36 protein-coding genes (1 of these 36 only partly in view) are annotated in these 45,141 nt (G+C 74.2%); 26 read left to right on the top strand and 10 right to left on the bottom strand.

Going from position 1 to position 45,141, the window contains the following annotated elements:
* Positions 1-119: 119 nt before the first annotated feature.
* The 11 genes from CUT44_RS17610 (at position 120) to CUT44_RS17560 (ending at position 20,139) form a co-directional block, all read left to right on the top strand.
* On the top strand, positions 120-377 hold the full coding sequence (locus CUT44_RS17610; RefSeq protein WP_100202845.1) for an acyl carrier protein: 258 nt from the start codon (positions 120-122) through the stop codon (positions 375-377).
* Complete coding sequence (locus CUT44_RS17605) at positions 374-2,329, top strand: aminotransferase class I/II-fold pyridoxal phosphate-dependent enzyme (RefSeq protein ID WP_100202844.1); 1,956 nt, start codon at positions 374-376, stop codon at positions 2,327-2,329. Before CUT44_RS17610 ends, CUT44_RS17605 begins: the two co-directional genes overlap by 4 nt.
* 5 nt (positions 2,330-2,334) lie before the next feature.
* The gene (locus CUT44_RS17600; protein WP_233221461.1) at positions 2,335-4,059 is read left to right on the top strand and encodes an amino acid adenylation domain-containing protein; all 1,725 of its coding nucleotides are present in this window, start codon (positions 2,335-2,337) and stop codon (positions 4,057-4,059) included.
* An 11-nt stretch (positions 4,060-4,070) separates the two neighbouring features.
* On the top strand, positions 4,071-10,937 hold the full coding sequence (locus CUT44_RS17595; protein ID WP_100202843.1) for a type I polyketide synthase: 6,867 nt from the start codon (positions 4,071-4,073) through the stop codon (positions 10,935-10,937).
* Positions 10,938-11,087: 150 nt separating this feature from the next.
* Positions 11,088-12,086 carry an NAD-dependent epimerase/dehydratase family protein gene (locus tag CUT44_RS17590; RefSeq protein ID WP_233221460.1) on the top strand — a complete coding sequence of 333 codons (999 nt, stop codon included), beginning with the start codon at positions 11,088-11,090 and terminating at the stop codon, positions 12,084-12,086.
* Positions 12,073-13,071: a thioesterase II family protein gene (locus CUT44_RS17585; protein WP_100202841.1), complete on the top strand. Its 999-nt coding sequence runs from the start codon at positions 12,073-12,075 to the stop codon at positions 13,069-13,071. Before CUT44_RS17590 ends, CUT44_RS17585 begins: the two co-directional genes overlap by 14 nt.
* Positions 13,059-14,153 carry an SAM-dependent methyltransferase gene (locus CUT44_RS17580; RefSeq protein ID WP_100202840.1) on the top strand — a complete coding sequence of 365 codons (1,095 nt, stop codon included), beginning with the start codon at positions 13,059-13,061 and terminating at the stop codon, positions 14,151-14,153. Before CUT44_RS17585 ends, CUT44_RS17580 begins: the two co-directional genes overlap by 13 nt.
* Positions 14,154-14,173: 20 nt before the next feature.
* A complete protein-coding gene (locus CUT44_RS17575; protein WP_100202839.1) occupies positions 14,174-16,891 on the top strand; it encodes a PEP/pyruvate-binding domain-containing protein in 2,718 nt (905 codons plus the stop codon).
* Between the two features lie 138 nt (positions 16,892-17,029).
* Positions 17,030-18,307, top strand: coding sequence for an aromatic ring-hydroxylating oxygenase subunit alpha (locus CUT44_RS17570; protein ID WP_233221459.1), 1,278 nt, complete (start codon positions 17,030-17,032; stop codon positions 18,305-18,307).
* Between the two features lie 76 nt (positions 18,308-18,383).
* Complete coding sequence (locus CUT44_RS17565) at positions 18,384-19,067, top strand: DUF1295 domain-containing protein (RefSeq protein ID WP_100202838.1); 684 nt, start codon at positions 18,384-18,386, stop codon at positions 19,065-19,067.
* Positions 19,068-19,293: 226 nt separating this feature from the next.
* Positions 19,294-20,139 carry a lysophospholipid acyltransferase family protein gene (locus CUT44_RS17560; protein ID WP_100203040.1) on the top strand — a complete coding sequence of 282 codons (846 nt, stop codon included), beginning with the start codon at positions 19,294-19,296 and terminating at the stop codon, positions 20,137-20,139.
* A gap of 120 nt (positions 20,140-20,259) precedes the next feature.
* Here the strand turns inward: CUT44_RS17560 and CUT44_RS17555 are convergent, their stop codons facing one another.
* The 3 genes from CUT44_RS17555 to CUT44_RS17545 all read right to left on the bottom strand — a co-directional run bounded on the left by CUT44_RS17555 (position 20,260) and on the right by CUT44_RS17545 (position 24,090).
* Entirely contained in the window at positions 20,260-22,620 is a 2,361-nt protein-coding gene (locus tag CUT44_RS17555; protein ID WP_233221458.1) for an ABC transporter permease, read from the bottom strand.
* Positions 22,617-23,342, bottom strand: coding sequence for an ABC transporter ATP-binding protein (locus CUT44_RS17550; protein ID WP_100202837.1), 726 nt, complete (start codon positions 23,340-23,342; stop codon positions 22,617-22,619). Before CUT44_RS17550 ends, CUT44_RS17555 begins: the two co-directional genes overlap by 4 nt.
* A 103-nt stretch (positions 23,343-23,445) precedes the next feature.
* Entirely contained in the window at positions 23,446-24,090 is a 645-nt protein-coding gene (locus CUT44_RS17545; RefSeq protein WP_100202836.1) for a TetR/AcrR family transcriptional regulator, read from the bottom strand.
* A 302-nt stretch (positions 24,091-24,392) separates the two neighbouring features.
* On the opposite strand from CUT44_RS17545, the gene CUT44_RS17540 reads away from it, so the two are divergent.
* Positions 24,393-25,172: an SRPBCC family protein gene (locus CUT44_RS17540; protein WP_158239626.1), complete on the top strand. Its 780-nt coding sequence runs from the start codon at positions 24,393-24,395 to the stop codon at positions 25,170-25,172.
* Positions 25,173-25,479: 307 nt separating this feature from the next.
* Positions 25,480-26,346, top strand: a complete 867-nt coding sequence (locus CUT44_RS17535) for a DUF4184 family protein (RefSeq protein WP_100202834.1) — start codon at positions 25,480-25,482, stop codon at positions 26,344-26,346.
* 35 nt (positions 26,347-26,381) lie between these two features.
* Here CUT44_RS17535 and CUT44_RS17530 read toward each other — a convergent pair whose 3' ends face one another.
* From CUT44_RS17530 to CUT44_RS17515, 4 genes are all read right to left on the bottom strand, one after another.
* The gene (locus CUT44_RS17530; protein WP_100202833.1) at positions 26,382-27,413 is read right to left on the bottom strand and encodes a rod shape-determining protein; all 1,032 of its coding nucleotides are present in this window, start codon (positions 27,411-27,413) and stop codon (positions 26,382-26,384) included.
* A gap of 240 nt (positions 27,414-27,653) precedes the next feature.
* On the bottom strand, positions 27,654-27,890 hold the full coding sequence (locus CUT44_RS17525; protein WP_100202832.1) for a hypothetical protein: 237 nt from the start codon (positions 27,888-27,890) through the stop codon (positions 27,654-27,656).
* Between the two features lie 35 nt (positions 27,891-27,925).
* Positions 27,926-28,333, bottom strand: a complete 408-nt coding sequence (locus CUT44_RS17520; protein ID WP_100203038.1) for a RidA family protein — start codon at positions 28,331-28,333, stop codon at positions 27,926-27,928.
* Between the two features lie 246 nt (positions 28,334-28,579).
* Positions 28,580-29,635 carry a tetratricopeptide repeat protein gene (locus CUT44_RS17515; protein WP_146252251.1) on the bottom strand — a complete coding sequence of 352 codons (1,056 nt, stop codon included), beginning with the start codon at positions 29,633-29,635 and terminating at the stop codon, positions 28,580-28,582.
* Between the two features lie 262 nt (positions 29,636-29,897).
* On the opposite strand from CUT44_RS17515, the gene CUT44_RS17510 reads away from it, so the two are divergent.
* The 6 genes from CUT44_RS17510 (at position 29,898) to CUT44_RS17485 (ending at position 34,634) form a co-directional block, all read left to right on the top strand.
* A complete protein-coding gene (locus CUT44_RS17510) occupies positions 29,898-30,365 on the top strand; it encodes a hypothetical protein (protein ID WP_100202830.1) in 468 nt (155 codons plus the stop codon).
* Positions 30,316-31,023: a flavoprotein gene (locus CUT44_RS17505; RefSeq protein WP_332888272.1), complete on the top strand. Its 708-nt coding sequence runs from the start codon at positions 30,316-30,318 to the stop codon at positions 31,021-31,023. The genes CUT44_RS17510 and CUT44_RS17505 overlap by 50 nt, the downstream gene beginning before the upstream one ends.
* A gap of 321 nt (positions 31,024-31,344) precedes the next feature.
* Entirely contained in the window at positions 31,345-32,589 is a 1,245-nt protein-coding gene (locus CUT44_RS17500) for a helix-turn-helix domain-containing protein (protein WP_100202828.1), read from the top strand.
* 259 nt (positions 32,590-32,848) lie between these two features.
* Complete coding sequence (locus tag CUT44_RS17495; protein ID WP_100202827.1) at positions 32,849-33,280, top strand: hypothetical protein; 432 nt, start codon at positions 32,849-32,851, stop codon at positions 33,278-33,280.
* Positions 33,277-33,810 (top strand): hypothetical protein, encoded by a 534-nt coding sequence (locus CUT44_RS17490; RefSeq protein WP_100202826.1) that lies wholly within the window; start codon positions 33,277-33,279, stop codon positions 33,808-33,810. The genes CUT44_RS17495 and CUT44_RS17490 overlap by 4 nt, the downstream gene beginning before the upstream one ends.
* Positions 33,807-34,634, top strand: a complete 828-nt coding sequence (locus CUT44_RS17485) for a helix-turn-helix domain-containing protein (protein WP_100202825.1) — start codon at positions 33,807-33,809, stop codon at positions 34,632-34,634. The genes CUT44_RS17490 and CUT44_RS17485 overlap by 4 nt, the downstream gene beginning before the upstream one ends.
* Before the next feature lie 69 nt (positions 34,635-34,703).
* On the opposite strand, the gene CUT44_RS17480 is transcribed toward CUT44_RS17485, so the two are convergent.
* The gene (locus CUT44_RS17480) at positions 34,704-36,611 is read right to left on the bottom strand and encodes an ABC transporter ATP-binding protein (protein WP_100202824.1); all 1,908 of its coding nucleotides are present in this window, start codon (positions 36,609-36,611) and stop codon (positions 34,704-34,706) included.
* A gap of 351 nt (positions 36,612-36,962) precedes the next feature.
* Here CUT44_RS17480 and CUT44_RS17475 point away from each other — a divergent pair, with 351 nt between their 5' ends.
* Together CUT44_RS17475 and CUT44_RS17470 are read left to right on the top strand one after the other, a co-directional pair.
* A complete protein-coding gene (locus tag CUT44_RS17475) occupies positions 36,963-37,337 on the top strand; it encodes an ArsR/SmtB family transcription factor (protein WP_100202823.1) in 375 nt (124 codons plus the stop codon).
* 348 nt (positions 37,338-37,685) lie between these two features.
* Complete coding sequence (locus CUT44_RS17470) at positions 37,686-37,925, top strand: DUF397 domain-containing protein (RefSeq protein WP_100202822.1); 240 nt, start codon at positions 37,686-37,688, stop codon at positions 37,923-37,925.
* 4 nt (positions 37,926-37,929) lie between these two features.
* On the opposite strand, the gene CUT44_RS17465 is transcribed toward CUT44_RS17470, so the two are convergent.
* A complete protein-coding gene (locus CUT44_RS17465; protein WP_100202821.1) occupies positions 37,930-38,592 on the bottom strand; it encodes an ATP-binding protein in 663 nt (220 codons plus the stop codon).
* Positions 38,593-38,946: 354 nt separating this feature from the next.
* On the opposite strand from CUT44_RS17465, the gene CUT44_RS17460 reads away from it, so the two are divergent.
* From CUT44_RS17460 to CUT44_RS17440, 5 genes are all read left to right on the top strand, one after another.
* Positions 38,947-39,786, top strand: coding sequence for a helix-turn-helix domain-containing protein (locus CUT44_RS17460; protein ID WP_100202820.1), 840 nt, complete (start codon positions 38,947-38,949; stop codon positions 39,784-39,786).
* Between the two features lie 349 nt (positions 39,787-40,135).
* Entirely contained in the window at positions 40,136-40,699 is a 564-nt protein-coding gene (locus CUT44_RS17455; protein WP_100202819.1) for a DinB family protein, read from the top strand.
* Between the two features lie 188 nt (positions 40,700-40,887).
* On the top strand, positions 40,888-42,105 hold the full coding sequence (locus tag CUT44_RS17450) for an MFS transporter (RefSeq protein WP_158239625.1): 1,218 nt from the start codon (positions 40,888-40,890) through the stop codon (positions 42,103-42,105).
* A gap of 196 nt (positions 42,106-42,301) precedes the next feature.
* The gene (locus CUT44_RS17445) at positions 42,302-42,928 is read left to right on the top strand and encodes a PadR family transcriptional regulator (protein WP_100202817.1); all 627 of its coding nucleotides are present in this window, start codon (positions 42,302-42,304) and stop codon (positions 42,926-42,928) included.
* Positions 42,929-43,131: 203 nt separating this feature from the next.
* A complete protein-coding gene (locus tag CUT44_RS17440) occupies positions 43,132-44,811 on the top strand; it encodes a threonine/serine exporter family protein (RefSeq protein WP_100202816.1) in 1,680 nt (559 codons plus the stop codon).
* Positions 44,812-44,885: 74 nt separating this feature from the next.
* On the opposite strand, the gene CUT44_RS17435 is transcribed toward CUT44_RS17440, so the two are convergent.
* Positions 44,886-45,141, bottom strand: partial view of an inorganic diphosphatase gene (locus tag CUT44_RS17435; RefSeq protein ID WP_100202815.1) — the 3' portion only. The gene runs 242 nt beyond the window's last position; 256 of the gene's 498 nt are visible here — the last part of the coding sequence; its start codon lies beyond the right edge, outside the window; its stop codon occupies positions 44,886-44,888.

Here is a 45,141-nt window from a genome sequence, read left to right as displayed (position 1 = left end):
TCCCCGGGCGACACCGTCGCGGCCGTCGCCGAGCTGATCGACAGCCGCACCGGCACCTCCGCCGACACCCCCGCCACCTCCTCATGACCACCGCCCCGGCGGCCGAGCCCAGGAAGCCCATGAGCACTCAGCAGTCCATCATCAACCACATCGCCGACGTCTGGCTGGACGGCGACGCCGACGGGCTGGACGCGCAGGTCCCCATCACCGAGCTCAACATCGTCGACTCGGCCGGGATCTTCGACCTCGTGCACTACCTCCAGGAGACGTTCCGGGTCACCGTGCCGCTGCACGAGATCACCCCGGCGAACTTCCGGACGGTCGAGGCGATCACCGGCCTCGTCGAGCGCCTGCGGAAGGCGGGGGCCGTCCGATGACGCACACGGCGGAGGAGACCGCGGCGGACCGGGCGGCCGGCACCCCGGCAGGCACCGCGGCCGGGGAGACCAAGGACGTCCACCGGCAGGTGGTGGACATCATCGCCTCGCGCACCCTGTACGACGAGTCCTACCTGCTGCCGGAGAGCGACTTCGAGGGCGAGCTGGGCATCGACTCGGTCGTCTTCGAGTCGATCCTGGAGACGGTGCGCGAGCACTTCGCCCTCGCCGGGCCGCTGCCCGGCGGGCTGACCACGATCCGCGAACTGGCCGAGGCGGTCGAGGAGGCGCTCGACGCCGTGCCGGGTGCCGTGTCGGGCACCGCGCCGGACGCCGTGCCGGGCCCGGACGGCGACGTCCTGCTGGAGACCCTGGTCGCCCAGGCCATGCACCACACCCGGTACCAGCGGCACCAGCTCGGGCCGGACGCCGACCTCGAGAGCGAACTGGGCATCGACTCCGTGGTGCTGACCTCGATCGTCGCCGACACCGCCGACGCCCTCGGCCTGGCCGCGGACGTGGCGGGCGGCGTGGCGGCGACCACCCTGCGGACCCTGGCCGAGGAACTCCGTCCCCACCTCACCGGGACCGCGGGGGCTGTCCCCGTCCGGCCGGAGCCCGGCGCGGACAGCGGTACGGAGTCCGGCGCGGAGTCCGGCGCCGTACCGCCGGAGCCGTACGGCGAGGACTCCTGGGACAGCCGCTCCATGAAGGACTTCATGGAGGAGCGCGACCCCGACCTCTTCGCCAAGACCCGCAGCTTCGGCGCCTATCTGCGGCGGCGCAGGCGGGACCGGCTCTACTGGTACGGCATGCCGCTGCGCTCCCGCTGCGGGAACCGGGCCGTCATCTTCGACGAACTCACCGGGCGCGAGCGCGAGTTCCTGATGTTCGCCTCCAACAACTACCTGGGCCTGGCCAACCACCCGAAGGTGGTCGAGGCGATCTGCGAGGCCACCCGCACCTACGGCGCCACCCACACCGGCTCCCGCTTCATCGGCGGCACCAACACCCTGCACAAGGAGCTGGAGCGGCGGCTGGCCGCCTTCAAGCAGCGCCCGGCCTGCATCGTCTATCCCGGCGGCTACGCGGCCAACCTCGGCGCCATCTCCGCGCTGGTAAAGAGCTACGACACGCTGATCACCGACAAGCTCAACCACATGAGCATCCTCGACGGCGGCAAGCTCTCCGGCGCCGAGCGCCGGATCTACCGGCACAACGACATGGCCGACCTGGAGCGCGTCCTGGCGCGCTGCGCGGACCGGCCCACGGGCAGGCTCATCGTCGCCGACGGCGTGTTCAGCATGCACGGCGACATCTGCGACCTCCCCGAGATCGTCCGCCTGGCCCGGGAGTACGGCGCGCGGGTGATGATCGACGACGCCCACGCCACCGGGGTGCTGGGCCGGCGCGGCTCCGGCACGGCCGAGCACTTCGGTCTCAAGGGGGAGGTGGACCTCGAACTCGGCACCATGAGCAAGACCCTCGCCGGCATGGGCGGTTTCGTCGTCGGCGAGGAGGAGGTCGTCGAGTACCTGCGCCACTACTCCAACTCCTACGTCTTCGCCGCGAACATCCCCGCCGGGGTGGCGGCCGGGCTCATCGCCTCGATCGACGTGATCGAGTCCGAGCCGGAGCGGATCGAGCGGCTGTGGGACAACATCCGCCTGCTGCACGGCCTGCTGACCGACGCCGGGTTCGACCTGGAGAACACCCGGAGCGCCATCCTCCCCGTGGTCGTCGGCGACGAGCGGGCCGCGATGGAGATGGGCCGGGCCGTACGCGCCCGCGGGCTGTACTGCCAGACCGTCGTCTTCCCCGGGGTGCCGCTGGGCGACGCCCGGCTGCGGGTCAGCGTCACCTGCGAGCACACCCGGCAGGACCTGGCGGAGGCGGCCGGGATCTTCGTCGACGCCGCCCGCGAGGTCGGCGTCCTGCCGTCGGCGGGGTGAGGCCGGTGACCAGGCAGCGGACCGGCCGCCCCGGCGTGTACGCACCCGGCGGCGAACTTGACGACCCCGATGACGTGGCCCTGATCCGGCTCCCCGCGCGGCTGCCGGACGGACAGGCCGCCCGCCCGGCGTTCGTGGGCGAGCGGACCGTGACCTACGGGGAGCTCGCCGGGGAGGTCGCGGCGCTCGCCGCCGCCCTGGCGGAGCTGGGCGCCGTACCCGGTGACCGCGTCGCCGTCTGGACGGACAAGCAGCCGCGCTACGCCGGGGCCGTCCTGGCCGCCCTGCGGGCCGGGTGCGCGTACGTGCCCCTGGACGGCCGCCAGCCGCCGGACCGGGTGGGCACCATCCTGGCGGACGCCGAGCCGGCCGTGGTGTTCACCGACCGGGCCCGGCTGGGCCCGCTGGCCGGGGCGGGCCTGCCCGCGTCGGTCCGGGCGGTCGTCCTCGTGGACCCGGACCCGGACCCGGACCCGGACCCGGACGCCGGGCCGGACGCCGGGCCCGCCGGTACGGCGCCGGAGCGCGGGACCGCACCCGTCCCGGTACCCGTCCGCACCTGGGACGCCCTCACCGCCCTCACCGCCCTCACCGACCGCACCGCCGGGCACACCGCCGGCCGCGACGACCTCGCCGCCCTCCTCTACACCTCGGGATCGACCGGCACCCCCAAGGGCGTGCGGATCACCTACCGGAACCTGGCGGCCTTCATCCGCTGGGCCCGCGCCGAGTTCGCCCTCGGCCCCGGGGACGTCCTGGCCAACCACGCGTCGTTCAACTTCGACCTGAGCACCTTCGACCTGTTCGCCGGGCTGTCGTCCGGCGCCGCGGTGTGGATCGTCCCCGACGACCGGACGCGCGACGTGGCGGCCCTGGCCGCGGGCGTCCGCGAGCACGGCGTCACCGTCTGGTACTCGGTGCCCTCGGTGCTCAACCTGCTGACCGTCTCCGGCGCGCTCACCCCCGCAACCGCCCGCACCCTGCGCCATGTGCTCTTCGCGGGCGAGGTCTTCCCCGTGCCGCAACTGCGCGCCCTGGCGGCGCTGCTGCCCGCCGGGACCTCCCTCTACAACCTCTACGGCCCGACCGAGACCAACGTCTGCACCTACCACCGGGTCCGCCCCGGGGACCTCGCGGACGACCGGCCGGTGCCGATCGGCGGGCCGCTGCCCGGCGCGCGGCTCACGGTCACCGGTGAGGACGGCCGTCCCGCCGAGGGGCCCGGGGCGATCGGCGAGCTGGTCGTCGAGGGCGACTGCGTCACCCCCGGCTACTGGCGGCGCGAGGCGGAGTCGGCCGCCGCCGGGCACCCCCTGGGCCGCCACGCCACCGGCGACCTGGTGAGCCGGGAGGACGGTGGGCTGGTCTACCGGGGGCGCCGGGACCGCATGGTCAAGCTCTCCGGCTACCGCGTCGAACTGGGCGAGATCGAGGCCGCGGCGCTGCGGCACCCGGCGGTCGAGACCGCGGCGGCCGTGGTCGCCGGGGGCGACGACCCGCGGATCGCCCTCTACTACACCGTCCGCGACGGCGCCGACGCGCCCGGCCTGCTCGCCCTCAAGCGGCACTGCGCCCGCCACCTGCCGCCCTACATGCTCCCGCGTACCGCCGTGCGCCTGGCCGAGCTGCCGCACAACGCCAACGGCAAGACCGACTACCGCCGACTGGCCGACGAGGCCGCCGACGCGGCCGCGGCGGGCCGGCGCCCGCGGGCCCTGACCGGCAAGTGACGGAGACGCACATGACACCAGATCCGACCGAGGTCCTGTGGCGGGGAGGAGAGCCCGAGACCGTCACCGCGGTCCTGCGGCACCACCTCGAACACCGCCCCGACGAGCTCGCCTACCGCTTCCTGACCGGGCACGACGGGGCCGAGGAGTCCTGGACCTACCGCGAACTCGACCTGCGAGCCCGCACCGTCGCCGTCCTGCTGCAGCGCGAGCACCTGGCGGGCCGCCCCGTCCTGCTGCTCCACCCCCCGGGTCTGGACTACGTCGCGGCCTTCCTCGGCTGCCTGTACGCGGGCGCCGTCGCCGTGCCCGCCTACCCGCCGGACACCGCGCGCTTCGACCGGACCGTGCCGCGGCTGGCGGCCATCGCCCGGGACTCGGGGGCGACCCACGCCCTGACCACCGAGAAGGTCGCCCGCTCCGTCGCGGACCGGCGCGCGGAGGCCGAGGCGCTCGGCCTGGGCGGGCTGCGCTGGACGGTCACCGACCGCGTCCCCGCGGCCGACCGCGACCCGGACGCCTGGCGCGACCCGGGCACCACCGGCGGCTGCCTGGCGTTCCTCCAGTACACCTCCGGTTCGACCGCCACGCCCAAGGGCGTCATGGTCGGCCACGCCAACCTGCTCCACAACCTCCGCTCGATCCATCTGCGGCTGGCGCACGACCGCGGCTCCGCGATGGTGTCGTGGCTGCCGCCGTACCACGACATGGGGCTCATCGGCGGCATCCTGACGCCGCTGTACGGCGGCTTCCCCGCCCATCTGATGTCGCCCCTGACCTTCCTCGGGCAGCCGCTGCGGTGGCTGGAGACGCTCTCCCGGACCGGCGCGTCCACCAGCGTCGCGCCCAACTTCGGCTTCGAGCACTGCGTCCGCAGGATCACTCCCGAGCAGCGCGACGCCCTGGACCTGAGCGCCTGGCGGCTGGCGCTCAACGGCGCCGAGCCGGTGCGCGCCGACACCCTGGAGCGCTTCGCCGAGTACTTCGCGCCCTGCGGCTTCGACCGCCGGGCACTGCTGCCCTGCTACGGGCTGGCCGAGGCGACGCTGATGGTGACCGGTACGGACGCCCACGAGCCGCCCGTCGCCGGGACGTTCGCCTCCGGCGCGCTGGAGGCGGGCACCGCCGAGCCCGCCGAGCCCGGTGCCGGGCGGACCACCCGTGTCGTCGACTGCGGTACGGCCGTGGACGGCGTCGAGACCGCGATCGTGGACCCCGCCACCCGGCGCCGGGTCGCCGGCGAGGGGCGGATCGGCGAGATCTGGGTCGCCGGGCCGAGCGTGGCCAGGGGCTACTGGCGGCGGCCCGACGCCACCGAGGAGACCTTCGGCGCCCGGCTCCGGAACGACGGCACCGGCACCGACGGCGGCGGCGGCACCGGCGGCGGCACCGGCGGGCCCGGCACCACCTGGCTGCGCACCGGCGACCTGGGCTTCCTGCGCGAGGACCGGCTGCACGTCGTCGGCCGCACCAAGGACGTCGTCATCGTCCAGGGCCGCAACCACTACCCCCACGACATCGAGCTCACCGCGGAGCGGGCCCACCGGGCGGTCCGGCCGGGCGCCGGCGCCGCCTTCGGGGTCCAGGTGGAGGGCGCCGAGGAACTGGTGGTCGTCCACGAGATCGAGGGACGCCGCCTGGACGACCGGATCCCCGTCGGGGACCTGCTGGCGCGGCTGCGCACCGCGATCACCGAGGAGCACGAGGTCACACCGCACGCCGTCGTCCTGGTCCGCAGGTCCGGGGTGCCCAGGACCAGCAGCGGCAAGATCCGGCGCCGGGCCTGCCGGCAGGACTTCCTGGACCTGGCGCTGCCGGTGGTGGCCGCCGGGGTGCTCCGGGAGACGCCGGAGCACCCCGCCCGCACCGCCGGCCCGGCCGCGGGCCGGAGCCGGGAGGAGATCGCCGGGACCGTCGCCCGGGTGCTCACCGGCGCGGTGCCGGGGGACGCCGGGAACTCCGGGGCGGCCGGTGACGCCGGGGCATCCGGGGAGACCTCCGGCCGTACGTTCGCCGAGCTGGGTCTGGACTACCCGCGGCTGCTGACCGCCGTGGCCGAGCTGGAGCGGCTGCTGGACGTCCGGCTCTCCGTCGGGGACCTGCTGGTCACCCCGACCGCCGACGCGCTGACCGAGCAGGTGTACGAGCGGACCCGGCCGGAGGCGGGCGCCCCCGGCGCCCCCGGCGGCGCGTCCGCCGGTAGCCCCGGTGCCCGGCGGTACCGCGTGGGCGCGGCCGCCGTCGAGTCCTGGCTGACCGACCGGATCGCGGACCGCCTCGGGCTGCCCGCCGCGGCGATCGACCCCACCGTGCCCTTCACCTCCCTGGGGCTCGACTCCCGGCAGGCGGTCGCCGTCACCGCCGAACTCGGCTCCTGGCTGGGCACCCCGCTGACTCCGGGAGTGGTCTTCGACCACCCGACCGTCCGCGCCCTGGCCGCCCACCTCGCCGCCCCGGCGGAGCCCCGGCCCGCTGCCGTGCCCGCCGCCGGACCCACACCCGCGCCCGGTGCCGCGCCCGCGTCCGGTGCCGACGAGCCGATCGCGATCATCGGCATGGGCTGCCGCTTCCCCGGCGCCCCCGACCCGGAGAGCTACTGGCGGCTGCTGACCGACGGCCGCGACGCCGTCGGCGAGGTGCCGCCGGGCCGCTGGGACCCCGAGCGGGTACGGGCGCCCCGCCACGGCGGGTTCGTCGAGGGCGCGGACGAGTTCGACGCCCGGTTCTTCGGAATCTCCGCGCGCGAGGCCGAACGCATGGACCCGCAGCAGCGACTGCTCCTGGAGACCGCCTGGCGGACCCTGGAGGACGCCGGCACCGCGCCGACGAGCCTGGCGGGCGGCGACACCGGGGTCTTCGTCGGCATCAGCAGCCACGACTACGCCGACCTGCAGATGGGCCACCTCGACACCGTCGACGTCCACAGCGCCACCGGCAACGCCCTGTCGGTCGCCGCCAACCGGATCTCCTACCTGCTGGACCTGCGGGGCCCCAGCCTGGCCGTGGACACGGCGTGCTCCTCCTCCCTGGTGGCCGTCCACCTGGCCTGCCGCAGCCTGCGCGACGGGGAGTGCGGCACGGCCCTGGCGGGCGGCGTCAACCTGATGGCCACCCCGGGCCTCACCGTGGCCTTCGCCGAGGGCGGGATGCTCGCCCCCGGCGGGCGCTGCCGCACCTTCGACGACGCCGCCGACGGGTACGTGCGCGGCGAGGGCGCCGGCCTGGTCCTCCTCAAGCCGCTGTCCGCCGCGCTCGCCGACGGCGACCGCGTCCACGCGGTGATCCGGGGGACGGCCGTCGCCCACGGCGGACGCGGCAACGGGCTGACCGCGCCCCGGGGCGCGGCGCAGCGCGCGGTGCTGACCCGGGCCCTGGAGCGGGCGGGCCTGACGGCCGGGCAGATCGGCTACGTCGAGGCCCACGGCACCGGCACCTCGCTGGGCGACCCCGTCGAGTGGGAGGCCCTGACCGAGGTCTACGGGCGCGGCCGGGACGGCGCGGAGCCCTGCCTGGTCGGCTCGGTGAAGACCAGCATCGGCCATCTGGAGGCGGCCGCGGGCATCGCCGGACTGATCAAGGCCGCCCTCGTCGTACGGCACCGGCAGGTGCCGCCGCTGCTGCATCTGCGCACCCCCAACCACCGCATGAACTGGGAGGGTTCGGGTCTGGAGGTGCCCACCTGGTGCCGTCCGCTGCCGGGCGGCGGCACCGCGCGGGCCGGGGTCAGCTCCTTCGGCTTCGGCGGCGCCAACGCCCACGCGGTCCTGGAGGCCGCGCCGGAGCGGCCCGCCCGGCCGGAGCCGGACCCCGCCGCGCGGCCCGACCGGCGGGTGCACGCCCTGTGCCTGTCGGCGCACACGCCTACGGCGCTCACGGCGCTGGCGGGGGAGTACCGGACGCATCTGGCGAGCCGCCCCGGCGTCCCCCCGGCCGACCTGTGCCACTCGGCGAACACCGGCCGGGCCCAACTGGCGCACCGCGCCGTCGTCACCGGCCGCTCGGCCGCCGAGCTCGACGCCGGGCTGGAGGCGCTGGTGCGGGGCGGGCCCACCACCGCCGTGGTCCGCGGCCACGCCGCGGGCGGCCCGGTCCGCCGTACCGCCTTCCTCTTCAGCGGCCAGGGCAGCCAGTACCCGGGCATGGGCCGGGACCTGTACGAGACGCACGCCGGGGCGGCCCGCGTCCTGGACCGGGCGGACGAGGTGCTCCGGCCGCTGCTGGACACCTCGCTGCTCGGTCTGCTGTTCGACGACTCCGGCGCCGAGCGGCTGCGGAGCACCCGCTACTGCCAGCCGGCCCTGGTGGCCCTGGAGGTGGCGCTCGCCGAACTGTGGGCGTCCGCCGGAGTACGGCCGGACGCCGTGCTCGGCCACAGCGTCGGCGCGCTCGGCGCGGCCTGCGTGGCGGGGGTGCTCTCCTTCGAGGACGCACTCACCCTGGCCGCCGAACGGGGCCGGCACATGGCCGCCCAGCCCGGGGACGGCGCGATGATCGCCTGTACCGGGGACGCCGGGACGGTCCGCGCCGCCGCGGCGGGCTTCGCCTCGGTCGCGGTCGCCGCCGTCAACACCCCCGGCCACCTGGTGCTCTCCGGGGAGCGGGAGGAGATCGACGCGCTGCGCGAGACGCTCACCGGCCGGCGGATCACAGTGAAGCCGCTGGAGGTCTCGCACGCCTTCCACTCCAAGCTGATGGCCGGGGCGGCGGCGCCGCTGCTGGCCGCGGCGCGCTCCGCCGTCCACGCCGAGCCGCGCGTTCCGTGGATCTCCGACGCCACCGGGGAGCGGGTCCGGCACATCGGCGCCGACCACTGGGTCGAGCACCTGCTCGGCACCGTGCGGTTCGCCGACGGCTTCGCGGCCCTGCGCCGCATGGGCTGCGACACCTTCGTGGAGATCGGGCCGCACTCCACCCTGCTCGGCTTCGGACGGCTCATGACCGCCGCGGCCGAGGACGGGGCCGGAAGCGGCACCGGAAGCGGCACCGGAGACGGCAGCGGGAGCCCGGCGCCGCTGTGGCTGCCGTCGCTGCGCCGCGGGGGAGACGACTGGGCCGTGCTCCTGCAGTCGCTGGGCCGGCTGCACTGCGCGGGCGGCGAGGTGGACTGGGCCGCGCTGGACGAGGGCCGGCCGCGCGAGCGGGTCCCCGTGCCGCACGCGGTCTTCGAGCGGCGGTCGTACTGGTTCACCCCGCCCCGGCCGGCCGGCCCCGCCGGGCAGCACACCGAGCCGTACGCCCGGCCCGCCACCGACCCGGTCCAGGCCCCGACGGTTCCGGCCGCCGCCGCGCCCGCCCCGGCCGGCGCGGGCGCGGTGCGCCACGCCGTCCTCGGCCTCGTCGCCCGGGTGAGCGGCTTCCCCGTGGAGCAGCTTCCGCCGTACGCCCGCCTCGGCGCGGACCTCGGCTTCGACTCCCTGATGCGGGTCGACCTCGAACGCCGTATCGCCGCGCGGTTCCCCGACCGGGTGGCGCGGCTGCGCCGGGACCTCCCCGAGGACCCCACCGTCGGCGACCTGACCGACCGCCTCACCGGGACCGGCCCGTCGCCCGGGACCGACCCCGGGACCACCCCCGAGACCACCCCCGAGACCACCGGAGCCCTCATGGCCGCGCAGCCCCGCACCCCGTGGCCGGAGGCGGTCCCCGCCCTTGAGCCCGCCGCCGTGCCCGCCGAGCCGCCCGCCGATCCGCCGGTGCACATGGAGTACGAGTTCGAGGAGTGGGCCGAGTACGCGGAGCTCCAGGGCCGGCTGCGGCAGGCGGGCGCCGACGGCGCCAACCCCTACGGGCGCGTCCACGAGGGCTTCAACTCCGGCCGCGCCCGGCTGAACGGCCGGGAGGTCCTCAACTTCGCCGCCTTCAACTACCTGGCCCTCTCCCACCATCCGAGGGTCCGCAAGGCGGCCAAGGCGGCCATCGACCGCTACGGCACCTCCAGCTCGGCGACCCCGCTGCTGTTCGGCGAGACCCCGCTGCACCACGAACTCGACGCCGAGATCGCCTCGTTCCTCGGCACCGAGGGCGCGATCGTCTTCGCCGGGGGCCATGCCACCAACGTGGCGACCGTGGGCCACCTCTTCGGCCCGGAGGACCTCATCGTCCACGACGAGTGGATCCACGACAGCACCGTGCGCGGCTGCATGCTCTCCGGCGCCCGGCGCCGGCCCTTCCCGCACAACGACTGGGCGGCCCTGGACCGGATCCTCGGCGCGATGCGCACCCGGCACCGCCGCGCGCTCGTCGTCGTCGAGGGCGCGTACAGCCAGGACGGCGACATCCCCGACCTGCCCCGGTTCATCGAGGTCAAGAGGCGCCACCGGGCCATGCTCATGATCGACGAGGCGCACTCGATCGGGGTGCTCGGCGCCACCGGGCGCGGCATCGGGGAGCACTTCGGCACCGACCCCGCCGACGTGGACCTGTGGATGGGCACGCTCAGCAAGGCCATCGGCAGCCTGGGCGGCTACATCGCGGCCCGCGGCCCGCTCATCGAGTACCTCAAGTTCACCGCCCCGCTGCACATCTTCAGCACCGGCATCTCCCCCGCCAACACGGCGGCGGCGCTGGAGGCGTTCCGCGTCATCCGGGACGAGCCGGAGCGCGTGGCGCGGGTGCGGGAGCTGTCCGACCACTTCCGCGCCGGAGCGCGGGCCCGCGGCCTGGACATCGGGGTCTCCCGGCTCTCGGCGGTCGTCCCCGTGATCATCGGCGACTGGGGGAGGACCATGGCGCTCTCCAACTCCCTGCTGGAGCAGGGCGTCAACGTGATGCCGATCGGCTATCCCGCCGTGGAGCGGGACAAGTGCCGCCTGCGCTTCTTCGTCAACCACGACCACGACGAAGCCGACCTCGACCGCGCCCTCGACCTCCTGGTGTGACACATGGCGACCAACGGCAGCATTCCGACACCCCCGTCCCCGTCCTCTCCCTCCCCCTCTCCCTCCCCCTCCCCCTCCCCCTCCCCCTCCCCCTCTCCCTCCCCCTTCCCCGCCCCCGGCCCCTCGGGGTCCCCGGGCCCCGAGGTGCTGGTGACCGGCGCCAGCGGCTTCCTCGGCGGGCATCTGGTCCGCCGGCTGACCGGACGCGGGTACCGGGTCCGGGCCCTGGTCCGCGCGGAGAGCGACCTCACCGGTCTGGCCGGCACCGAGCCCGGGCCCGAAACCGTCGTCGGCGACCTCACCGATCCCGCCGACGTGCGCCGGGCCGCCGAGGGCGTGCGGTACGTCTACAACTGCGCGGGCGTGTCCGCCGACTGGGGTCCCTGGGAGCGGTTCCGGCGGGTCAACGAGGACGCCGCCCGCAACGTCGTCGAGGCCGCCCACCACGCGGGCACCGTGGAGCGCGTCCTGCACGTCAGCACCACCGACGTCTACGGGTACCCGGCGCGGCCCTGCGACGAGAGCGCCCCGCTGCGGGACATCGGGCTGCCCTACAACCGCAGCAAGATCCTCGGCGAGCGCGCGGTGCGGGAGGCGTCCTGCCGCACCGGCGTACCGGTGACCGTCGTCCGCCCGGTGTCGGTCTACGGGCCCGGCAGCAAGGACTTCGTGATCGAGATCGCGAACCTGCTGCTGAGCGGGCAGATGGTCCACGTCCGCCAGGGCCGGGCACCGGCCGGGCTGCTGTACGCGGACAACGCGGCCGACGCGATGATCGACGCCTGCACCTCCCCGGTGACCGCCGGGCGGGCGTACAACCTGCGCGATCCGGACCTCACCACCTGGCGCGAGTACGTCGGGGCCCTCGCCCGCGGGCTGGGCACCCGCCCGCCGCGGCTGAGCCTGCCCACCCCGGTGGCGACCACCGTGGCGGTCGTCTCCGAGAAGCTCTACGGCGCGCTGCGCCTCTCCGCGCGGCCGGTCCTCACCCGGCACGCCGTCCACCTCCTCGACCGCGACCAGTCCTACCCCGCCGACCGGGCGCGCGAGGACTTCGGGATGAAGAGCGAGGTGGACTTCGAGGAGGGCATGCGCCGCACCCTGGCCTGGCTGGACACCCCCGAGGGGCGCAGGCATGTCAAGCGCTGAGGCACCCGCCGGGGCGGGCCCCTGGTTCCCGCCGGCCGGCCCGCCCGGAGCCGGGCGGGCGGCGACGGCGACGGCGACGGCGGCACCGGCCGCCGCCGCGCCGGACGCCGTCCGGCCGCGGCTGGTCTGCCTCCCGTACGCGGGCGGCACGCCGTCGGCGTACCGCGGCTGGGACGGGCACCTCGGCGACCGCGTCCGGGTCGTGCCGGTGCTGCTGCCGGGCCGGGGGCTGCGGCTGCACGAGGCGCCGTACACCCGGATGGCGCCGCTGGCCGCCGACCTCGCCACCGCGCTGACCGCGCACGGCATCACCGGGGGGCCCGGCGGCTACGCGCTGTTCGGGCACAGCATGGGCGCCCTGCTGGCCTACGAGGTGGCCTGCGCGCTGCGCGAGCGGGGCGAGCCCGGTCCCCGGCACCTGTTCGTCTCCGGCAGCCGGGCGCCGCACCTGTACGGCGACCGGGCGGACCACGCCCTCGCCGACGACGGACTGCGGCGCTTCGTCCGGGACCTCGGCGGCCTCGGCGGCCCGGACGGCGCGGACCCCGGCGGCGTCGGCGACGCCTACCTGGAGCGCCGGCTGCCGGTGCTCCGCGCCGACCTCACCGTCTGCGACACCTACCGGTGGCGGCCGCGCGGCCCGCTCGGCTGCCCGATGACCGCCTTCTCGGCATCCGACGACCCCCTCGCCGGCCCCGGCGAGGTGGAGGCGTGGCGCGCGTACACCACGGGCTCGTTCCTGCGCCGGCACCTGCCGGGCGGCCACTTCTTCCTGCTGAGGGAGGCGCCGCGGCTCCGGCTGCTGCGCGAACTGCGGTCCGAGACGGACCGGCTCGGCCCCGCTCCCGGCCCCGCTCCCGCTCCCGGCCCGGAGAGCCCGCCGGAACCGCCCGCCGCGTTCGCCCCGCCCACCGCCGCGTCCCGCGCCACACCACCCACCCCGCCGCACGCCACACCGCAGAGGAACCCATCGTGGACATACTGAGCCTGGCCCAGAACGTCGTGGACCGCGCCGAGGGCCCCCTGACCCAGGCCCGCACCGTGGCCAAGGTCCTCGGCGACCGGCGGACACCGCTGCTGCTGGCGCTGTCCAAGGGGCTGATCACCCCGCTGTACCGGGCCGCCTTCCTGGCCTCCGCGGCCGGCGCGGGGATACTGCGCCCGCTCGCCACCCGCCCCTGCGACCTGGACACCCTGGCCGAGCGGCTGGAGATCACCGGCGGCGACCGCCAACTGCTGCGCGCCTGGCTGGACATCGGCGTCCAGCTCGGCGAGTTCGACCGCCGGGAGGGCTGCTACCGGCTGCGGAGCACGGCGGCGAGGACGCTCGCCCGGGCCGACAACGACGCCGTCGCCGCGGCCCTGGAGGAGGTCATGCGCTTCCACCTGCCGGTCCTGCTCGACGGCCCGCGCATGCTGCGGGAGGGACGGCGCTTCTCGCTCGGCGACCAGGACGGCGCGGTCATCGCCCGCTCCAGCCTGGTCGTGCGGTCCTTCGTCGAGGAGGCCGTCGAGCGCACCCTGGACACCACCACCCCCGTGCACCTGCTGGAGATCGGCTGCGGCAGCGGCGTGTACGTACGGCACGCCGCGCGGCTGAACCCGCGGCTGACCGCCCTCGCGATCGACCTCCAGCCGGAGGTCGCCGACCGGGCCGCCAAGAACATGGCCGCCTGGGGGCTCGCCGAGCGGGTGGAGACCCGGCAGGGCGACCTGCGCACCCTCGACCTCCAGCCCCGCTTCGACCTCGTCACCCTGCACAACAACATCTACTACTTCGCCCCCGAGGAACGGGTCGAGGTGCTGGAGCGGGCCCGCGCCCTGCTGGCGCCGGGCGGGCGGCTGCTGCTCACCACCTCCTGCCGGGGCGGCCACATCGGCCTGGAGGTGCTCAACCTCTGGTTCACCTACGCCGACTTCGGCGGCCCGCTGCCCCGCGAGGACGAGCTCACCGACCAGCTCGAGCGCGCCGGCTTCACCGACGTCCGGGCGGACCGGATCGTCCCCGGCGAGCAGTTCCACGCCTTCACCGGCACCAACCCGCCCGCGCCCGCCGCACAGCTCTGACCGCCGAGGAGGCACCGACCATGACACAGCATGTCGAGGACCCGGCGGCCGGGGCGTCCCGCTCCGGGCACGTCGTCGTTCTGGGGAAGGACCCGGCCGATCCGGCGGTCCTGGGCGGCAAGGCCGCCCGGCTCGCCGAGCTGATCGGGGCCGGGCTGCCGGTCCCGCCCGCCTTCTGCCTCACCACCGGCCTCTTCGAGGACTTCCTGCGCGAGACGGGCCTGGCCGCGCAGGTCCGTACCGCCGAGCCCCGGGTGATCCGCGAGAAGATCCTCGCCACCGAGCTGCCCGGCCCGGTCGCCGCGGCCGTGCTGGCCGCCTACGAGCGGCTGGGGAGCCCCCGGGTGGCGGTCCGCTCCTCCGCGCTGCGGGAGGACTCCGCGGACCAGTCCTTCGCCGGGCAGCACGACACCGTCCTGGACGTCGGCGGGAACGAGGCACTGCTGGACGCGGTGCGGCGCTGCTGGGCCTCGCTGTGGTCCGACCGGGCCGCGGCCTACCGCGAGGACGGCGCCGAGGCCGGGGCGATCGCCGTGGTGGTCCAGGAGATGGTCCACTCCGACATCAGCGGTGTGCTGTTCACCGTGGACCCGGTCGGCGGCCGGCCGCACCGCATGGTGGTGGAGGCCTGTCAGGGCCTGGGGGAGGGCCTGGTCTCCGGCCGGGTCTCCAGCGACTTCTTCGCCGTCGACGACCGCACCCTGGAGGTGGTCGAGGAGCGGGTCCGCTACAAGGTCACCAAGTGCGCGCCGGTCGAGCCCGGCCGGATCGGCATGACGAAGGTGGACCCCGCCGCGCGCGACGTGCCCTGCCTGACGGGGGAACAGCTGCGCGAACTGGCCGGACTGGCCCTGCGGGTGCGCTCCCACTACGGCGGCACCGAGCAGGACATCGAGTGGGGCCTGCGGGACGGCGCCCTCCACCTCTTCCAGACCCGCCCCATCACCACCCGGCCCGCCCCGGACGGCGCCGGGCGGGCGGACCGGCACAGCCCGTACGTCAGTGAGCAGCCCGCGGAGATCCGGCAGGGCACGCTGTGGTCCCGGATGGACATCGGCGAGATCTTCGTCGGGCTGATGACACCGCTGGGCCTGAGCTTCGCCCGGTACTACCAGAAGCACGTCCACACGGACTGCGCCGCCGCGCTCGGCGTCCGCGTCACCGGCGACGCCGACCGGCACATGGGGTACCTCCAGGGGCACGTCTACCTGAACATCTCCTACACCGCCCATCTGCTCGGCCAGTGCCTGCCCACCCGGGACCAGCGCCACTTCACCAGCCGCTTCGTCAGCGAGGAGGTGGACCTGGCCGCCTACCGCAACCCGTTCGGCACCTTCCCCGGCGGGGTGGAGGACGCGCTCTCGACGGCGGTCTGGCTGAAGTACACGGCCGCCGAGGTCGCCCGGACGAGGAGCCGCGCCGAGAAGATGGTCTCCTCCCGGCTGTACGAGTTCGACCGCGCCCGCCGGCTGGACCACACCCGGCTGAGCCGGCGCGAGCTGCACACCGAACTGAACCGCCACCTGGGCTACTTCCACGACATGCACGTGGGCTACATGCCCTACTACATCAACGCCTTCGGCTTCTACGGCGTCCTGACCGAGCTGTGCGCGCGGTGGCTGGGCGAGGACGGCGTCAACCTCCAGAACCGCATCAAGACGGACATGTCGACGCTGCGGACCGTGGAGTCGGCCCGGGAGATCTGGGCGGTGGCCCAGGCCGCCCGGCGCATGCCGCGCGCCCTGCGGATCATCGAGGAGGAGCCGCTGGAGGGCATCGAGGCCGCGCTCCGCGCCGACGAGGAGGGCCGGGCGTTCTGGGAGCGGCACATGGAGCCGTTCCTGCGCATGAACGGCACCCGCGGCCGGCAGGAGATGGAGCTCACCCACCCGCGGTGGATCGACGACCCGGGCTACCTCTTCCAGATGATCCGGCGCTACGCGGCCGACGGTGCTTCCGGGGGTGCCGCCGAAGGCACTCCCGGGGACGCCTTCGGACGGAGCGGCGGCGACACCGGCGAGGCCCGGAAGGTGCTGGAGCGGCTGCCGGCGGCCAAGCGCCGCACCATCGAGACGGTCATCTCCCTGTACGCCCTGTGCAGCGAGCTGCGCGAGGCCACCCGGATGGCGATGATCACCTCCATCTGGCTGGTGCGCAACGTGGTCTACGAGGTCGGCCGCCGGCTGGTGGACGCCGGGGTGCTGCACTCCCTGGACGAGGTCGCCCACCTGGACTTCGAGGACGTGCGGAGCTATCTGGCCACCGGCGCCGACGCCCGCGAGGTCTTCGGCCGCGGCCGGATCGACGAGGCACGGCGGCTGCACGAGTACCACAAGCGCCTGCCGGAGCCGCCGCTGACCTTCGTCGGTGAGCACGACGTCACCCAGGCGGTGCGGCCGGTGCCGGACGGCGCCCGGCTGGAGGGGCTCGGGTCGAGTCCGGGCCGGATCGTCGGCCGCGCCCGCATCGTGGAGGACCTGGTGTGGCAGGCCGACGAGTTCCAGGCCGGGGAGATCCTGGTCACCCGGTACACGGACGCCTCCTGGACACCGCTGTTCGCCGTGGCCGGCGGGGTCGTCACCGACATCGGCTCCATGCTCTCGCACAGCTCGATCGTGTCCCGCGAGTTCAACGTGCCGTCGGTGGTCAACACCAAGCACGCGACCCAGCGCATCCGGACCGGCGACCTGGTCATGGTCGACGGCGACACCGGTGTGGTCGAGGTCGTCGAGGGCTGAACGGCCGGCCCGAACACCGACGGCCGAGGGCCGAGGGCCGAGGGCCGACAGCCGAGGACCGGGGAAACCCGCCGGCCCTCCCGAAGACGCCGTAACCCCCCGCCGGCCCCGGTGGGAGACGATGAGGAGAGACGACCGATGATCCGCAACCAGTGGTATCCGATCCTCCAGTCGGAGGAGGTCGGCAACGACAGCCCCACCGGGGTCCGCCGCTTCGGCGAGGAACTCGTGCTCTGGCGCGACGTCGAGGGCAACCTCGTCTGCCAGGGCGCCCGCTGCCCCCACAAGGGCGCCAACCTGGCCGACGGCCGGATGAAGGGCGACTCCATCGAGTGCCCCTACCACGGCTTCCGCTACGGCTCCGACGGCGCGTGCCGGGCGGTCCCGGCCCTGGGCTCCGGGGCGCGCATCCCCGGCTCGCTGCGCGTCCCCACCCACCCGGTGCGCGAGCGGTTCGGGCTGGTGTGGATGTGGTGGGGCGAGGAGCGCGACGTACTGCCGGACCTGCCGGCCCCCCGGGAGGTCACCGAGAACCCCAAGGTCTACGCGACGAAGCGGTGGACCCGCCCGGTCCACTACACCCGCTACATCGAGAGCCTGCTCGAGTTCTACCACGTGACCTACGTGCACCGGGACCACTGGTTCAACTACATCGACTACCTGCTGCTGTACGGGACGCCGAGCAAGCTCGGGCTGGACGGCCGGGAGCGCTACCTCGCAGCCACCAAGATCGCCAACCACCGGGTGGAGACCGAGGGCCAGACCATCCGGTACTCCTTCGACCACTGCCAGGAGGACGACCCCGCCAACACCACCCACTACGAGATCACCTTCACGTTCCCGTGCATGGTGCACGTGAGGACCGAGCAGTTCGAGACGACCTCGTGGCTGGTTCCCATCGACGACGGGCACACCGAGCACATCCTGCGCTGGTATGAGTACCCGCAGGTCAAGCCGATCCTGCGGTTCGAGAAGCTGCGGCGGGTCCTGCCCTGGGCCTCCCTGTACATGGAGAAGTGGGTACAGGACCCCCAGGACGTGCGGATCATGGAGCGTCAGGAGCCCAAGATCAGCGCGGGCGGCATCAACAAGTTCATCCCGGTCGACGAGATGAACGCCAAGTACCTGGCGATGCGCGCCAAGCTCATGCAGGAGGCCGGGCAGCAGGAGGAGGCCGGGAGCGAGCCCGCCGGGCCCGCCGGGTCGTCCGGGTCCGAGTCCGCGCCCGAGCCCGCCCGCCGGACCACGGCCCGGGCGGCCGCGGGCGGCGGACGCGGGAGGAGCGCCGCGGCCCGGACGGCGAACGGCTCCAACGGCGCGAACGGGACCGGCGGTTCCAACGGTTCCAACGGCTCTGACGGCTCCGAGGGGGCCGCGAACGGCAGGACCGGGGCGGGGAGGAAGGTGGTCGGCTGACCGGTACCGCTTCCCGAAGAGCTGTCCGTGAACGGGGGGAAGGCGCAGAAGAAGGCGCAGAAAGCGAGAGTGGCCCATGTACGGCCGACACGATCCCTCGACCGGCCCCAAACTCCTGGTGACCGCGTGCAACGCGCTCGCGGTCGCCGGTGCCGCCTGGTTCCTCCTCCTCGGCGGAACGGACACGGTGGGGGACTGGTTCGGAACCGACCTCGAGCGGGCCGACACGCTCCGCCGGGTCCTCCTGGTGAGCCTGTCGGCGGTCTACCTGCTGCGGTTCGTCGCGACGACCTTCGTCATGCTGAAGCGGAAGATGGAGTGGTCCGAGGCGGCGACCGTCGGCGCCTGGGTCGTGGTCATCCACGGCACCATGGCGTACTTCGGCGGCACCGACACCGACTCCCCGGGCTTCCTCGTCTGGCTGGGCGTGGTGCTCTACGCGGTCGGCTCCTGGCTCAACACGGGCTCGGAGTACCAGCGCAAGCTCTGGAAGCAGCGGCCGGAGAACAAGGGCAGGCTCTACACCGGAGGGCTGTTCAGGTACTCCATGCACATCAACTACTTCGGCGACACGGTCCTGTTCACCGGTTTCGCGCTGGTGACCGGTACGGTCTGGGCCTTCGCCATCCCGTTGGTCATGGCGTGCATGTTCGTCTTCCTGAACATCCCCATGCTCGACAAGTACCTCGCCGAGCGGTACGGCGAGGCGTTCGAGGAGTACTCGGCCAGAACGGCCAAGTTCATCCCGTTCGTGTACTGACGCACCGCGGTGCGGCGTCCGGCGGCGCCGCACCGCGGCCGGCTCCTCGGTACCGGACGCGCCGGCCGCCGGACAACGACACATCGAGGAGACAGCAGACGTGTTCCAGGAGCAGAGGCCGTTCGGACACCACGACGACTCCGCCGGCCACACCGGCGACCGGCCCGGCGGCGGTACGGCGGGCGCGCGGGGAGCGGGCGGCCCGCAGGCCGCGGAGCGGCTCTCCCTGCTGGCCGAGGTGGGCAGGGAACTCCTGGCGAGCGGTGCCGAGGTCCTCGAACGCGTCACCTCCGGCGAGGGCGCCGTCGACGACTTCGGCTTCGACCCCGGGCTGACCGACGAGGTGATCCTCCCCGCCCTGCGCCCCCTGTACGAGAGGTACTTCCGGGTCGAGGTGGAGGGCCTGGAGAACATCCCCGACTCCGGGGGCGCGCTGGTGGTGGCGAACCACTCCGGCACCCTGCCCCTGGACGCCCTGATGCTCCAGGTGGCGGTCCGCGACCGGCACGCCGCGCACCGCAGGCTGCGGCTGCTCGCCGCCGACCTGGCCTTCTCCCTCCCGGTGCTCCGCGACCTCGCCCGCCGGGCGGGGCATGTGCGCGCCTGCCCCGAGAACGCCGTCCGGCTGCTCGACGAGGGCGAGCTGGTGGGCGTGATGCCCGAGGGCTACAAGGGCCTGGGCAAGCCCTACGAGGAGCGCTACCGGCTCCAGCGCTTCGGCAGCGGGGGCTTCGCGCGGGTCGCGCTGCGCACCGGGCGGCCGATGGTGCCGTGCTCCGTCGTCGGCGCGGAGGAGATCTACCCGATGATCGGCGAGTCCCGCACCCTCGCCCGGCTGCTGCGCCTGCCGTACTTCCCGATCACCCCCACCTTCCCCCTGCTGGGCGTGCTGGGCCTGGTGCCGCTCCCGACGAGGTGGACGATCCGCTTCGGCGAGCCGGTGACCACCGACGGCTTCCCCGCCGGCGCCGCCGACGACGAGAAGGTGGTGGAGAAGCTGGCGGGCGAGGTGCGGGACACCATCCAGCACACCCTCAACGAACTGCTGGAGCACCGCGGCCCGGTCTTCTGACGCGCCACTCCTTTCTCTCCCCTCCACTCCTCGTCCCCCTCTCCGCGTACCGCCCCGCCCCCGGACCCGCCGGTCCGGGGGGCGGGGCGGTACGCGTTCCGTCCGGGGCCCGCCGCCCGCCTACTGGGCCCGCTCCCGTACGACCCGGGCCAGGTCCAGGCGCCGCACCATGCGCACCGCCGGCACCTGGGAGAGCAGCGACGCCGCCAGGACGGCCGCCACGGCGGCGGCCGGCACCGGCCAGCCCATCGACAGCTCGACCGTGAACATGTCGCTGTCGAAGGCGCGCAGGGACTCCCGGGCGGCGACCGCGCCGAGCACCAGCCCGGCCGGGACCGCCAGCAGGGTGGCGGTGAGGTTCTCGACGGCCAGGATCTTGGCGATCCGGCGCAGGGGCACCCCCGCCGCCCGCAGCGTGGCCAGCTCGTTGGTGCGTTCGGCCACGTTGACGGTCATCGTCACGTAGATGACCGTCAGGGCCAGGATCCCGCCGAGGACCAGCATCACCCCGGCGAAGATCCAGAACAGGCCGAGGAAGCGGTCGATCTGCCGCCGCAGGGCCTGCTCGTCGGTGTACGCCACCACGCCGTCCAGGGCGGTGACCGCCGAGCGCGCCTCGTCCCGCCCGTCCCCGGTGACGCCGTCCTCGAAGCGGAGCTGGTAGCCGTTGGCCTCCAGCCCGGTCAGGGCGGCGACGGTGTCCCGGGTGGCGTACAGCTCGGTGCCGATCGGCTCGTCGAGCAGCCCGGCCAGCCGCACCCGTTCCGCGCCGCCCGGCGTGTGCACCGTGAGGGTGTCGCCGACCGAGACGTCCAGCCGGTCGGCGAGCGCCCGGCCGGCCAGGACGCCCTCCCCGGGCAGCTCCCGGGTGCCGCCGTCCCCGGTGCGGAAGCCGTGCATGACGGTGCCGGGGCGGTAGCCCGTCAGGGTGGTGGGGTAGGAGTGCCCGTCCGCCGACGCGGTCACCGGCACCGTGGTGATCGCCTCGACCCGGGCCACGGACTCCACCTCGCCCAGCCGTTCCGCCAGGTCCCCCGCGCGCGGATCGGCCACCACCGTGGCGTCCTGCCGCTGCACCGTGCCGAACTGCACGTCCAGCAGGGACACCATGCTGGTGATCATGCCGACCGAGGAGAGCGTCAGGATCAGCGCGAGCACGGTGCCCGTCATGGTGGCCAGGGTGCGGCGCCGGCTGCGGGTCAGCTCGCGCAGGGCCATCCGCAGCACCACCGGGAGCCGGCGGGCCCGGGCCACCGCCCGGCCCCAGCGCCCGGGGGCCTTCGGGGTGCCGGCGTCGCCGCGCATCGCCTCCGCGGGAGCGGCCCGGGAGGCGGCCAGCGCGGGCGCGATGCCGCCGGCCAGGCCCACCAGGACACCGAAGAACAGGCCGGTGACCAGCACGCCCGGGCGGGTCTGCACCACCGTGTCGGGGATGTCCAGCGCCGAGGTGTAGGCGTGGGACACCCCGGCGGTGGCGGCCGTGCCCAGCGCCGCCCCGAGCACGGCGCCCGCCGTACCGGCCAGGACGCCGTGGCCCAGGTAGTGGCGCACCACGGTGCCGCGCGGCGCGCCCGCGGCCAGGAAGGTGGCGATGATCTTCCGCTCGGCGAGCACCAGCCGGGTGATCAGGATGTACGCCGCGACGGCCGCCGCCGACAGGAACAGCACCGGGAAGGCCACGGCGAGCTGCTCGAAGCCCTTGAGGTCCTCCTTGAGGGTGGCGTTCGACGGCTGGTCGGCGCGCGGCATGACGTCCACCGCGCCGGCCTCGCGCAGCCGGTCCGCGATCCGGTCGGCCGCCGGGCCGCCGCGCGCGGCGCCGGTCAGCTCCACGAGGGTCTGCCGGGAGCCGTCGCCCGCCAGTTCGCGGGCGGTGGCCTCGGGCGCGAACAGCACCGCGAAGGAGTGCGGGTCGATCAGCACCTCCTGCCGGGTGTACGCGGGCCACAGGTACTCCGGGGAGACCACCGTGCCCCGCACGGTCAGGGTCCGCCAGGCGGAGCCGTCGAAGGCGCGGAGCGTGTCGCCGGGGGACAGTCCGAAGGTGTCGGCGGCGTGCCGCTCCACCAGCACCCCGCCGGGGTCGCCGGGGGACAGGCCGCGCCCGTCGACCACGTCCACCCGGCCCACCTCGGGCCGCCCGTCCGCGGGCAGTCCGGTGACCCGGCCGAGGAGCTTGTCGTCGCCGACGCGCATCGGGACCCGGGCCTCGGTGCGCACCGTCACGCCCGCGACGCCCCCGGCGTCCCGCACGGCACGGGCGATCCGCTCCGGATCGCCGCCGGTGGCGGTGAGGTCGGCGAAGTGCAGCCGCTCGTAGGTGCGTTCGTAGGACTCGCCGAGGTTGCGGTAGGCGTCGTAGCTGGCGGTGAACAGCAGCACGCCGACCAGCACGGTCGTCGCGATCGCGGCGAACTGGGCCAGCCGGCGGCGGATGTCCCGCCGGGTCTTGGTGAACAGGATCCGCGGCACGCCGGTCACCAGCTCACGGCGGAGACGTCGGCGGGCGAGGTGTTGCGCTCCACGGACTCCACCCGGCCGTCCCTCATGGAGACCACCAGATGGGCCATCGCCGCGACCGAGGCGTTGTGCGTCACCATCACCACGCCGCGGCCCTGCCGGTTGGCCTCCTGGAGCAGCCGCAGGACGGACTTGCCGGTGGCGGTGTCCAGGGCGCCGGTCGGCTCGTCGGCCAGTACCAGGTCGGGATCGGTGGCCAGGGCCCGGGCTATCGCCACCCGCTGCTGCTGGCCGCCGGAGAGCTGGGCGGGGAAGTGGTCCATGCGGTCGGCCAGCCCGGCCGCCGTGAGCAGCTCCGGGACGCGGGCCCGGTCCCCGCGTCCGGTCAGCTCGACGATCACCTCGGCGTTCTCCCGCGCCGTCAGCGTCGGCACCAGGTTGAAGAACTGGAACACGAAGCTGACCCGGTCGCGGCGGAACCCGGCGAGCGAGTTCGGCGGCCGTCCGGTCAGGGTCTCCCCGGCGACCTCCAGCTCCCCGCCGTCGGCCGCCTCGATGCCGCCGATGACGTTCAGCAGGGTGGTCTTGCCGGAGCCGCTCGGGCCGAGGATCACCACCATCTCGCCGGGCTCGACGTCCAGGTCGACGTCGCGCAGCGCCGTCACGGCGGCCTCACCGGCGCCGTAGGTCTTGGACACCTTGCGCAGCCGGGCTCCGCCGCGCGCCTGTGCGGTCTGGGCCATGTCTCTCCTCGGGGTCGTTCCTCGGGTGCACCGGTCGTGTCCCGCCGCGCGGCGCGGCACCCGTCGGCGGGCGGGACGGAACGCCGGGGGCGCGCCCGGAGGGTCAGCCGCCGCCCCCACCCGGGGGGCCGGTGGGGGCGGCGGGGCTCTCGGGCGGACCGGCAGACGGGGTGGGGGTGGGAGCGGAGGCGTCCACGAGACGCCGCAGCGGGCCGGAGACGGGGACGCCGACCAGCTCCGGGTCGATCATGCGGTGCAGCACCAGGCTGTCCAGGGCGGCGCCCAGCAGCACCGCGGTGGCCTCCGGGTCCGGGCAGCGGCCCGCGGCGCGCAGCCAGTCGGCCACGGCGGTGCGCCACTCGCGCAGCAGCTCCGCCATGCCCGCGCGCAGCCGCTCGTGGCGCCGGGCGGCCAGCAGCATCTCGGTGAACAGGATCGTGCCGGGGTCCTCGGGGGAGTACTCCGCCACCGCCTCCAGCAGCAGATCGAGGCCCGCCGCCGCGCCGGTGGACCGTACCGCCTCCAGGGCGCCCCGGACCTCCCGCCGGGCGGACTCCAGGGAGGCGTCGATCAGCAGGTCGGTGACGGTGTGGAAGTGGTAGTGCACCAGGCCCGGCCGCAGCCCGGCGCGGTCGGCGACCTTCCGCGTGGTCACGGCGCCCCAGCCCTCCTCGACGATCAGCCGGGCGGCGGCGTCGAGCAGACGTGTCCGGGTCTCCTGGCCGCGCTCGGCCGCGGTGGGCGTCATCTCCCGGCACCTCCTGGGCGGTCGTCCTGATTGTTCTGGTCGCCCTGGTCAATCGTATTGGGCGTTCGCATTGGGCGTATGACCAAGAAGCTAGCACGCCCCGCCGGCCGCCGCCAGGAGAGCCGGCCGGCGGGGCCGGGTCGGCCGCCCGGCGCCGCGCATAGCCCGAACGGCCCATGAGCGCAGGACAGCGGGGGCGCGCGGTCCCAGCCTGGCTGTGTAGGAGGAGGTTGGCCCGGACGGGGCGCGGCCGGCCGGAGGGCCGTCGCGTGGCCGGTGCCGTGCTCCCAGGAGGTGGCCGGATGCCGCAGGTGCGGGTGTACGTGTCGATACCGCTGCCGGTCGAGGAGGTGTTCGGGTACCTGGCCGACGGCTGCAACCTGGCCGACTGGCACTCGGGTGTGATGGAGGTGCGGCCGGACGGGACGCGCGACGGCGCGCGGGACGGCACGGCCGGTACGGACGGCACGGCCGGTGCGGACGGCACGGACGGCACGGTCGAGGCGTACCGGTACCGGTTCCCGGGCCGCCGCCACGAGTGCCTGCTGACCCGGGCGGTGTGCGAACCCCCCGTACGGGTGGGGTTCGTCGGACAGCGCATGTGGACCCCGCTGGGCACCCAGGTGCCGCGCTACGACTTCCGGCTGTGGCCCCGGGAGGGCGGCTGCCGGGTGGAGGTGGGGGTGACCTCGTCGCTGAGCGGCGCCATGGTGCTGCTGTGGCCGGTGGTGGCCTGCGGCTGGCGGCGGGACCTGCCCTTCGACGCGCAGCGGCTGTACGAGCGGCTCACCGGCGGTGGCGGGGAACCGGTGGCGGAGGAGGAGCGCGCGGTGCTCACGGCGTACGGGGCGGCGGGCGGCGGCCCGGCCGGCAGCCTCCCCGGGGACGTGCCCGCCCCGGACTTCCGGGCCCCCGACCTCCGCTCCCCGGCCGCCTCCCTGGGGGCCGCCGGAGGACTCGGCGCCGGCCCCGACATCAGCACCGACCCGGGCTTCGGCCCCGTGGAGCCGTGCTGGCGGGCGTCCGCCGAACCGCGGTGGCGCCGGTCCGTACGCCGCTTCCGGCCCGTCCCGCACGGCTGACCGCCTGTCCCGCACGGGCCCGCCCCGTCCGCCGCGCCGGCCGGGGTGCGCCCGGTGAGCCCGGCCGGCGGGCGGCTTCCGGCCGCCTCACGATCGCGTTCCCCGCCCCCGGAACGCCGCGCCACCGGGCGCACTCCGGCCGGCCGCGCGCGCCGCACCGCGGCCCGGTACGGTCCACCACGGGGACGACTCACGGACAGGCCCGGCACATCCGCGCCGTGGCCCCGGGCCGAGGCCCGCCAGGACGCGGCGGGGCACCGCCGCCGGGGGAGGCCCGGGGGACGGGCCGGAGACAGGGGGACAGGGAATGCCGTTCACGCTCAGCCACGCGGCCGCCGCGCTGCCGGGGATCCGCCCGGACGGGACCGGCCGGGGACCGCTGCTGCCGTCCGCGCTGGTCGCGGGCACCCTCGCGCCGGACCTGACGTACTACGCCGCCAGCGCGGCACCCGCCGCCATGGAACTGGGCGCCCACACCCACTCCCCGGCCGGGGTGCTCACCGTGGACGTGCTGCTCGCCGCCGCGCTGGTGGGGATGTGGCTGCTGCTGCGGGCGCCGCTGGCGGCCCTGCTGCCCCGGCGGCGGCAGGACAGGGCGTACGCGCTGCTGCGCGGCGGCACCTGGCGAGGCCGGCCGCCCGCCTCCCTCGCGGCGCGGTTCTGGCTCTCGGCGGCACTGGGCGCCGCCACCCACGCGTTCTGGGACTCCTTCACGCACGCGGACAGGTGGGGGGTGCGGCAGGTGCCGCTCCTGGCCGAGGAGGCGCTGGGCGTCCCGCTCCACCACCAGCTCCAGTACGGCAGTTCGGCCGTCGCCCTGGTGGTGCTCGCCGTCTTCCTGCGCCGGGCCTGGCGGCGTCTGCCCGACTCCCCGCCGCCCGCCGGGCTGCCCGTCCTGGCCGCACCCGTCCGGCGGTGGGCGGTGGCACTGGCGGCCGGGGCGGCGGTGGCGGGCGCGGCGCACCGCTGCGCCCGCCGGGCGGCGGCGGAACCGGGACTGGCCTGGGACGGCTACCTGCCCACCGCGCTGTTCGGCGCGGGCGCCGGACTGGTGCCGGCCCTGGTGGTGTTCGCGGTGGTGGTGCACGCCGTACACGCGGCGCGCGCCCGCCGGTCCGGCGGGCGGCCCGACGAGGCCGGCGCGGACCGGCCGCCCGCCGTGCCCCGCACCTGACGGCCGGCCGGGCGGCGGCCGGTCAGCGCGGCCCCTCAGCGGCCCAGCGGATCCCGGTGGAACGGCTGTACGCGTCCCTCCAGCATCGCGCCCAGCCCCTCCACCGCGCAGACGGCCGGCTGCTCGGCGACCCGCACCGGCATCCCGGTGGCCTGCCGCAGCATCGTGTCCAGACCCGGCAGCGCCGCGCTGCCGCCCACCAGCGTGATCCCGCGGTCCGCCAGATCGGCCACCAGATCGGGCTGGCACTGTCGCAGTACCCCGCGGATGGCGTCCACCAGCGAGGTCAGCGGGGGACGGATGGCGGCGCGCACACCGTCGGTGTCGACGCTCACCGTGCGGAACCGGCCGGTGGTCACGTCCCGGCCGTAGACCTCGGCCTCGGCCTGCCCGGCCGGCGCGACGGACATGGCCAGGTGCAGCGGGTGGACCGCCTGGCCGGGGAGCAGCAGCTCGTGGTGGCTGCGCAGATGCTGGACGACGGCCCGGTCGATGATCTCGCCGCCCACCGGCACCGTCTCGGCGGCGACGGTCGAGCCCAGCGAGAGCACCGCGGCATGGGAGGTGGAGGCGCCGCACAGCACGATCATCGTGGCCTCGGGCTCCGCCACGGGCAGCCCGGCCCCGACGGCCGCCGCGATGAGACCGTCCACCAGCTCCACCCGCCGCGCGCCCAGCCCGGTGAGCGTCTCCACGGCGGCCCGCCGGGCGAGCGGCTCGGCACCGTGCGGCACGCAGACGGCGGCGCGCAGCGCCGTCGGCCGGCGCCGCCAGGCCCGGCGGAGCCGGTCGCCGAGCAGGGCGCGCAGCATCCGCCGGGCCATGTCGATGTCCACCACGGTCCCGCCCGCCACCGGCCGGACGACCCGGATGTGCCCGGGGGTGCGGCCCACCATCCGCTCGGCGGGGGCACCGACCGCGATCAGCGCGCCGGAGCGGGTGTTCACGGCGACCGCGGACGGCGCGTCCACGATGACACCGAACCGTTTGAGGTAGACCCGGGTCCGGGCCGCGCCGAGGTCGACGGCCACGGAACAGCGGCGCAGTTGCTCAAGACTGACGGTCACAGCGGCATCTCCCGTGGTGGTCCCGTGGTGATCGGACAGGACCGCCGGCACGGCGGCCCTGCCCTCATCGTGGGGGCGGCGCGCCGCCCGCGCGCGCTGGACTGATCCGGATGGGCGTCGGCCCGGCCCGTACGCCGTACCCGCCGAGTGCCGCCCGGCACGGTCAGAATGATGCGGGGTCAGCATGACGGCACATCAGCATGACGCCCGGTCAGACCGCTGGACCGGTCCCGCCGGGTCTCAGCCGGTCCCCACGCCCCGGTGCCCGGCCCACGCCTCGGCGGCCTCGGCCGTCGCGACGAGCCAGGGCTCGCCGGGATTCCGGAGGGCTCTGCGGCGGTTCATACGGGCATGGGCCAGGGTGAAGGCGTCGATGGCCTCCGCGTCGGCGTCCGTCCATTCCCCGTCCTCGGCCGACCACAGCAGGGACGGAGCGAGAGGCCGGACGAACGGGTTGATCACCTTCTCCCGCACCATCTGGTCACGCCGGCCATCGGGGCGGGGCGAGCCGGTCAGTCGAGGACCGCGACGGCCTCGACCTCGACCAGGTGCTCGGGTACGTCCAGTGCCGCGACGCCCAGCAGGGTGGCCGGTGCGGCCGGGGTGACGCCCAGCTTGGCGGCGGCCCGGTCGATCCCTTCCAGGAGCAGGGGCATCTTGTCGGGGGTCCAGTCGACGACGTGCACGTTCAGCTTCGCCACGTCGGCGAAGGAGCCGCCGGCCTCGGCCAGGGCGGCGGCGACGTTGAGGTAGCACCGCTCGACCTGCGCGGCGAGGTCGCCCTCGCCGACCGTGGCCCCGTCGGCGTCCCAGGAGACCTGTCCGGCGATGAAGACCATCCTCGACCCGGTCGCGACCGCCACCTGCCGGTAGACGTCGACCTTCGGCAGTCCTTCGGGGTTCATCAGGGTGATGGCCATGTTGTGCGTCTCCTCGTCGTGCGGACCCACGGGTCCGCTTCCGCCGGACCGGGGCGCTCCCGGTCTCTCGTGGTTACTCGGGAACCGTAGGAGAGTGGCCGCTGACATGGAAGAACGCACTTTTCCGTTACCGGGGAACCTCAAGGTGACCCAGCAGCTCAGCAGCTCAGCAGCTCAGCAGCTCAGCGGCTCGGCGCGGGCCCGCCCCGGCCGGGGCGGATCCGACCCCTTCGGCACTGGGCGGAGTCAGATGTGCCGGGGAGGCCGGTGAGTGCCCAGCCAGTTGCGGGCCCGCTCGTCGAGATCAGCCGCAGTCTGGACACCACGGTGCCGGAACACCCCGAGCTGTCGCCGGATACCGGCGACGGCGTCGACCGCGCGGGCGGACCGTACCCCCTCCAGGAGATCCAGGGACCGGCCCCAGGTGTCACAGGCGGCTTCCAGCCGTCCCAGTGCGGACTGTTCGCGGCCCTGTGAGATGAGGGAGAGGGCGGCGATACGCCGGTGCGTGGAGCCGGGGCGGTAGCGGGAGGAAAGGGCGTAGTGCCGCTCTGCGTTGGCGTGGTCCCCGAGTGTGTGGAAGGTCTTGGCGGTGTGGCTGGCGAGGGTCCCCCGGGGTGGTCCCCACAGCGCGGCCCAGTAGGGCAGTTCGTCGGGCTCGCCCCGCAGGACGAGGTCCTGAGCGGCGCGGAGTTGCCGAACGGCTTCGGGACCGCGGCCCGCGACGGCCAGCGCCCGGGCGCGGGTGACGGCGAAGAGGGCCTCGGCAGGCGGGGCGAGTCGCCCCCTGACACGGGCAAGGGCGGCTTCGGCGAGGTCGAGGGTGTGTTCCGGGCGGCGCACATCCATGCCGTTGTGGGCGAGGATGCGCAGTATCCACGCCCCGTGCACCTCGTCCGCGGCCTCGCGGGTGAGGGCGTACGCCTGTAGGTAGTAATGCTGGGCCAGCCCGTGCTCGTGGGCGTCATACGCCTTCCAGCCGCACAGATAGGCCAGGCACGCGGCCACGGCCAGTGCTTCGTGGTGCTTCTCCTCGGTGGCGAAACGTGCGCGGCACAGGTCGACGACGTCACTCCGGAGGTACTGGACGACGGCGGAGCGACCGTGCTGCCCGCCGTGGCGTTCGTCAAGGGTGACGAACAGGCTGGTCATGTTCCGGACGGCATCGATCTCCGCGGCTCCTGCGACGCCTCGGCGGCGTGCCGTACCGATGCGCTCGGTCAGCTCCTCCGCCGCGCCGAGCGGCAGGGCGGCAGCGGCGACCGAGTAGGCGGCGGATGTGACGAGTTGTCGTCTCTCCATGTCGGCACCCCCGAGACGGGCCAGATTCTCCACAGGATCAGGTCCGAGCACGTACCCGACCTGTGCATCCTGAGCCGTCTGGCCGGGGTGGCGGGCAAGCCCGAGTTCGTATGACGCCGGATGTGACGCGAGACGAGCACCCAATCAATCTTACCGAGAGGAGCGGCTCATGTGCACAGAGCACACAAGGCGTCATCTCGTTTGGTGAGTCCGTGCGACGATTCTTCGGCCAGGAGGAAGCCACGAGCAGGGGCGAAGGTCGATGGAGTACCTCAATCTCGATGCGCAGGTCGGTGACCTGTCAGGGGTCTTGGAACCGGCTCGCTACCTTGACCATCTGCCCTCGATCTCTGGTGATCTGCCGCCGGGTGCTCGGGCCTTCGCCACTGACACGGACCACTACGACTTCCAGAGCAGACGATGCGTCAAGGATCTGACGCCTAGGGCCGTCCGGAGCGCCGGCGGCGAGGAGATAGAGGTCGAATTCCAGCACAACTGCTGGAAGCATGACCACGACCTCGTCATTCGCTACACAGGGGTGTCCAGCTTCATCATCGATCCCACCGACGAGGACCGAGGGGCGGGCCTCGGGACTGTGATTCTCGACGAGATCCTGCCGCACAGGGACGGCTGCAGCCACGAGATCGCCTGCTGGGGCGGCACGCTCACCATTGTCTGCCGTGACCTCCAGGCGATCTGGACCGAGGCCGACTGCTCAAGCAAGTGGTGAGTGCGACAGTTTGTGGGGATTGTTGAGCGGCTGGTGCCGGAGGCGCCGTTTCATCCGAGGTATTCGTGATGGCTCAGCGGTGCAGGATGGTGCGGTGAGGACAGAAAAGCGCGGAGTTTTGGGAGTCGTCGGCACTGCGGCGGGGGGAGTCGAGACCCTGCGGACCGGTCTGGTCGAGCCCGCGATCGAGCGAGGCTGGCGGGTCGCAGTAACTCTGACACCGACGGCGGGGCAGTGGCTACGGGCGAACGGTGAGGCCGGGCGTCTGGAGAGGTTGACCGGATTGCCCGTCCGTGACCAGCCGCGTCTCAGCGGGGAGCCCCGGCCGCATCCGGTGGCCGACTGCTACGTCGTGGCTCCCGCGTCGGCCAACACGGTTGCGAAACTCGCGACCGGCGTGATGGACAACCAGGCATTGACGCAGGTGGGGGAGGCTATCGGCACCCTCGGCCTGCCCGTCGTCGTCTTCCCCCGTGTGAACGCGGCCCACGCCCGTCACCCCGCATGGCGGCGTCACATAGATGCTCTGCGTGCGGGAGGCGTCCACCTGGTCTACGGTTCGGACGTCTGGCCCCTGTACGAGCCCCGCGAAGGGCCGGCAGAGCGTGAGCTTCCGTGGTCGGCGGTACTGGAGGTTCTTGCGGAGGTGGCTGGGTAGCCCTCCCCGGCTTCCTGCTGCTCGGCTCCGGTGCCGCGCCTGGTCCGCCCACTGTTCTTGTCCTGTCCGGTGGGGCATTCGTCGACAATGAACGGGTTTCCTCCGGTCCATGTTCCGCGCCGTGCTCGGTTACGCCTGTTTGGAGCGTGCCGATTCCTGGCGACAACTGGGCGGTGGGTCACCCGTCAAGGCCCTGTGGGCTTTCCACGCGGCGGGATTGACCTGTAGAGGGACGCATCTCGCGCATTCGGGGGCGTACGGGTTCTTCCTGGCAGTACCGTTCTGAGCGTCGGGAACACAACCAGCACAGCGGAGGCCGGTATGCCCCGTGTCGATGACGAGCACATTGGAACTCGTGTACGGATCGCCCGCACTGCGGCTGGACTGACACAGCGGGAACTCGCCGATTTCCTGTCGCGGTCGGAGGTGTGGCTGGCGAACGTGGAGTCCGGGCGGGTCCCCTTGGACCGGTACAGCGTCATCACCGCTATCGCCGAGCGGTGTGACGTCGATGTGGTGTGGCTGCTGGGACAGCCCTACCGCCTCCAGCGGGAGGGCGGGAGCCTGGCGCACTCCTGTATCCCGGCTCTGCGTACGGCGATGCGCCGTACCAGTCTGATCCTGTCCGGGCACCCGGGGCTGGCTCCGCTGAGCGGGCCGGTGGACCTGACCGGAGTGCGGAAGACGCTGCGGAAAGCCAACACGGCGCGGCAGGCGGCGAATCTGCCGGAGGTGGCCCGCCTGCTGCCGCCGGTGGTCGAGGACCTGAACACCGCGTTGTTGAGCGCCGGGCCGGAGGAACGCGGGAAGGCGCTGCGGCTGGTGGTGGACGCCGCCCGTACGGCGCGCACCGCCCTGAACCTGCTGGGGTACCCGGACTTCGCCTGGTTCGCGTCGGAGGTGGCTGCCGGGGCGGCCTCCCGGCTGGACGACCCCTTGCTGAAAGCGGCGGTGGCATGGGACCGGTGCGGAGCGCTGCTGCACCAGGCGTCCATGTGGGAGACGGTGACGGTGGCGGAGGCGGCGCTGCGGGAGCTGGAACCGTACGCGGCGGCCCGTCGGCCGGAGCCGGCCGCACTGTCGTTGCGGGGCGCCCTGCAATTGCGGTGTGCCATCGCGTTCGCCCGCGGGCTGCGGAAGGACGATGCCTGGGCGCGGATCGACGCGGCGCTGGAGGACGCCGACAGGCTCGGGCCCGACTGGAACGACCTGGAGTCGCACACGGTGTTCGGGCGGGGGAACGTGCTGGTGCACGCGACGGAGGCGGGCGTGGAGGTGGACCAGCCGGATGTCGGGCTCACACGCGTGAAAGAGGTCGATCTCAAGGCGGTGCCGAGCAGGGAGCGCCGTACCCATCATGCGATCGACGAGGCACGGGCTCTTCATCAGCTGGGCCGCAACCCCGCGGCTGTGGTGAAGTTGCGCGAGGCGGCGCACGGAGCGCCTTATTACGTCTGCGGGCACCCCATGGCCCGTGCACTGGTGTCAGACCTGGTCAGGGTGGGGGTGCCCTCGCAGGCGGCGGCCCTGTCGGGGCTGGTGAAGAACATGGAGCTGGTGCACTGACGCCCCCTGGTCAACGACCCCTCAGATTCTGAGGGGTCGGCCGTTCCCTGAGGGATCACTCTCGGCGGAGTCACTTTCCGTGAGAACCTGATTACTTGGGGGTTTCGGCGTGCAGCCGATCAATACCCGTGATCCGCAGGCGGCCGTCCGCGTCTACAGCGGCATCCTGGGGTGGCCGATCGTGGTCGGCCATCGGTACCGGCCTCGGCGGGGGTGCACCTGCGAAAACCCCGGCTGTTCCGCGCCGGGAGCGCATCCCGTGCCCGGCCCGCTGGATGCCCTTCCCGCCGCGGAGGCCGCCGGGCGTCTGTCGCAAGCGCCCGGGGCGGCGCTCATCGCTCCCACGGCCGCCTTCGACGCGCTGGTGGTTCCCCGTCTGGTGGGCATGGCGGCGTTGGTCATGCTGGAGAGAGAGGCGCGGGTGCCGTGCATCGTCATGGGTGGGCGGGCCGTCCTCCTGGTGCTGTCCGGCACCGGCGGCGAAGCCGCTGCCGTCTCGGGCCGTCGGCCGGTGGAGGTGCGTACCGGGACGGGCGGATGGGTGGCACTGCCTCCCTCGCACGGAACCCGGTGGGACACCCCGCCATGGGCCGAGCCGGCCGCTGCCCCGCTGCGGCTCATGCACGGCCGGGACATCGGGTGCCGACTGGCCGAGGCGTTCCGGTGCCACGGAGCGGAGGGACTGCGGTGACCGGTCGGGCCGAGCCGCGCACCGGGGCGTACGGACCGGCCGGAGCCGGGGCCGGGGAGGCCGCCGCGCGGTGGCTGCTCGGCGCGGCACCGGACCGTGCCGCAGCCCGCGCGGAGTGGGAGACCCACGGGGTGGCGCTCCTGTGGTGCGGTGAGGTGTTCTCGGCGGTACGGCTCCCGGCGGCGCTGGTGTACGCGGCGACCGCCGCGCGGGAGCCCGGCGCCGTGGACGCCCGTCTGCGCGACGCGCTGTGCGGCGGGCCGGTGTTCGCCGGTGCCTACTGGCGGCGCTACTACGCCCTGGTCCGCGCCGGCGCGGAGCGGGAGTGGGCGTGGGAGCGGGACCGCACCGGCGCTGAGTGCCTGGGCGAGGGCACGCGACTGGGCGTGCCGCACCCGGACCTGACGGAGTGCCGGCCCGGCCGGGCCTACTGGTGCGTCCCGCCGCGGTGCCCCGGCCCGCTGTGCCCGCCCGCCGCCGTGTCCCGGTTCGTCGCGCTGGGGCGGCTGCTGCTCGGGGAGGGGGCATGACGGACGGGACGGACCGGATGGACCGGGCGTACGGGCTCGTGGACGGGGAGGCGGTCCTGCGCTGTGTCGGGAGACAGGTCAAGGCCCTGCGCAAGCGGAGTGGGCTGACCCAGGCCGAGCTGGGTCCGCGGATCGGTTACAGCGTCCACATGGTGGCGTCGGTGGAGACCGGGGTCCGGGTGCCGCGGCCGGACTTCCTGCGTGCGTCCGACGGGGTGCTGGGCTCGGACGGTGTCCTGGCCGCCGCGGTGGAGGTGGTGGAGGAGGTGCGCGCCGCGCGGCTGTACCGGGGCGGTCACGACGGGCAGCCGTCGCTCACCGCGTGGCACGCCTACGCCCCCGCGGCCGTTCCGGAGCCGCTGCGGACGGAGGACTACGCGCGCGCCGTCCTGCACGCGGCCCGTCCGCCGCTGGACGACGGGACGGTGGAGCGGGAGGCCGCCGCGCAGGCGGCGGCCGGTGAGCTGCTGGAGCGGCAGCCCCCGCCGCTGGTCACCTGCGTGCTGGAGGAGGCCGTCCTGCACCGCCCGTACGGGGGCCGGGAGGTGCTGTGCGGGCAGCTCGGACATCTGGTGGAACTGGCGCGGCGGCGGCATGTGGAGATCCAGGTGATGCCCACCGCGGTGGAGGGCCATCCCGGCGGGGCCGAGGGCGGTTTCACGGTGCTGGAGCCGGCCGGGGACCGGCTGACGGCGGTCCGGGCCGGGGACCGGATCATCACCCGGCGCGCTCAGGCGCGGGTGTGGCGGCAGCGGTACGGGGCGCTGCGCGCCCGGGCCCGTACGCCGGCCGAGTCCCTGGCGCTCCTGGAGTCCCTGGTCTGAGGGCCGGTGTTCCCGGCTTGTTCCCGCCGCCGTCCGGGACCGGTACCGGACGGCGGCGGGAACAGCGGCTCAGGACGCGGGCGCGGGCGCGGACGCGGCGGTGGTGCCCGGGGCGAACTGGGTGCGGTACAGCTCGCCGTAGCGGCCGTCGGCCGCCAGCAGCTCCTCGTGGGTGCCGCGCTCGATGATGCGTCCCCCCTCCACCACCAGGATCTGGTCGGCGGCCCGCACGGTGGACAGCCGGTGGGCGATCACCACCGAGGTGCGGCCGTGCAGCGCCTCGGCCAGCGCCTCCTGGACGGCGGCCTCGGAGGTGGAGTCCAGGTGCGCGGTGGCCTCGTCCAGGATCACCACCCGGGGCCGGGCCAGCAGCAGCCGGGCGATGGTCAGCCGCTGGCGCTCGCCGCCGGAGAGCCGGTAGCCGCGTTCGCCGACGACGGTGTCCAGTCCGTCGGGCAGGGAGGCGACCAGTTCCTCCAGCCGGGCGCGGCGCAGCACCTCCCACAGTTCCTCCTCGCCCGCGTCCGGCCGGGCGAAGCGGAGGTTGGCGCGGATGGTCTCGTGGAAGAGGTGGCCGTCCTGGGTGGCCATGCCGAGGACGGACCGCAGGGAGGCGAAGGACAGCTCGCGCACGTCCACGCCGCCGATCCGCACCGTGCCGCCGTCGGTGTCGTACAGCCGCGGCACGAGCTGGGCGATGGTGGACTTGCCCGCGCCCGAGGAGCCCACCAGGGCGACCATCTGCCCCGGCTCGGCGCGGAAGGAGACCTGGTGCAGCACCTGTTCGCCGCCGCGGCCGTCGAGCACGGCGACCTCCTCCAGGGAGGCCAGGGAGACCTTCTCGGCGGACGGGTAGGCGAAGTCCACCCTGTCGAACTCCACCGCCACCGGGCCGCCGGGCACCTCGCGGGCGTCCGGGCGCTCCTCGATCAGGGGCCGCAGATCCAGCACCTCGAAGACGCGCTGGAAGCTGACGAGCGCGCTCATCACCTCCACCCGGGCCCCGGCCAGGGCGGTCAGCGGGGCGTAGAGCCGGGTCAGCAGCAGGGCGAGGGCCACCACCGCGCCGGGGTCCAGGGCGCCGCTGAGGGCGAACCGGCCGCCGAGGCCGTAGACCAGGGCCAGGGCGAGGGCGGAGACGAGGGTCAGGGAGGTGAGGAAGACGTACTGGACCATCGCGGTGCGCACCCCGATGTCGCGGACCCGGCGGGCCCGTGCCGCGAACTCCGCCGACTCGTCCGCCGGGCGCCCGAACAGCTTGACCAGGGTGGCGCCGGGCGCGGAGAACCGCTCGGTCATCTGGGTGCTCATCGCCGCGTTGTGGTTCGCGGCCTCCCGGGAGAGCCGGGCCAGCCGGGTGCCCATCCGCCGCGCGGGCAGTACGAACACCGGCAGCAGCACCAGGGCGAGCAGGGTGATCTGCCAGGACAGCCGCACCATGACCGCCACCGTCAGCAGCAGGGTGACGGTGTTGCCGACCACCGAGGAGAGGGTGTTGCTGAAGGCCCGCTGGGCGCCGATGACGTCGTTGTTCAGCCGGCTGACCAGCGCGCCGGTGCGGGTGCGGGTGAAGAAGGCGATCGGCATCCGCTGGACGTGGTCGAAGACGGCCGTGCGCAGGTCCAGGATCAGGCCCTCGCCGATCCGGGACGACAGCCACCGGGCCAGCAGCCCGACGGCGGCCTCGGCCACCGCGATGCCCGCGATCAGCACGGCCAGCAGGACGACGGTGCCGGCCGCCCCCTCGGGCGCCGGCTGTTCGGCGATCACGTTCACCACCCGCCCGGCGAGCACCGGGGTGGCCACGGCCAGCAGCGCGGTGACGGTGCTGAGCAGCAGGAACAGGGTCAGCCGCCGCCGGTGCGGCCGGGCGAAGCCCGCGATGCGGCGCAGCGTCGCCCGGTCGAAGGGGCGCTGGTCCTGGGGTGCGTGGCGCGCCTGGTAGAGCGCGTTCCACGCGGCGGATTCCATACTCATGGCGGGTCCTCCGGTCCTCCGCGCCGACGTCCCGACGCTGACGACGACGGTAGAAGGTGAAGTCGGCTCGAGGTCAAGGGCGGGCGGTGCGGAGGGGGTGCCGCGAGGCGTCCCGGCCGCCTCCGCGCGGCACCCGCCGACCACCGTACGGCCCTTTGTCCAGGGGGCGTTCAGCCCACGGGACAGGGTTCCGCTTTCGGCATCGGCGGGGGATCATTCGGGTGACCACTGATTGACCACAGTTATCGACCACAGTTATCGACGCGGAGGCGGGCGGCCCGGAGCCGCTGACCGACGGTACCGGAATCCTCCTCCCCCTCCGCGCCCACCCGAGGGCTCTCTAGGGGGAACATGACTGCCATCGGCGTACCCGAGGACCGGCTCCGCGAGGACCGGATCCGCGAGGACCGGCTCTTCGCCGCGCTCGCCAACGCCACCCGGCGCGAGGTGCTGCGCCTGCTCCGCGTGGAGGGGCCACAGCCCGTGCAACGGCTGGCCGACCACTTCGACATGCGGCGCCCCAGCCTCTCGGAGCACCTGAAGGTGCTGCGGGAGGCCGGTCTGGTCAGCGAGCGGCGCATGGGGCGTGAGCGGCACTACCGGCTGGAGGCCGGTCCGCTCAGCGAGGTACAGGACTGGCTCAGCCCGTACGAGCGGTTCTGGGGCGAGGCGCTGGGAGAACTGCGCGACCTGCTCGACCGGGGGCCCGACGACCCGGTGGCATAGGGCACACCAGGTGGGCGGGCGGGAGCGGGTCCGGGGGCGGGGGCGCCGGGGCCCGGTTCCGTTTCGTCCGCCGGTCCGGCCGGCCGTGCTGTCCGGTTCCCGTCCCGTCCGGTCCCGACCGGTCCCTGTCCGGTTCGGCCGCGGGTGGCCCTGCCCCGGTCGCACGGTGCGCTCCGTACGGCCGCCGCCCGGTGGGGAACACTTCTCGACCCGTTGTCATGAACCCGTGACAGGCTGTCGTGCACGTGCATCTTCACGTGCATCCGCACATGAACGGAGTTATGATCCGAGGAAGTTGACCGTTCCAGTTACCCGACCGCACCCGACCGCACTGTCCGGGAGAGTCCGATGCCCCAGGCGTACAACGGCATGGCAGCCAGGGACCTCCACGGGGTCGTCTGGCAGAAGAGCAGACACAGCAACTCCCAGGGAGCGTGCGTGGAGTTCGCCAGACTGCCCGGTGGCGACGTGGCCGTCCGGAACTCGCGTTTCCCGGACGGCCCCGCACTGGTCTACACCCCCGCCGAGGTCGAGGCGATGCTCCTCGGCGTCAAGGACGGCGAGTTCGACCACCTCGTACAGGACTGACGCCTCAGCGCGCCCCGGGGTTGAGCCGGAACAGTGCCCAGACCACTTTTCCGGACGTCCCGGGCACGGATTCGGCCATCGGCTGCCAGCCCCAGCCGTCGCTGAAGGACTCGACGAGGAAGAGTCCGCGCCCGGACTCGGCCTCGGCGCCGATGCAGTCGGCGCAGTCGGCGTGCTCGGGGAATCCGGTGGCGGGTCCGGCGGCGTCCGGCGCGCCGGGCGTCCCGGGCACGTCCGCCGTGCCGTCGGCGGGATCGGGGCCGAGGAGGCCGGCCAGCTCCGCGAGCCCGGGCGTCCTGGCGACGGGCGCCTTCTCGCTGGGATCGCGCACGGCGCAGACCAGCCGGCCCGACCAGTGCATCAGGTGCAGCCTGATCGGCGGTTCCGGCCTGCCGGGCGCGGGCGCGGACCCCGGCGCGGGCGCGGCGTCGGACAGGCCGTGGCGCAGGGCGTTGGTGACCAGCTCCGAGACGACGAGGGCCACGTTGTCGAAGCACCCGGTCAGCCGCCAGCGCGTCAGCGTGCTCCGGGTGAACTCCCGGGCGGTCCGCACCGCCTCGTGACGGGGCGGCAGGACGCGGGAGGCCGAACCGGAGAGCGTGTCGGGGGCGAGCGGCGGGAAGTCATGCCATAACCGGTCGAGCACGGTCGGTCCTTCGGTCCCCATGGCGAGGCACTCCTGGCGATGCGGCGGTCATGGCCCTGGCGGACCCCGTCAGCGGTCTTCCGTTTCCTCTTCCGCTTCGTTGTGCTGGTGCGGTGGATCGTGCACATGCCCAAGTGCCCTGACTCTGTGTGCACTTGCGCTTTCCCCATGTTTCCCAATGCCCACAGCAGATGCAAGGGCAGATGCACGTGCACGCACGACTTTCGATTGTGTGTAACCGCGTGGGCACGCAACGGAGCGCATTAGTGGCACACTTCCTCCTGTGCCAGGGGTGGAGAGCTGATCACAACAGGAGTATTTCCGGTGAAAAACGGAGTGAACGGGGCAAACGGGACCGGCCGGTCAAGCGGGTCGATGGTGCGTCGCATTCTGCTCGGCTCTCAGCTGCGGCGACTCCGCGAGGCCCGCGGGATCACCCGTGAGGCCGCCGGATATTCCATCCGGGCCTCCGAATCCAAGATCAGCCGCATGGAGCTGGGGCGGGTGAGCTTCAAGTCGAGGGACATCGAGGACCTGCTCACGCTGTACGGCGTCACCGACAAGGCGGAGCGCGAGCCCCTGCTGGACCTGGCGCGGGAGTCCGGCGTGGCCGGCTGGTGGCACAGCTACAGCGACGTGCTGCCCAACTGGTTCCAGACGTACGTCGGCCTGGAGGGCGCCGCCTCCCACATCGGCGTCTACGAGGTGCAGTTCGTCTCCGGACTGCTCCAGACGGAGGACTACGCGCGCGCCGTCGTCACCAGCGGGCACCAGGAGGGGCTGTCGCGGGAGGAGATCGACCGGCGGGTCGCGCTGCGCCTGGAGCGGCAGAAGCTGCTCCTGTCCGAGCGGGCGCCGCGCTTCCGCTGCGTGCTGGACGAGGCGGCGCTGCGCCGCCCGTACGGCGGTCACGGGGTCATGGACGCCCAGTTGCGGCATCTGACGGAGCTCTCCGAGCTGCCCCATGTCACGCTCCAGGTGATGCCGTTCGACACCGGCGGCCACCCGGCCGAGAGCGGGGCGTTCACCCTGCTGCGCTTCCCCGAGTCGGAGATCTCCGACATCGTCTACCTGGAGCACCTCACCGGTGCCCTCTACGTGGACAAGCCGGACGAGGTGGCCCAGTACGAGACGGTGCTCGACCGGCTTCTGGAGGACAGCCTCCCGCCCGTGAAGACCCGGGACCTCCTCCACCGCATCCGGCAGACCCTCTGACGCGCCGCCGGGCACCGGCCCGCCGCAGCCGCTTCAGCCTCCGCCTCCGCCTCAACCTCCGCCTCCGGTGACCTCCGCACGGCGGTGAGCGGCCGGACCGGCCGGTCCGCCGTACGGCGCGGCTCCCGTACGGCGCGGCTCCGCGGAACCTCCCGCCCGGCACGCCGCCGGGCCGCCCCGCGCCCCTGTCTCCCCGTGCCCCTGCGCCCCGCCGGCGCGGCGCGCTCCGGCGCGTTTCTTCCGGCTTTCTTCCCGCCGTGTCCCTTGAGGACAGTAGTCGTCCGCAAGGGTGCATAGCGTGTGAGTCGTCGGAGAGAACGGCCCGCCTGTGAACCCGAGGAGACCCGAGATGCCTGTTGTCGTCCCCACCGAAGCCCCCGGCGACGAGCGCGGTGCCCTGCTGGCGTACCTGGAGGCCCAGCGCGAGGGCATCCGCCGCGCCCTGCACGGTCTCACCGAGGAGCAGGCCCGCAGCAGGCCGAGCGCGAGCGAGCTCTCGGTGGCCGGGGTGCTCAAGCACGTCACGGTGGTCGAGCGCGGCACGCTGCAGACGATGCGCGGCGAGCCCCTCGACATCCGGGAGCGGGCGAAGGAGTGGGAGACCAGCTTCCTCCCCGGCGGGGAGGAGACGATCGGGTTCCTGCTGGCCCGCTCCGAGGAGGTGGCCCGCGAGACCGAGGCGGCGGTACGGGCGCTGCCCTCGCTCGACGTCACCTTCACCGCCCCGAAGGTCCCCTGGGACGAGGGCGGGGAGCGCTCCTGGCGCTGGGGCCTGCTCCACCTGATCGAGGAGACCGCCCGGCACGCCGGGCACGCGGACGTCATCCGCGAGTCGATCGACGGCAAGGGCGCCTTCGACCTGGTCTTCGAGACGGGCGCGATGCCGGAGCCGGACTGGTCCGTCATGGAGTGAGAAGCCGTTTCCGGCCCGGTCGTCCGGCGGCCGGGGCGGTGCCTCGTCGTGGCGCCCCGGGCCGCCGGCCATTGAGATCGGTCCGGTGCGGCCGTAAGGTCTGGACGTGTCAGCTGCCGTCGTGAATGACGGCGGATCATGGGGAGTCCGGCTCCCGGGTGGGTGGGCCTGCCGGAAAGGCATGTCCCATGCAGGGCTATCTCGATGTCCTGAAAACCTCCGACCTCCGTGTCCCGCTCCTTGCCACGGTGCTCGGCGCGCTCCCCGTCGGCATGCTGGGCCTGGGCCTGTTGCTGTACGTACATCAGCTGACCGGCTCGCTCGCCGTCGGCGGCCTGGCGGCGGCGGCGTTCGGCCTGGGCAACGCCGCCGGGATGGCGGCGCAGGGGCGGCTCATCGACCGCTACGGCCAGACGAGGATCCTCGCGCCCGCGGGCACGGCCTGCGCGGCCTGGGGCGTCCTGCTGGTTGCCGCCGCGCCCGCTGTGGACTGGCGGGGGTTCGCCGTCGCGGCCAGCGCCGGGGCGGGGTCCTGTATTCCTGCGACCACCGGCAGCATGAGGGTGCTGCTGGCCGAACTGGTCCGGGGAGCCGGGGCCCGCACGGCCGGATACGCGCTGCTGGCCGTGCTGTTCCAGCTCGCGCTGCTGACCGGGCCGCTGGTCACGTCGCTGCTGCTGGTGTCGGCGGGGCCGGGTGCGGCCGTGGTGACGGGCGGCTTCCTGGCCGGAGGGGCGGGGCTGCTCTTCGCCACGACGAGAGCTTCGCGGAACTGGCGCCCCCTGCGGACCTCCTCCGCCTGGTACGACGGTGTCCGCGGGAACGCCGGCCTGACCGTCCTGCTGTTGATCGTGGCAGGAGCGGGACTCTCGGCCGGCATCGTCGCCGTCGCCGTGCCGGCCGCCGCCCTGGCACTGGGCACCGCCGCGGACAGCGGGGTACTGATCGCGATGGTCTCGGCCGGAGAGATCATCGCGGGGCTGGTCTTCGGGGCCCGCCCGTGGCGCTGGTCACCGGCCCGGCTGCTGCTCGCGGCCCTGGCGGGCTCGGCCGTGGCGGCCGGCCTGGCGGCGTGGGCCGCGAGCAGTCTCGCGCTGCTGTTGCCCGCGCTGTTCCTGGTGGGCACGTGCGCCGGCCCGTCCGCCATCGCCTCCTCCGCACTGCTGGACACACTGGTTTCCCGGGCCGCGCTGACCAGGTCGTACACCCTGATGGTGAGCGTCTGGCTGGTGGGCATCGCGCTGGGCAACGCAGTGGGCGGGGCCATCACGGAGAGTCTTGGGCACCGCCAGGCGTTCGCGCTCGGTGCCTGCTGGCTGGCCGTCCTTCTGACCGTGGGGACACTGCTCCGCCGCGCTCTTGAGACTGCCCCCGACGCCCTGGAGAAGACGGGGGTGACTCCCTGAGCGAACGCCCCGCCCCGGCGGGGGTGTTCGATCCCCGGGACCGGAACGCCCTCCGTCCCGGCCGCCGCGGGGGCGCCCCCGCGCCCGTACGCCGTGCCCGTCGCCGCCCGGATACGCTGGGCGGCGACGGGCACGGCGCGTTGTCGGCGCCGTACGCGGAACAGGGCGGAACAGGGCGGAACGGGAGAGGACGACGGTGTCGGCGATCAGGTTGCTGGTGCTGGGCGCGGTCCGCCAGCACGGCCGCGCGCACGGCTACCAGGTCCGCAACGACCTGGAGTTCTGGGGCGCGCACGAGTGGTCCAACGCCAAACCGGGCTCCATCTACCACGCGCTCAAGCAGCTGGCCAAACAGGGCCTGCTGCACACCCGCGGCACCGGGCCCAGCACGGCCGGCGGCCCGCCGCGCACCGAGTACGAGCTGACGGACGCCGGAGAGGCGGAGTTCTTCCGGTTGCTGCGCTGGGCGCTGACGGCGCACGACGAGAAACCCGACGTGCTCACGGCAGGCGTGGGCTTCCTCGTGGACCTGCCGCGCGACGAGGCGATCACCCTCCTCGAACAGCGGGTCAAGGCCCTGGAGGAGTGGAGCCGGGAGGTCGAACGCCACTGGACCCCGTCCGCCGCCCCGGAGGAGTGGGGCCACATCGGCGAGATCATGAAGCTGTGGGTGCACACCGCCGTCAGCGGCGCGGAGTGGACCCGCGGCCTGGTCCGGCGCCTGCGGGACGGCGCGTACGTGATGGCCGGTGAGGGCGAGCGGTCGGTCGAGGTACTGCCCGAGGGGACGCCGAACCCGTACGCCGAACGGCCGCCCGGCTGACCGTTCCCGGGCCGCCGTTCCGAGTCGCCGCCCCGCGCCCGCCGTTCCGCGCCCGCCCCCTGTGCGCACATCACACCGCCCCTGCCTTCCGTACCGGCGGCGCGGACCTATGCTCGCAGGTGGAACCGGACATCTCCGGCGACAGGACGGGAACCGCGAGGCCGTACGACGGCCGGCCGACGGCATGAGGAGCGGACAGCAGCGTGACCGGGTACACCCCGCGGAACAGCGGTACGACCGAGACGACCCGCCCGGAGGAGCACCGTTTCGACCGGCGCCGGTCCCCGTCGGAGGAGACGGGAACGCACAGCGCCTTCGCCCCGCCCGAGGGCGTCCCGCTGCCGCCCCCGCAGCCCGAGGACGAACACCCCACGTCGGAGTTCGCCGTCCCCGAGGGGCTGCGCAGGCAGGCACAGTACGAGCCCGGCGTCGCCTTCACCCCGCCCGAGGGCATCCCCGCGCTCCCCGGCCTGATGCGGCCGGGGACGCCCTGGCAGGACCGGATGCGCACCATGGTGCGGCTGCCGCTGGGCGAGCGCCCGGTGCCCGAGCGGCCCCGGCGCACCGACGAGGAGGACGCCGAGACCGGCCCGGCCCCGCCGCGCGTCCTGGACCTGACGCTGCGGATCGGCGAACTGCTGCTCGCGGGCGGGGAGGGCGCCGAGGACGTCGAGGCGGCGATGTTCGGCGTGACGCACGCGTACGGCCTGGACCGCTGCGAGCCCACCGTCACCTTCACCCTGCTGACGGTCACCTACCAGCCCTCGCTCGTGGACGACCCCGTCTCGCTGAGCCGCACGGTGCGCCGCCGCGGCACCGACTACACCCGGCTGGCGGCCGTCTACCGGCTGGTGGACGACATCACCGGTGACGGGGTGACGCTGGAGGAGGCGTACGGCCGGCTCGCCGAGATCCGCCGCAACCGCCACCCGTTCTCCAAGAAGACCCTCACCGTCGCCAGCGGCCTGCTGGCCGGCGCGGCGTCCACCCTGGTCGGCGGCGGCTGGCTGGTCTTCTTCCTGGCGGCGGCCGGCGCGATGCTCGGCGACCGGCTCGCCTGGTTCTTCGCCAAGCGCGGACTGCCGGAGTTCTACCAGTTCGTGGCGGCGGCGATGCCGCCCGCGGCGATCGGGGTGGCGGTCGCGCTGTTCGCGCCGGACCTCGGCCTGAGCATCAGGGCGTCCGCGGTCGTCACCGGCGGCCTGTTCCCGCTGATCCCGGGACGGGCCCTGGTGGCGGCCGTCCACGACGGGCTGACCGGTTTCTACATCACCGCCTCGGCCCGGCTGCTGGAGGTGGTCTACCTGGTCGTCGGCATCGTGTGCGGGGTGCTGCTGGTGCTGTACATCGGCTCCGAGCTGGGCGCCGAGTTCAACCCCGAGGGGCTGGACCTGCACAGCCGGCCGCCCCTCCAGCTCGCGGCGGCGATGCTGCTGGCGCTGACGTTCTGCGTACTGCTCCAGCAGGAACGTTCGACCGTGCTGCTCGCCACCCTCAACGGCGGCGTGGCCTGGCTGGTGTACGGGGCGATGGCCGACGTCGGCGGCATCGACCCGGTGGCGGCGACCGCGGCGGCGGCCGGCCTGGTGGGCCTGTTCGGACAGCTGATGTCGCGCTACCAGTTCGTCTCGGCGCTGCCGTACATCACGGCGTCGATCGGCCCGCTGCTGCCCGGTAGCGCCATCTACTTCGGGCTGCTCGGCATCGCGCAGGGCCATCTGAACGACGGCATCGCCAACCTCTCCCGGGCCGCCGCCCTGGCCCTGGCCATCGCCATCGGCGTCAACCTGGGCAACGAGCTGGCCCGGCTGTTCATCAAGGCCCCGGGCCGGGAGACCCCGCTGCCGGGCCGCCGCGCGGCGAAGCGCACCCGCGGCTTCTGAGGGCCGTGACACGCGCGCGGCGGGCCGCCCCCGTCACGGGGGCGGCCCGCCGCGCGCGGTGCGGGGCAGGGGCGTCAGTGGTGGCCGCCGCCCGACGCCTCCAGGCGCTTGACCGAGGCCTCGACCTCCGCCTCGGCGTCGGCGCGGCCGACCCAGTTGGCGCCCTCGACCGACTTGCCGGGCTCCAGGTCCTTGTAGACCTCGAAGAAGTGCTGGATCTCCAGCCGGTCGAACTCGCTCACGTGGTGGATGTCGCGCAGGTGCTCCACCCGCGGGTCGGACGCGGGCACGCACAGCAGCTTGTCGTCGCCGCCGGCCTCGTCCGTCATG

The organism is Streptomyces carminius, from assembly GCF_002794255.1.
Taxonomy (GTDB): Bacteria; Actinomycetota; Actinomycetes; order Streptomycetales; family Streptomycetaceae; genus Streptomyces; species Streptomyces carminius.
The sequence above is the reverse complement of the archived record's forward strand: the minus strand, read 5'-3'. Positions and strand labels throughout refer to the sequence as shown.

Bases quoted from the DNA above. Each gene is read 5' to 3' on its own strand.
- CUT44_RS17450 (WP_158239625.1), top strand. From the start codon at position 40,888: ATGCAGGGCTATCTCGATGTCCTGAAAACCTCCGACCTCCGTGTCCCG.
- CUT44_RS17470 (WP_100202822.1), top strand. From the start codon at position 37,686: ATGCCCCAGGCGTACAACGGCATGGCAGCCAGGGACCTCCACGGGGTC.
- CUT44_RS17500 (WP_100202828.1), top strand. From the start codon at position 31,345: ATGCCCCGTGTCGATGACGAGCACATTGGAACTCGTGTACGGATCGCC.
- CUT44_RS17455 (WP_100202819.1), top strand. From the start codon at position 40,136: ATGCCTGTTGTCGTCCCCACCGAAGCCCCCGGCGACGAGCGCGGTGCC.
- CUT44_RS17605 (WP_100202844.1), top strand. From the start codon at position 374: ATGACGCACACGGCGGAGGAGACCGCGGCGGACCGGGCGGCCGGCACC.
- CUT44_RS17520 (WP_100203038.1), bottom strand. From the start codon at position 28,333: ATGGCCATCACCCTGATGAACCCCGAAGGACTGCCGAAGGTCGACGTC.
- CUT44_RS17595 (WP_100202843.1), top strand. From the start codon at position 4,071: ATGACACCAGATCCGACCGAGGTCCTGTGGCGGGGAGGAGAGCCCGAG.
- CUT44_RS17480 (WP_100202824.1), bottom strand. From the start codon at position 36,611: ATGAGTATGGAATCCGCCGCGTGGAACGCGCTCTACCAGGCGCGCCAC.
- CUT44_RS17485 (WP_100202825.1), top strand. From the start codon at position 33,807: ATGACGGACGGGACGGACCGGATGGACCGGGCGTACGGGCTCGTGGAC.
- CUT44_RS17610 (WP_100202845.1), top strand. From the start codon at position 120: ATGAGCACTCAGCAGTCCATCATCAACCACATCGCCGACGTCTGGCTG.
- CUT44_RS17570 (WP_233221459.1), top strand. From the start codon at position 17,030: ATGATCCGCAACCAGTGGTATCCGATCCTCCAGTCGGAGGAGGTCGGC.
- CUT44_RS17545 (WP_100202836.1), bottom strand. From the start codon at position 24,090: ATGACGCCCACCGCGGCCGAGCGCGGCCAGGAGACCCGGACACGTCTG.
- CUT44_RS17465 (WP_100202821.1), bottom strand. From the start codon at position 38,592: ATGGGGACCGAAGGACCGACCGTGCTCGACCGGTTATGGCATGACTTC.
- CUT44_RS17535 (WP_100202834.1), top strand. From the start codon at position 25,480: ATGCCGTTCACGCTCAGCCACGCGGCCGCCGCGCTGCCGGGGATCCGC.
- CUT44_RS17585 (WP_100202841.1), top strand. From the start codon at position 12,073: ATGTCAAGCGCTGAGGCACCCGCCGGGGCGGGCCCCTGGTTCCCGCCG.
- CUT44_RS17510 (WP_100202830.1), top strand. From the start codon at position 29,898: ATGGAGTACCTCAATCTCGATGCGCAGGTCGGTGACCTGTCAGGGGTC.
- CUT44_RS17460 (WP_100202820.1), top strand. From the start codon at position 38,947: ATGGTGCGTCGCATTCTGCTCGGCTCTCAGCTGCGGCGACTCCGCGAG.
- CUT44_RS17475 (WP_100202823.1), top strand. From the start codon at position 36,963: ATGACTGCCATCGGCGTACCCGAGGACCGGCTCCGCGAGGACCGGATC.
- CUT44_RS17575 (WP_100202839.1), top strand. From the start codon at position 14,174: ATGACACAGCATGTCGAGGACCCGGCGGCCGGGGCGTCCCGCTCCGGG.
- CUT44_RS17540 (WP_158239626.1), top strand. From the start codon at position 24,393: ATGCCGCAGGTGCGGGTGTACGTGTCGATACCGCTGCCGGTCGAGGAG.
- CUT44_RS17515 (WP_146252251.1), bottom strand. From the start codon at position 29,635: ATGGAGAGACGACAACTCGTCACATCCGCCGCCTACTCGGTCGCCGCT.
- CUT44_RS17550 (WP_100202837.1), bottom strand. From the start codon at position 23,342: ATGGCCCAGACCGCACAGGCGCGCGGCGGAGCCCGGCTGCGCAAGGTG.
- CUT44_RS17565 (WP_100202838.1), top strand. From the start codon at position 18,384: ATGTACGGCCGACACGATCCCTCGACCGGCCCCAAACTCCTGGTGACC.
- CUT44_RS17525 (WP_100202832.1), bottom strand. From the start codon at position 27,890: ATGGTGCGGGAGAAGGTGATCAACCCGTTCGTCCGGCCTCTCGCTCCG.